General features: G+C 45.1%; 57 protein-coding genes (1 of these 57 only partly in view). 35 read left to right on the top strand and 22 right to left on the bottom strand.

Translation table 11 applies throughout. The annotated features are described in order from the left end of the window. Positions 1–243: 243 nt before the first annotated feature. The gene (locus ACP2WE_RS03580) at positions 244–945 is read right to left on the bottom strand and encodes a DUF305 domain-containing protein (protein ID WP_425214228.1); all 702 of its coding nucleotides are present in this window, start codon (positions 943–945) and stop codon (positions 244–246) included. Between the two features lie 239 nt (positions 946–1184). Between ACP2WE_RS03580 and ACP2WE_RS03585 the strand changes: the two genes are divergently transcribed. From ACP2WE_RS03585 to ACP2WE_RS03595, 3 genes are read left to right on the top strand one after another with little or no spacing between them, the layout of a single operon-like run. Continuing rightward, a complete protein-coding gene (locus ACP2WE_RS03585) occupies positions 1185–1622 on the top strand; it encodes a heavy metal-responsive transcriptional regulator (RefSeq protein ID WP_425214229.1) in 438 nt (145 codons plus the stop codon). A gap of 43 nt (positions 1623–1665) precedes the next feature. Next, complete coding sequence (locus ACP2WE_RS03590) at positions 1666–3906, top strand: heavy metal translocating P-type ATPase (RefSeq protein ID WP_425214230.1); 2241 nt, start codon at positions 1666–1668, stop codon at positions 3904–3906. Positions 3907–3941: 35 nt separating this feature from the next. Next, positions 3942–4475: a cupredoxin domain-containing protein gene (locus ACP2WE_RS03595; RefSeq protein ID WP_425214231.1), complete on the top strand. Its 534-nt coding sequence runs from the start codon at positions 3942–3944 to the stop codon at positions 4473–4475. Positions 4476–4650: 175 nt separating this feature from the next. On the opposite strand, the gene ACP2WE_RS03600 is transcribed toward ACP2WE_RS03595, so the two are convergent. The 5 genes from ACP2WE_RS03600 to ACP2WE_RS03620 form a co-directional block, all read right to left on the bottom strand. Further along, positions 4651–6090, bottom strand: coding sequence for an O-antigen ligase family protein (locus ACP2WE_RS03600; RefSeq protein ID WP_425214232.1), 1440 nt, complete (start codon positions 6088–6090; stop codon positions 4651–4653). A 9-nt stretch (positions 6091–6099) separates the two neighbouring features. Continuing rightward, complete coding sequence (locus tag ACP2WE_RS03605) at positions 6100–7077, bottom strand: glycosyltransferase family 2 protein (RefSeq protein WP_425214233.1); 978 nt, start codon at positions 7075–7077, stop codon at positions 6100–6102. A 57-nt stretch (positions 7078–7134) separates the two neighbouring features. After that, entirely contained in the window at positions 7135–8157 is a 1023-nt protein-coding gene (locus ACP2WE_RS03610) for a glycosyltransferase family 2 protein (protein WP_425214234.1), read from the bottom strand. Positions 8158–8293: 136 nt separating this feature from the next. Beyond that, positions 8294–9298 (bottom strand): phenylalanine--tRNA ligase subunit alpha, encoded by a 1005-nt coding sequence (gene pheS, locus ACP2WE_RS03615; RefSeq protein WP_425214235.1) that lies wholly within the window; start codon positions 9296–9298, stop codon positions 8294–8296. Positions 9299–9458: 160 nt separating this feature from the next. Continuing rightward, entirely contained in the window at positions 9459–10148 is a 690-nt protein-coding gene (locus tag ACP2WE_RS03620; protein ID WP_425214236.1) for a HEAT repeat domain-containing protein, read from the bottom strand. A 451-nt stretch (positions 10149–10599) separates the two neighbouring features. On the opposite strand from ACP2WE_RS03620, the gene ACP2WE_RS03625 reads away from it, so the two are divergent. Both ACP2WE_RS03625 and ACP2WE_RS03630 read left to right on the top strand, forming a co-directional pair. Continuing rightward, positions 10600–12420, top strand: coding sequence for an iron uptake porin (locus tag ACP2WE_RS03625; protein WP_425214237.1), 1821 nt, complete (start codon positions 10600–10602; stop codon positions 12418–12420). A gap of 170 nt (positions 12421–12590) precedes the next feature. Further along, entirely contained in the window at positions 12591–13193 is a 603-nt protein-coding gene (locus ACP2WE_RS03630; RefSeq protein WP_425214463.1) for a TIGR02466 family protein, read from the top strand. Positions 13194–13196: 3 nt separating this feature from the next. Here ACP2WE_RS03630 and ACP2WE_RS03635 read toward each other — a convergent pair whose 3' ends face one another. Then, positions 13197–14240, bottom strand: a complete 1044-nt coding sequence (locus ACP2WE_RS03635; protein WP_425214238.1) for a glycosyltransferase family 2 protein — start codon at positions 14238–14240, stop codon at positions 13197–13199. Between the two features lie 526 nt (positions 14241–14766). Between ACP2WE_RS03635 and clpS the strand changes: the two genes are divergently transcribed. Then, entirely contained in the window at positions 14767–15045 is a 279-nt protein-coding gene (clpS, locus tag ACP2WE_RS03640) for an ATP-dependent Clp protease adapter ClpS (RefSeq protein WP_425214239.1), read from the top strand. Further along, complete coding sequence (locus tag ACP2WE_RS03645) at positions 15042–15884, top strand: CPBP family intramembrane glutamic endopeptidase (RefSeq protein ID WP_425214240.1); 843 nt, start codon at positions 15042–15044, stop codon at positions 15882–15884. The genes clpS and ACP2WE_RS03645 overlap by 4 nt, the downstream gene beginning before the upstream one ends. A 109-nt stretch (positions 15885–15993) precedes the next feature. Here ACP2WE_RS03645 and ACP2WE_RS03650 read toward each other — a convergent pair whose 3' ends face one another. Continuing rightward, complete coding sequence (locus ACP2WE_RS03650) at positions 15994–16686, bottom strand: undecaprenyl-phosphate galactose phosphotransferase family protein (RefSeq protein WP_425214241.1); 693 nt, start codon at positions 16684–16686, stop codon at positions 15994–15996. 40 nt (positions 16687–16726) lie between these two features. On the opposite strand from ACP2WE_RS03650, the gene holA reads away from it, so the two are divergent. The 3 genes from holA (at position 16727) to infC (ending at position 19776) form a co-directional block, all read left to right on the top strand. After that, on the top strand, positions 16727–17707 hold the full coding sequence (holA, locus tag ACP2WE_RS03655; protein WP_425214242.1) for a DNA polymerase III subunit delta: 981 nt from the start codon (positions 16727–16729) through the stop codon (positions 17705–17707). Positions 17708–17840: 133 nt separating this feature from the next. Further along, positions 17841–19019, top strand: coding sequence for a 3-dehydroquinate synthase (gene aroB / locus ACP2WE_RS03660; RefSeq protein WP_425214243.1), 1179 nt, complete (start codon positions 17841–17843; stop codon positions 19017–19019). Between the two features lie 232 nt (positions 19020–19251). After that, positions 19252–19776 (top strand): translation initiation factor IF-3, encoded by a 525-nt coding sequence (gene infC / locus ACP2WE_RS03665; RefSeq protein WP_425214244.1) that lies wholly within the window; start codon positions 19252–19254, stop codon positions 19774–19776. 137 nt (positions 19777–19913) lie between these two features. Here infC and ACP2WE_RS03670 read toward each other — a convergent pair whose 3' ends face one another. Beyond that, positions 19914–20741: a hypothetical protein gene (locus ACP2WE_RS03670; protein WP_425214245.1), complete on the bottom strand. Its 828-nt coding sequence runs from the start codon at positions 20739–20741 to the stop codon at positions 19914–19916. A 349-nt stretch (positions 20742–21090) separates the two neighbouring features. Here ACP2WE_RS03670 and ACP2WE_RS03675 point away from each other — a divergent pair, with 349 nt between their 5' ends. The 8 genes from ACP2WE_RS03675 (at position 21091) to ACP2WE_RS03710 (ending at position 28759) form a co-directional block, all read left to right on the top strand. Further along, a complete protein-coding gene (locus tag ACP2WE_RS03675; RefSeq protein ID WP_425214246.1) occupies positions 21091–21768 on the top strand; it encodes a DUF2301 domain-containing membrane protein in 678 nt (225 codons plus the stop codon). Positions 21769–21794: 26 nt separating this feature from the next. Further along, positions 21795–22496 carry a class I SAM-dependent methyltransferase gene (locus tag ACP2WE_RS03680; protein ID WP_425214247.1) on the top strand — a complete coding sequence of 234 codons (702 nt, stop codon included), beginning with the start codon at positions 21795–21797 and terminating at the stop codon, positions 22494–22496. Between the two features lie 8 nt (positions 22497–22504). Then, positions 22505–22753: a hypothetical protein gene (locus ACP2WE_RS03685; RefSeq protein WP_425214248.1), complete on the top strand. Its 249-nt coding sequence runs from the start codon at positions 22505–22507 to the stop codon at positions 22751–22753. 309 nt (positions 22754–23062) lie between these two features. Beyond that, positions 23063–23494: a hypothetical protein gene (locus tag ACP2WE_RS03690; protein ID WP_425214249.1), complete on the top strand. Its 432-nt coding sequence runs from the start codon at positions 23063–23065 to the stop codon at positions 23492–23494. 365 nt (positions 23495–23859) lie between these two features. Next, a complete protein-coding gene (locus ACP2WE_RS03695; protein WP_425214250.1) occupies positions 23860–24537 on the top strand; it encodes a response regulator transcription factor in 678 nt (225 codons plus the stop codon). Positions 24538–24558: 21 nt separating this feature from the next. Next, positions 24559–25920 carry a CmpA/NrtA family ABC transporter substrate-binding protein gene (locus tag ACP2WE_RS03700; RefSeq protein ID WP_425214251.1) on the top strand — a complete coding sequence of 454 codons (1362 nt, stop codon included), beginning with the start codon at positions 24559–24561 and terminating at the stop codon, positions 25918–25920. Positions 25921–26252: 332 nt separating this feature from the next. Then, the gene (locus ACP2WE_RS03705; RefSeq protein WP_425214252.1) at positions 26253–27617 is read left to right on the top strand and encodes a serine/threonine phosphatase; all 1365 of its coding nucleotides are present in this window, start codon (positions 26253–26255) and stop codon (positions 27615–27617) included. Next, positions 27614–28759 carry a protein kinase domain-containing protein gene (locus tag ACP2WE_RS03710; RefSeq protein WP_425214253.1) on the top strand — a complete coding sequence of 382 codons (1146 nt, stop codon included), beginning with the start codon at positions 27614–27616 and terminating at the stop codon, positions 28757–28759. Before ACP2WE_RS03705 ends, ACP2WE_RS03710 begins: the two co-directional genes overlap by 4 nt. A gap of 5 nt (positions 28760–28764) precedes the next feature. Here ACP2WE_RS03710 and ACP2WE_RS03715 read toward each other — a convergent pair whose 3' ends face one another. Beyond that, on the bottom strand, positions 28765–30498 hold the full coding sequence (locus ACP2WE_RS03715) for a SagB/ThcOx family dehydrogenase (RefSeq protein ID WP_425214254.1): 1734 nt from the start codon (positions 30496–30498) through the stop codon (positions 28765–28767). Between the two features lie 123 nt (positions 30499–30621). Between ACP2WE_RS03715 and ACP2WE_RS03720 the strand changes: the two genes are divergently transcribed. Together ACP2WE_RS03720 and ACP2WE_RS03725 are read left to right on the top strand one after the other, a co-directional pair. Continuing rightward, entirely contained in the window at positions 30622–30972 is a 351-nt protein-coding gene (locus ACP2WE_RS03720) for a YkgJ family cysteine cluster protein (RefSeq protein ID WP_425214255.1), read from the top strand. Between the two features lie 129 nt (positions 30973–31101). Further along, on the top strand, positions 31102–31428 hold the full coding sequence (locus ACP2WE_RS03725; RefSeq protein ID WP_425214256.1) for a hypothetical protein: 327 nt from the start codon (positions 31102–31104) through the stop codon (positions 31426–31428). A 104-nt stretch (positions 31429–31532) separates the two neighbouring features. Here ACP2WE_RS03725 and ACP2WE_RS03730 read toward each other — a convergent pair whose 3' ends face one another. The 3 genes from ACP2WE_RS03730 to ACP2WE_RS03740 form a co-directional block, all read right to left on the bottom strand. After that, positions 31533–31814, bottom strand: coding sequence for a hypothetical protein (locus tag ACP2WE_RS03730; protein WP_425214257.1), 282 nt, complete (start codon positions 31812–31814; stop codon positions 31533–31535). Positions 31815–31968: 154 nt separating this feature from the next. Continuing rightward, entirely contained in the window at positions 31969–33216 is a 1248-nt protein-coding gene (locus tag ACP2WE_RS03735; protein ID WP_425214464.1) for a methionine gamma-lyase family protein, read from the bottom strand. 31 nt (positions 33217–33247) lie between these two features. Next, the gene (locus tag ACP2WE_RS03740) at positions 33248–33835 is read right to left on the bottom strand and encodes an MgtC/SapB family protein (RefSeq protein WP_425214258.1); all 588 of its coding nucleotides are present in this window, start codon (positions 33833–33835) and stop codon (positions 33248–33250) included. 56 nt (positions 33836–33891) lie between these two features. Here ACP2WE_RS03740 and ACP2WE_RS03745 point away from each other — a divergent pair, with 56 nt between their 5' ends. After that, on the top strand, positions 33892–34050 hold the full coding sequence (locus ACP2WE_RS03745) for a hypothetical protein (protein ID WP_425214259.1): 159 nt from the start codon (positions 33892–33894) through the stop codon (positions 34048–34050). 29 nt (positions 34051–34079) lie between these two features. Then, positions 34080–34712 (top strand): Uma2 family endonuclease, encoded by a 633-nt coding sequence (locus ACP2WE_RS03750; protein WP_425214260.1) that lies wholly within the window; start codon positions 34080–34082, stop codon positions 34710–34712. Positions 34713–34760: 48 nt separating this feature from the next. On the opposite strand, the gene ACP2WE_RS03755 is transcribed toward ACP2WE_RS03750, so the two are convergent. Continuing rightward, entirely contained in the window at positions 34761–36203 is a 1443-nt protein-coding gene (locus tag ACP2WE_RS03755; protein WP_425214261.1) for an aminotransferase class I/II-fold pyridoxal phosphate-dependent enzyme, read from the bottom strand. A gap of 31 nt (positions 36204–36234) precedes the next feature. Between ACP2WE_RS03755 and ACP2WE_RS03760 the strand changes: the two genes are divergently transcribed. From ACP2WE_RS03760 to ACP2WE_RS03785, 6 genes are all read left to right on the top strand, one after another. Continuing rightward, positions 36235–37128 carry an Rpn family recombination-promoting nuclease/putative transposase gene (locus tag ACP2WE_RS03760; protein WP_425214262.1) on the top strand — a complete coding sequence of 298 codons (894 nt, stop codon included), beginning with the start codon at positions 36235–36237 and terminating at the stop codon, positions 37126–37128. Between the two features lie 9 nt (positions 37129–37137). Further along, entirely contained in the window at positions 37138–37791 is a 654-nt protein-coding gene (gene hisH / locus ACP2WE_RS03765; RefSeq protein ID WP_425214263.1) for an imidazole glycerol phosphate synthase subunit HisH, read from the top strand. A 130-nt stretch (positions 37792–37921) separates the two neighbouring features. Next, the gene (locus tag ACP2WE_RS03770) at positions 37922–38458 is read left to right on the top strand and encodes a DUF2808 domain-containing protein (RefSeq protein ID WP_425214264.1); all 537 of its coding nucleotides are present in this window, start codon (positions 37922–37924) and stop codon (positions 38456–38458) included. Positions 38459–38471: 13 nt separating this feature from the next. Then, the gene (surE, locus tag ACP2WE_RS03775) at positions 38472–39266 is read left to right on the top strand and encodes a 5'/3'-nucleotidase SurE (RefSeq protein ID WP_425214265.1); all 795 of its coding nucleotides are present in this window, start codon (positions 38472–38474) and stop codon (positions 39264–39266) included. Further along, a complete protein-coding gene (locus tag ACP2WE_RS03780) occupies positions 39263–39997 on the top strand; it encodes a DUF748 domain-containing protein (protein WP_425214266.1) in 735 nt (244 codons plus the stop codon). The genes surE and ACP2WE_RS03780 overlap by 4 nt, the downstream gene beginning before the upstream one ends. A 34-nt stretch (positions 39998–40031) precedes the next feature. Then, the gene (locus tag ACP2WE_RS03785) at positions 40032–41093 is read left to right on the top strand and encodes an agmatine deiminase family protein (RefSeq protein WP_425214267.1); all 1062 of its coding nucleotides are present in this window, start codon (positions 40032–40034) and stop codon (positions 41091–41093) included. A 95-nt stretch (positions 41094–41188) separates the two neighbouring features. On the opposite strand, the gene ACP2WE_RS03790 is transcribed toward ACP2WE_RS03785, so the two are convergent. The 5 genes from ACP2WE_RS03790 to ACP2WE_RS03810 all read right to left on the bottom strand — a co-directional run bounded on the left by ACP2WE_RS03790 (position 41189) and on the right by ACP2WE_RS03810 (position 47541). Then, positions 41189–42166: a type III secretion system chaperone family protein gene (locus tag ACP2WE_RS03790; protein WP_425214268.1), complete on the bottom strand. Its 978-nt coding sequence runs from the start codon at positions 42164–42166 to the stop codon at positions 41189–41191. Positions 42167–42399: 233 nt separating this feature from the next. Further along, positions 42400–45042, bottom strand: coding sequence for an alanine--tRNA ligase (gene alaS, locus ACP2WE_RS03795; protein WP_425214269.1), 2643 nt, complete (start codon positions 45040–45042; stop codon positions 42400–42402). Positions 45043–45274: 232 nt separating this feature from the next. Then, on the bottom strand, positions 45275–45598 hold the full coding sequence (gene grxD / locus ACP2WE_RS03800; RefSeq protein ID WP_425214270.1) for a Grx4 family monothiol glutaredoxin: 324 nt from the start codon (positions 45596–45598) through the stop codon (positions 45275–45277). 78 nt (positions 45599–45676) lie between these two features. Next, positions 45677–46681 carry a late competence development ComFB family protein gene (locus tag ACP2WE_RS03805; protein ID WP_425214271.1) on the bottom strand — a complete coding sequence of 335 codons (1005 nt, stop codon included), beginning with the start codon at positions 46679–46681 and terminating at the stop codon, positions 45677–45679. A 161-nt stretch (positions 46682–46842) separates the two neighbouring features. Next, positions 46843–47541, bottom strand: a complete 699-nt coding sequence (locus ACP2WE_RS03810; protein WP_425214272.1) for a DUF3318 domain-containing protein — start codon at positions 47539–47541, stop codon at positions 46843–46845. Positions 47542–47733: 192 nt separating this feature from the next. Between ACP2WE_RS03810 and ACP2WE_RS03815 the strand changes: the two genes are divergently transcribed. Beyond that, entirely contained in the window at positions 47734–48351 is a 618-nt protein-coding gene (locus tag ACP2WE_RS03815; RefSeq protein WP_425214273.1) for a TetR/AcrR family transcriptional regulator, read from the top strand. A 54-nt stretch (positions 48352–48405) separates the two neighbouring features. Here ACP2WE_RS03815 and ACP2WE_RS03820 read toward each other — a convergent pair whose 3' ends face one another. The 3 genes from ACP2WE_RS03820 to ACP2WE_RS03830 form a co-directional block, all read right to left on the bottom strand. Next, complete coding sequence (locus ACP2WE_RS03820; protein ID WP_425214274.1) at positions 48406–49644, bottom strand: HhoA/HhoB/HtrA family serine endopeptidase; 1239 nt, start codon at positions 49642–49644, stop codon at positions 48406–48408. Between the two features lie 431 nt (positions 49645–50075). Next, complete coding sequence (locus tag ACP2WE_RS03825; RefSeq protein ID WP_425214275.1) at positions 50076–50561, bottom strand: anti-sigma factor family protein; 486 nt, start codon at positions 50559–50561, stop codon at positions 50076–50078. A 34-nt stretch (positions 50562–50595) separates the two neighbouring features. Next, positions 50596–51255 carry a sigma-70 family RNA polymerase sigma factor gene (locus ACP2WE_RS03830; RefSeq protein ID WP_425214276.1) on the bottom strand — a complete coding sequence of 220 codons (660 nt, stop codon included), beginning with the start codon at positions 51253–51255 and terminating at the stop codon, positions 50596–50598. Positions 51256–51405: 150 nt separating this feature from the next. Between ACP2WE_RS03830 and ACP2WE_RS03835 the strand changes: the two genes are divergently transcribed. From ACP2WE_RS03835 to ACP2WE_RS03860, 6 genes are all read left to right on the top strand, one after another. Continuing rightward, on the top strand, positions 51406–51561 hold the full coding sequence (locus ACP2WE_RS03835) for a hypothetical protein (RefSeq protein WP_425214277.1): 156 nt from the start codon (positions 51406–51408) through the stop codon (positions 51559–51561). Beyond that, a complete protein-coding gene (locus tag ACP2WE_RS03840) occupies positions 51552–53036 on the top strand; it encodes an IctB family putative bicarbonate transporter (protein ID WP_425214278.1) in 1485 nt (494 codons plus the stop codon). The genes ACP2WE_RS03835 and ACP2WE_RS03840 overlap by 10 nt, the downstream gene beginning before the upstream one ends. A gap of 10 nt (positions 53037–53046) precedes the next feature. Further along, on the top strand, positions 53047–53814 hold the full coding sequence (gene larB, locus ACP2WE_RS03845) for a nickel pincer cofactor biosynthesis protein LarB (RefSeq protein ID WP_425214279.1): 768 nt from the start codon (positions 53047–53049) through the stop codon (positions 53812–53814). Positions 53815–53904: 90 nt separating this feature from the next. Then, entirely contained in the window at positions 53905–54780 is an 876-nt protein-coding gene (gene folD / locus ACP2WE_RS03850) for a bifunctional methylenetetrahydrofolate dehydrogenase/methenyltetrahydrofolate cyclohydrolase FolD (RefSeq protein WP_425214280.1), read from the top strand. Then, positions 54761–55678 carry a geranylgeranyl diphosphate synthase CrtE gene (crtE, locus tag ACP2WE_RS03855; protein ID WP_425214281.1) on the top strand — a complete coding sequence of 306 codons (918 nt, stop codon included), beginning with the start codon at positions 54761–54763 and terminating at the stop codon, positions 55676–55678. The genes folD and crtE overlap by 20 nt, the downstream gene beginning before the upstream one ends. 33 nt (positions 55679–55711) lie before the next feature. After that, positions 55712–56157, top strand: the 5' portion of a protein-coding gene (locus tag ACP2WE_RS03860; RefSeq protein WP_425214465.1) for a divergent PAP2 family protein. Its footprint extends 1 nt past the window's final position; the window shows 446 of its 447 coding nt (coding positions 1–446); its start codon is at positions 55712–55714; only part of the stop codon is in view: it crosses the right edge, with 2 bases visible at positions 56156–56157.

Below are 56157 nucleotides of genomic sequence, written 5' to 3' on the forward strand. Positions count from 1 at the left end.
AACTTAGGGAAAAGGTAGACCAACTTCTAGCAGAATTAACTCCCCAAGTTATAGCATCGATTACTGGATATCCTTTCATTTTGGAAGCCCTATCTGTTGCCAATATAATTTAAATTGGTATCAGAAAAAACACCTTGGTGGTTAAAAGTTGCAGGTAGCTTTGAAAACGATCCCACCTTTGACGAAGCAAATCGCCTTGGTCAAGCATGGCGCAAATCTGCTGAATAGGGTGACATGAGATGTCTATTTATACCAAGTTTGGTACCACTGACGCATCTGTTCGATTTCTGCGCTCTGGGATTGCACGATCGCACGAGAGAGGTTTCTCATTTCGGCGCGATCGCTGTCAACAATCGCACTAGACATCATGAGCGCCATTTTGTGATGGGGAATCATCTCTTCGATAAAGGCTTTATCAAAATCAGGGGCAGTTTCTAGAGATTTCAGATCGGCTGCCATCATGTTTCTCATTCCCATCCTTCCCCGATGGTTCGTCGTTCCTAAAGAAGGAACCGTTGTGCTGTACCACTGTTTATACCACGAGCCCATTTGCGCGATTTCACGGGTTTGATCGCGCTTAATCGCTGCTGCTAACTGACGAATTTCAGGACGTTTAGAAAGTTTTAGCGCTAGGTCTGCCATCTGCACAGCGCCCTCATGGTGCGGAATCATCATTACGATGAAATGGCGATCGGTTGTTTCGCCTATCATCCCCATCATCATGCCTTGCCCATGCATCATCTGACTTGGCATTCTTGGACTTGGTGTTGTACATGTCTGGGAAAGCGGTTCCCGTTGTGCTGGTGCTGCCTGCACGACATTTGTAACAGCACCTACGGCTGCACTACCAACGAGAATGCCTGCCATGCCAAAGAGCCATGCTTTGCGGTTTTTAGGACTCATCTGATTCCCTCTGGCAAAGTCTTGAGAATTTTTAGAGTTCATAGATTTTTTCCCAAATGTCATACTTTCAGACTAGATCGAGAAAGTGAAACCAGGATGAAAAAGGTATTCTTGTAAGGAAACTTAATGCGATTAAAGCCCTTTCTGGAAAAGATTTCACGCTTATTTCATGCTGGTCTGAAAAATAGTTCTTGACTCTCCAGTTAGCTAGAGAGTGTATAAGTAATGTAAGTTGATTCGCAACCGAATTGCTTGAGTTTTTAGGAGGTTTAGAACTAACTATGGTGGCTGCACTATCTCAAAATCAAGTTTTACTCCAAATTGGTCAAGTCGCAGAGCAAAGCAACGTTCCAATTAAAACAATTCGCTATTACGAGGAAATTGGTTTATTAAAGTCTTCTGGACGCACTGAGGGGAGATTTCGTTTGTTTGCTCCCGATGCGATCGCCCGAGTTGCCTTTATCAAGAGATTACAGAAGTTGGGTTTGAGCTTGCAAGAAATTGCCGAGATCTTGGAAGTTTACGATCGCGGGCTAGCGCCATGTACTGAAATCAAGCAGCAATTAGAACATCAGATTCACGAAATCGATCGCCGCATTGCCGAATTGATGACGTTGCGGGGTGAGATCGATCGCTTGCTCCAAGATTGGACGCCATCCGAAAAAGCTTCTACAACAGAAATTTGTCCGATTTTAAAGAAACACGAAACGGAATTGTGAATCCTAACGCGGCATATAAACAAGTTAATGGGAAAGGAGAAAAATGGATAAGATTACCTTGAAGTTACGAGGAATGCACTGCGCCTCCTGTGCCAGTAGCATTGAATCGGTCACACGTTCCCTGCCAGGTGTTGCGAATAGCAATGTCAATTTTGCGATCGAACAGGTGACGGTAGAATATGATGCTGGAAAAACTAGCCCGAATTCGATTCAAACTGCGATCTCTACTATTGGCTTTGAAGCCATCTTACCCGATGCATCGAAAGATTCTCAAGACATAGACAAAAAACTACGATTCGCAGAATCACAGAGCTTGACTCGTAAAGTTTGGTTAGGTGGTGTCGTTGGGACAATATTAGTCATCGGTTCGCTACCCATGATGACGGGATTGAATATTGCCTTGATTCCCACTTGGGTTAGTAGCGCTTGGTTCCAGCTCTGTCTAGCGTTACCCGTACAGGTTTGGTGCGGCAGTTCCTTTTATACGGGAGCTTGGAAAGCATTCAAAAATCACACTGCCACGATGGATACCCTGATTGCACTAGGAACGCTCGCAGCTTTCTCCTATTCTCTCACTGTCACCTTAAACCCTAGCTTCTTCACTGCTCAGGGATTACAACCTGAAGTTTACTACGAGGTCTCGGTGGTGGTGATGACGCTGATTCTTTTAGGCAAACTATTTGAGAATCGGGCAAAGGGAGAAACCTCCAATGCCATTCGCAAATTAATGGGATTAAAAGCTAAGACGGCACGAGTCCTCCGAGATGGCAAAGAATTCGATCTTCCGATTGAGGATGTGCAGGTTGGTGATGTGGTACTTGTGAGACCGGGCGAGAAAATTCCTGTGGATGGCGAAGCGATCGCAGGGAATTCCACCGTAGACGAATCCATGGTTACGGGCGAAAGTATTCCGATTGAGAAGAAAATCGGCGATCGCGTCATTGGTGCGACTATGAATAAGACGGGCAGTTTACAAATAAAAGCGAGCCATGTCGGCAAAGATACGTTGCTATCGCAGATCGTCGATCTCGTGCAACAAGCGCAAGGTTCAAAAGCACCGATTCAACGACTGGCCGATCGGGTTACGGGTTGGTTTGTGCCTGTGGTGATTTCCATTGCGATCGCGACCTTTCTGATCTGGTTTAACATCATGGGCAATCTCACCCTAGCAACAATTTCTGCTGTGGGCGTGCTAATTATTGCCTGTCCTTGCGCTTTAGGTTTGGCAGCTCCGACTTCGATCATGGTGGGTACGGGCAAGGGTGCCGAGAATGGAATTCTGATCAAAGATGCGAGTAGTTTGGAACTAGCTCACAAAATCCAAACGATTGTGTTGGATAAGACGGGAACTGTTACCGAAGGTAAACCGACAGTAACTGACTTCCTTGCCCTCGATCGAGAGGATACTGAATTATTGAAACTAGTAGCAGCGATCGAGCGTAATTCCGAACATCCCCTAGCTGAGGCAGTTGTGGAATATGTGAAGCAGCAAGGGCTGGAGATTCCTGAGGTAACTGAATTCAACGCGATCGCAGGCAGTGGCGTGCAAGGGAAAGTTGGGAATGCTCTCGTGCAGGTAGGAACGCGACGTTGGATGCATGAGTTGCAAATCGACACTCATGAATTGCACCCATATCAGGATTCTTGGGAGACGGGTGGTAAAACCGTAGTATTAATTGCAGTTGACAATGTTGCAAGAGGCTTAATCGGTATTGCCGATCGCGTCAAGGTTTCATCCCCTGCTGCGGTCAGTGCATTACAGCGTATGAATATAGAAGTCGTAATGCTCACGGGTGATAATTCCCAAACGGCTGAAGCGATCGCCCGTGAAGTTGGCATCAAGCGTGTTTTTGCTGAAGTTCGACCCGACCAAAAGGTGGCAAAAATTCAAGAGTTACAAGCCGAAGGAAAAATCGTAGCGATGGTGGGTGATGGCATTAATGACGCGCCTGCTTTAGCACAGGCAAATGTCGGTTTAGCGATCGGGACAGGCACAGATATCGCGATCGCAGCCAGTGATATCACGCTCATTTCGGGCGATCTGCAAGGCATTGTCACGGCAATTCAACTCAGTCGCGCCACGATTCGCAATATCCAGCAAAATCTCTTCTTTGCCTTTATCTATAACATCGCAGGGATTCCCATTGCCGCTGGGATTCTATTCCCATTCTTTGGCTGGTTGCTCAGTCCCATTATTGCAGGTGGAGCCATGGCATTTAGTTCTGTTTCTGTTGTCACGAATGCCTTACGCCTAAGAGGTTTCCGTCCAACCCATCAGGCTTAAATAGCTTTGTAAAGGCTATGAGGAATTCATTCATTATGAACATTGGAGAACGTACAGCCATGCTGAAAATCAAACTTATCAACCTAATCGTTATCCTTCCGCTTTTGGGAACGATTGCCCCCAGCGCATCGGCGGTAGAAATGACAGAAGAACGTGCGATGCGATTGCCCCAATTTCAAAAAATCGAACAGCCCCTTGCCCTTAAAATTGGTTTATCCGCAGGTGGTCTAGCCCTGATTAGCGCCCAGTTATGGTGGTTTCTTTTCAGTAAGCCAAAATCCCAACAGGCAGAAACCAGTGATGGCATCCAAGAAGTAAGCATTACTGTAGATGGTGGTTATAGCCCTTCGTTGGTGACGGTCAAACGAGGTCAACCTGTACGATTAAAGTTCGTTCGCCGCGATCCTAGTAGCTGTCTGGATAAAGTTTTATTTCCTGACTTCCACATTGCTCAAGATCTAGCCTTGAATGCGACCACACCTGTGGAATTCACCCCTCAAACTGTGGGACATTATCAATATTCCTGTGGGATGAATATGTTTCACGGGGCGATCGATGTAAAAGAGTAGAAGGGGCGATCGTTTAGGATTCCTATCCCTAACATCGTACTTGCTCATCTAAAATTTTTTTACGATCGAAAACTCATACCATTTTCAAAAAATGATGCAACGCATCTTTTTGAAAAGACCGCGCAGAGCGCGGAACCCAAAACCCGATCTGTGGCAAATTCAAGAGAAATTGGTATCAGTTCGTTGAGATTGTAAGTAGTTTGCTTCGATCTTGAGTACTGAGTTTGTTTTGGTGTTGATGATACCGATCCGCCATGATGGCAATAGACATAAACCCCCAAAGAATCATTCCACCTAACTCGATCATTGCCGAACCAGCAGTCAAAAAGATAAAAGAACTGATGGCGATCGCACGGGAAATATTCGCAAATGAGTCCGATTGAATCACGGAAATTTTTAGAATTGAAAGGATGAGTATGACCATACCGCCAAGATAAGGAATCGTGCCAATCCAGCCTAATTGAAACAAACAGTTCAACAAAGCACTGTCATAGCCTACCCCGCCAAAACCATCCCCCAAAACACTATCAAGGGCACTGTCTATTTTCCTAGTATAGAGTCCTTGTCTGGCGATCGCACTACCATCATTTTTAATATCAGCCAGCGTACCAACGCGATCGCTAATAACTTTAGAGAAAGGTTCTATCGTCGTTAGAGGAACAACACAGATTGCCAAAACAAGAACTGTGATAATCAAACGATTTCTTAGTTTTGGCTGCATAGAAGTACTCATAGTAGCCAAAGAAATTATCCATCCGATCCAACCCGTACGAACTAAAGTAAGTAAAAAAGAAAGATAACCAAACCCAGCCGCAGGGAATCGCATAAAGCTGGTGCAACTGAACAATATCAACAGACCAGCCATCATCATGTGAGAAAAAGTTCCTGGGGAGTTCATCGTGCTCCAGACACGAATACCTAACGGTTCGGGACTTCCTGCACTGGTCATTTTCGTGCTAACTAGCCACAAGCGATCCCAATCTGGTGCTACTTGAAATTGATACACTCCATAGATGCCAGAGATTAAGACTCCCCATAAAAATGTCCGTTGGATCGTTTGACGATAGGCTGGATAGTTCCGCCAATTAATCAATAGGTAATAACCAAAAAGAACTGGAGCTACCCACTTTAAACAAATTAACGTAACTGCAATAGGTTTATCGTTAGCCAACCCAACCAAATAGCCATATAGTATGCCGCATAAAGCCAATATAAAGGGAAACGTTCCCTGTTTATGGGTTTTAGGAAGATTTTCATACAGCGTGTGTAAGCAAAATAAAACGGCTAAGTAAGGAGCTAAAAGAATCGTACTAGGATCGACAAATGCCCCCCCGCGAAAATCTGCAATTCGTCGGATCAATGGGCTTAAAAAAAATAGCCACCAAGTGAAGCTAACGTAAATAATCGGATAACGAAAGTAGAGCAGACAGCCAATAGCAGCAGCGCCTATAGGAAAGACAACGTTTAAGATCTTGCTTCCAACCCCACCCATTCCTAGGAGTGCAGCGGTAAGAAAGATGTAAGACAGCAGTGGAAACCAAGCCCCTGCTGGTTGGAAAAAATATAAAGGATTCTCACTCTTGTTTAGGGCTATAGATTTCTCAGGAGTGTTCATAAAAATTACCTAGATTGAGAGTGCTCCATCATCGTTATGCGTCAAATCGCTAGGTTGTTGCCATGTTTTCCATCCTTGCCAACGACCAAGAATAGATGCAACTAGTTTCTTGCCCGCATTTTCATCTTTGGGTAAAAAGCGTAACCACTGAAGTACACCAAAGTTGCTACGCGTTCCAATCAAAATCGCCCAAAACAAGAAAACAATTTTCTGGGGAATTGGCAAATAATTTAACAAACCTAAGGTCTCATTATGAGCCATGTTTGTATGAGTAGTTTCGTTAAAGTTACTGCGTTTATCTTCATCAAAACGTTGAGCAGGATAGTGATTGACTGAGACTGCTGGATCGTAGATCAGTTTCCAGCCTGCTTGCCTAATTGCAAGACTAAAAGCGATCTCAAAATTAACCTGCGCTCCCGTTCCACGCATGCGGCGATCGAATCTTAGGTTTGCGATCGCTTGATAACGAAAACTCATGTTTACCCCTTTAAGCACATCCACTTCACGGGGTTTTCCTATACCAATATGATGATTACCAATGACGCGACCAAACCACTGCACCTTTCCGACAATCTCACTTGCTCCTGACTCTAGATGCTCGTTAAAATAAACCCAATCTCGTCCACCCACTCCCCCAATTTGTGGATCTGATAAAAAATGTGCTTCTATCCGCTCTAGCCAATTTGAATGGGGGGCAGCATCATCATCGGTAAAAGCAACAATATCGTTATTATCAGGTGCTTGATGAGTGACTAAATCTAACCCTACATTCATTGCAGCTACGACACCCGCCACATGCACATAGCCTAAAGTCAAAGGTAAATTTCCAGTTTGAAAAGATGCTAGAAACTCCTGCGTTTCCATATCTGTATCTCGCACGATCGCAATCACTCGATCTGCCTGCCGAGTTTGCTGTGATAAAGCGCTAAGGCATCGTTCTAAATCCTTAGGGCGGCGATAGGTAGGGACAATGACAGTTATGAGCATGTGGTGTTTCTGTAAATATCAAACCATCACCATTTTTAGAAAATTATTATTTTGGAGTTACGATACTCCTTTGATTCCTTGATTGCGTAAACCGCTCAAAATAGTTTTGGCTAAATCTTTGAGGTTGCCAACAGCAGACAGTTGCCACTCAAAGAATGGAGCCAGCCCAAGAGAGAGTAGAAAAAGTCGCAACCTCAGTGCAGGAGAATCTCCTAGTCTTTTGAGTAATGCGATCAGTTCGGCTTTCTCAGTTTCATTGAATATGGGCAAAAAGCAATAGGCTGCATGGGTAAGTGCGAACTGTTGGCGTTGACGTGTAATTACCCGGGTATCCCACTTTCGTTTCGCATAAGCAGGTAAAAGACTCTCTTCAAAAATGCGGATATATCCGCTAAGTTGGAGGTTCTTCCGCTTTGAACGAACTTTACCTATATCTGACCAGACGCGATAGTAAGCAAGTACCTCATCCGAATAGACATTTCCATATCCAGCATCGGCGATTCGGATAGATAGGTCATAGTCCTCAACAAATTCAGGACGGTTCTCATAGACTTTAAGCTCTCGCAAAACCTTGCTGCGAAACATACAAATGTTTGCAGCAACTCGATACCCATAAACGGACGCCTGTAGAGCCTCTTCTGAGTTTTGAAAAGTTGCCTTCCGGGAAACGCGCTTGATGGCATGGGGTTTGCCTAGTTCATCAATAATTTGGATTGCTGTATGTGCGTAACCTGCTTCGGGGTATTTCTCAAGTAGCTGTAGCAGCTTTTCTACATAATCTGGTTTGAGGATGTCATCTGAATCTAAACGGACAATAAATTCAGTGTTTGGCTGATTTAATAACCAAGTGTTGTTGCCAGCAATTCCTAAGTTTTTCTCTTGGCGAAAATAGTTAATTTGTTGGAACTGCTCGCATAGCTTTGCCATGACACTAGGGGTCTCATCTGTACTAGCATCATCAGCAACCCATACTTCAATGTTTGAATAGGTCTGAGAGCAGGCGCTTTGCACTGAAGCCTCAAGATAGGCTGATTGATTGTAGGTTGGTATACATATGGCTACTCGAACTGCTTCTTGCATGGTGATTTACTCCCTGCCCATTCATTTTCTAATATTTTATCTGTGGACTGAATAATCGCAGCCTAGAATTTCTATCGTTACTCAATCTACTAACCACTAGTTGCAACCTGCATTTTGAAAATCCCCAACTAAATCGCTAAAATTGGCGCAAGAAACGCAGATCGCTTGCAAATAAGCGACGAATGTCATCAATCTGATGTAAAACCATCGCCACGCGATCGACACCAAAGCCCCAAGCAAAGCCCGTGACAGATTCAGGGTCGTAGCCTACAGCTTTAAATACATTGGGGTCTACCATGCCACAGCCACCTAGTTCCAACCAACGCCCATTCCATTGCACATCTACCTCAGCGGATGGCTCGGTAAATGGGAAGTAGCTCGGTCTAAACCGCACGGGACAGTCTCCCAATAATTCTTCGATAAAGGTTTTTACTGTACCTTTGAGATCGCCAAAGGTTAAGCCTTCTTCGACAGCCAATAATTCAAGTTGATGAAAAATTGGTGAGTGGGTGGCATCCACATCATCTTTACGATAGACACGTCCGGGACAAACAATGCGTAAGGGGGGGTCGTGCTCCTCCATATAGCGAATCTGGACGGTGGAAGTCTGGCTACGCAAGAGTTTGCCATCATTGAGATAAAGTGTGTCTTGCATATCTCGCGCTGGGTGATCGGCAGGTGTGTTCAGTGCCTCAAAGTTATAGTAATCCGTCTCGATTTCTGGTCCTTGCGCTACGGTAAATCCTAAGCCCACTAGGATATCGAGCATGCGATCGATCGTGCCTTGGAGTGGATGAATTCTGCCTTGAGGGGCGCGGATTACCCCCGGCATCGTAACATCAAGGGTTTCTGACTCTAATTGTGCGGCGATCGCGGCTTGTTGAAGGGCTTGCTTACGACAATCGAGTTGCTCTTGCAAAGCTTGCTTGATTTGATTGGCGATCGCGCCCACTTGAGGACGTTCTTCTACAGAAAGCTTACCCATTGCCCCAAGCATCTGAGACAAAATTCCTTTTTTGCCTAAATACTCAATCCTTACTTGTTCTAGCTGTTCGGGGGTTTGAATTTCTGCTACTGACTGAGTAGCTTTCTCAGACAAGGATTGCAGTTGTGCTTTTAAGCTGTCTAAATCAGTGGTCATCTATTTTTCGCGCAAAACCTTAAGAAATCTCGGTCACATCCACTTTACCAGACAGAACTTACACATGGAAATTTCAAGGATGCCTGCTTATTCTCTTGTCATTGCGCCCTCTGGCTTTACGAGATGTATCATTGCAGCGACGATTAAGTTATTGCCTTTGCTACACTTGCAGATCTTGTAACGGTCTTTGCTGAAGGCGATCGCGGGAATACTCAGCAGCAGCAGCCACCTGTGGATGAGAATCTTTGACCATATAATTGAGCGCCGATAGACTCTTAGCACAGGGCAAATTACCGAGAGCTTCTGCTAAACGTTGGCGGGTTAACCAATCATCAGACTGAGCAAAGTCAAGAATACGATCCACCCCACGTAGATCGCCAATTTCACCTAAAGCTGAGATCGCGGCTTGGTGCAAAACAGTTTCTGGGCTGCCTAAAGCCTGTATGAGCGCGTCGTAGGCACGCGGATCGCCAATATTACCTAGAGACACCGCTACACTAAAGCGCACTAGCCATTGCACATCTTCGTAAAAAGCCCTTAACAATGGATCGAAGGCTCTTGGATCTCGCAAATACCCCAAGGCTCCAGCTGCTGCAGCCCGAATGCCGTAGTCTGTCTCGGTCTCTAAGATTTTTACTAAGGCTGGTAGACAAGCCTCTGTTGGCTTTATGCCCAACGCAAATACTGCCATCGAACGGATTTGAAGATTGTCATCATCAATAACTTTTAGAATCAGCGGAACAGCTTGATCGGCAGGAACATCCCGTAAAGAGACTAACGCCAATAGGCGATCGCGCGAATTATTACTGTCAAGTTGCTCTTCTAGATCGCTCAGACTAGGCAAAGTCATAATTTTTTATAGATATTGAGGACTTATACAAATATTTTTGGTAGGCATTTGCGTAGATATTTCGATCTAGAGCCAAGTTATAGAATTGTAAGTCCTAGGATTGCGATCGGGCTTCTAGCTTAAGGCTGAAGCTTGTTGATTGGGATGCAGAGGGAAGCAACTTAAGTCATGAAAGTATGAAAAAATAACAATATTCAACGAATAGTAGTTGAAGTTCTATGCTTGTGGGTTAGAATAATATAGTAAGAGTGCGAAATAAATGTAGGTTGCAAGCGCTAATCACAATGCTTAATCAATCATACTCAGCTGTATTTCTCGGTAAATCTTAGAAAAGCTCTACCAATAGAGTGATTTTAACCACATTATCTTTGAATCAGGTGGTAAGAGTTATATGTTTTGTGGTATACAAGTAAACACTAAAGGAACGATTACTCTCGTGAGGAGTGGATGTATGAAAAATTCTTATTTGAACTTAGCTGGTGTTATCGGCATTATCGGTGTTACGAGCGCAGTCATCGCTAGCCCTTCACTTGCTGGTGAACTAACAACTTCCAAGGCAACCAAGTCAGAAGCCGAAAAAATTTCTGCTCCAGCTGTCAATGAAACCAAAACTAAGTCTCAACCATCTCTAAAGACTAGTCAAATTTCTAGCAATCCAGCTGTTCAGTCAGTTTCACAACCGACAGAAGTAAAAGTTAGCCAAGTCGTAAAAACTGATGATTCTTTGGCTCAAAATGTTACTTCTGTTTCTCAGCTGAGCGATGTCCGTCCTACAGACTGGGCATTTACAGCTCTCCAATCCTTAGTTGAGCGCTATGGTTGTATCGCTGGTTATCCCGATCGCACCTACCGCGGTCAACGGGCACTCAGTCGCTACGAATTTGCTGCTGGTTTGAACGCTTGCTTAGACAAAATCAACGAAATTATCTCTGCTGGCTTGGCAGATAAGGTTAGCAAAGAAGACCTTGCCGCACTACAAAAACTGCAAGAAGAGTTTGCTGCTGAACTTGCTACCCTCAGAGGTCGTGTAGATGCGCTTGAAGCCAAAACTGCAAAGTTAGAAGCTCAACAGTTCTCTACAACCACCAAACTTGAAGGTCAGGTGGTGATGGCTATCAATGGTGGTTCAGGTACAGACCCCTTGTTTAGCCCAGGGCTAAACGCCTTAAATGAATCTGTATTGGGCACAAACCCCGGTAAATCTAACGTTACCTTCTTGTCACGGGTTCGTCTCAACTTCAACACCAGCTTTAATGGTGATGACCTGTTGATCACACGCTTGCAAGCAACCACAGGACCAACCGTAAATAACTTTGGTCAGTTACTAGCTTCGGCTCCAGCTTTTGGCGCAGGAAACGTAGGTTTCACTGGCTCTGGGCTTGACTTTGGTGGTGGTTCGAGTGGTGCTTTCTCACTTAATAAGTTGACCTATGAGTTTGGTAGTCGCGATCTGAGACTAACCTTGATCGCTCAAGGTAATGCCTTTGACTACATTGATACCAACAGTTTCGCCAATAACGAAGCCGTAGACTTCAATACAAGCTTCTTTATCAACAACCCTCTCCACACCATTGTAATTGCTGGACAAGGTGCTTTCTTAAGCTGGAACCCTAACAACAGTGCATTTACTGGACGCCTTTTATACATTGCTAACGCTGGTGCTGCTGCGACTGCTGGTATTCCTGGTTCGACGGGTATCTTCTCTAATCGTGGTTTGACTGGCGATCCTTACCAAGCCACAGCTGAAGTTGAGTTTGCTCCCAGAACATCTGATGGTACAAAGGGTCCATTTGCCATTCGCTTGCAATATACCAATGCTTCTGCGGGTAATATGACCTTTAATACTGGTGGTGTGAACGTAGAGTGGGCATTTTCTAAGTATGCTGCCATCTTTGGTCGTTATGGCTTTGGTAGTATCGACGGTCGTGGTGTACTAAATACTGCTAACCCTAGTTTGGTTTCTACTTCTGGCGGTACCCTTGTTAACGCTCAGTCCCTCAACACTATCCTCAACCCTCAAACTTGGTCAGTAGGCTTCGCCTTCCCCGACCTGTTTAAGAAAGGTGCTCTAGCTGGAATTGCTGTCGGTCAACCTTTCATCGAAGGTACTGTTGGCAATGCAACCCAAACCAACTTGGAATTGTTCTACAACTTCCCAATCTCAGATCACATCAGAATCACTCCAGACGTTCAGTTTATCTTTAACCCTAATAACAATGCTTCAAACAGCACGGTTACTGTCGGTACTCTAAGAACTGTTTTCTCGTTCTAGGTTTAGTCTGATAAAGCTAGGGTAGATAGACACCTATATACTTAGCAGCTTAATAAGCCCCCTCTAAGAGGGGGCTTATTTTTTGAAATTTATCGCAAGCGATCGTGGGAATTTTTCAAATAGGTATCAGAACTGCATATAGTATGGATAGGTAAAACTATTTGGCAAGTATGGTTGGTAATCGATCGGATTGGTTTCCTACTTCAGTTTGGAATTTTGATCTAGATACGCATGAAAAGCTTAATCAAGATCTTCTCGCAGCAATATATGCCGAAAAGCAAAGAGATGCTCAAGGTGTGAGTTGGTCTAACTCACTGGGCTGGCATAGTGTTGACAATCTGCATCAAAATCTCCAATTTAAACCTTTGATGGATATTGTGCTGACGAATGCTATAGAGGTCGCCAATTGTTTAGCGTGGGATCTAAGTAAGTACGCTGTCACGGTGAATAACTGTTGGGCATTAGTAAATCGTCAGTTCTCTTCTAACTTCGTTCACAATCATCCTAACTCCCTACTAAGCGGAGCCTACTACGTTCGAGCCGCAGAAAATTGTGGTGGGTTGTTTTTTCGAGATCCCAGAGAAATTGCCCATCTGACCATGCCTCCATTAACTGAGTTGACCCCTTGGACGCTCCAAAAAGTTACTTACAAGCCGATTGCAGGGAGAATGATTATTTTTCCAAGTTGGCTCTTGCATGGTGTTGACCCTAACCTAAGCGAGGAAGATCGTGTAACTGTTAGCTTTAATCTTGGGCTCAGACCGATCGCGTAAATTTTAAAGGGCTACCCAGTCTGGCTCAATTTCCAATAAAATCTCAGCGATCGCTTGGCGCAAAGTTCCAGCAGTGGGTTTTGTAAGGACTTGCACGAACAAAGCATTGACAACTGCTGGTTCGCTACATAACTTTAATCCTTCTTGAATTTGCCCGATCGCTCCCTCTGGAATACCTTCGTTCAAGAGTTCTACAGCTCTGCCAAAAGCGATAAGCGCATAATTACGCTTGGCTTGAGCGGTGAGTTCGTCGCGTACATTCTCAGGTAGATAGGTATTTGTGATATCGATACCTATGCGTAGGTCAGAAGTGCGCTTGCCAGTTACCACTGTTTGTCTTGTAATGCTCTTGTCATGGTGACGATAGCAAGCAAGAACCTCAGTTTCATACCACCAATCATAAAAAGACGCTACCCGTTTATAGATTTCCCAATCTTCGCCATTGCCATTCATAAAACCGCAATGATAGCCGCCTAAATGTTCGTAAACGCTGCGTTTGATCGCAACAGCAGGAGGGTTCAACGGATTATTTACAGCGATAATCGAGAGCCAGTCTTGGAGAATACCAGATGTTAAACGATGCAATTCAGAAAGCCAAGTCCAATTTCGATTTGAGTCGCTAATTACATATCGGCAGCAGACAGCACCTACGGTCTCAGGCTGAGAAAGTAGCGATCGCTGAAATTTTTGATAAAAATTAGGCAGTACCCAGTCATCGTCATGTAGAACGTGAATCCAATGCCCTGTTGATTTTTGCAGCCCTGTATTGAATGTATGAGCATTTCCACGATTTTGAAAATGGCGATAATACTCTACCCTACCTTTACCCATCTCTTGTACTGTCTTTTCTAGCTCTTTGGGGCTACAGTCATCGACTACTAAAATCTGCATATCCTCAGGACTAGGTGCCTGTGCAAGTACGCTTTCCAGACATTCAGCTAGATAGTCAGGTCGATTGTAAGCAGGAATAATCACACTCCAAAAAGGGCGTTGAAGATGAGGATCGACTGGATTGATTCGCGGGAATAGACTTTCGTTAATACTCATGAAGGCAAGTGGTTTAGATTTTACGCTGAAGAAATTGTATTGTGACTTTATGAGCTAAGTTGCGACCCCAGAAATGCCGAAAGCAGATCGACATCATGAAGCGAATCCGATCGGTCTCCTAGTTTATCAACAAGCTGGATCTGAGCTTTGGTTGGGGGTTTGAAAGTGCGATCGCACTGTGAATATAGCTTTTTTTATTCGCTTTTTTGATTCAGTGAAAGCTGCTACTCGATCGTGCCCGTTGTTGCCAAATTCAGTATGCGATCGCGGCAATCTATAGAAAAGCAGAGACAGCCCTTAGAAAAATTTATATAATGGGATATGCGATATTGCGTAACTTAAAGACACCCAAAATCCTATAGGTATTTCTTTTGCAGTTAAACGCATTCAGTTTATCCGTCTGAAGTTTTAATGAATATATCCCTCGACTCAGTTGTCAGAGGGATTATTCTTGTGGTGATAATTGCAAAATGGATAATAGGACTTTATTTTGATTGTAGAAACCATGTTAATGATGGAGATTGCTATGTCTACAGAAACGATAGAACGTCGAGTGACAACCCCCAAGATAGCGCCCCGATACAGAGTTTTGTTACATAACGACGACTACAATTCAATGGAACATGTCGTACAAACTCTCGTACAGGTGGTTAATCTTTCTCAGCCCCAGGCAGTAGATATTATGATGGAAGCTCATACGAACGGCTGTGCTCTAGTGATTACTTGCGTCCAAGAGCATGCAGAGTTTTATTGTGAAGGACTCAAAAGCAAAGGCTTAATCAGTACGATTGAGCCAGAATCGTGAAGATCCCCAAAAGCATTGAAAGTGCTGCGAATAAAGTATCTACCTACGCGGCTCCAGCTAGACTCTTACTATTCCTATTACTCTTGGCAACCTTATGGCTGCCGATCGCTGCACCGATATTTTTAATTTTTGGCGATCGCAGTAGTACCTATCTAGTCGTGTTTCTGTACTGCCTATTTATCTGGTTAATTGGGGTCTGGGGGCGAAACGTTGTCAAAACAAACAAACCATATACCCACTATGGACTGGTATTTAATACCAACAGTGGTCAGTCCTGTCTGATCGGGATCGGTCTAGGGGCTGCAATCTTATTCTCGCTTATGCAAGTACAGGTGGGGTTGGGATGGCAAAACTGGCAAGTGGATGTCGATTGGCAGGGGGCAATTTTAGCAGGATTTCTAACGGGCTTAGGCGTGGGTTTTGCTGAGGAATTATTATTTCGGGGCTGGTTTCTTACCGAGCTAAATCAGGATTATGGCAAAGAGCGATCGCTCTTGATTTGCAGTATCCTCTATGCAGTTTTGCATTTTCTCAAGCCTTTAGAGTTCATTTTGGCTTCTTGGGTACAATTTCCAGGCTTGGTGTTACTCGGTATCTGTTTAGTTTTGGCAAGACGTTTGTGCAGGGGTAGCCTAGGCTTAGCGATCGGCTTACATAGCGGTTTAGTTTGGGGCTATTACATTGTCAATACAACCCATTGGCTTAAACCAACCCAAACTGTCCCAGAGTGGGTTACTGGAGTTAATGGCAATCCTTTAGCAGGGATATTGGGGTTGGTGTTTTTGACCGTCCTTGCAACGGGCTTAAAGTTTAGTAGCGTTAAATTTTCGCGATCGTAAGCATCTTTTAGAGCTAAGGAAACACAAAAAATCATGAAGGCTCCGAACTCAAACTGAGCTTAGAGCCAAAATAAACAACCCATTGAGATGATGTAGCGAGGCTTAAGAATTAATAAGCGCCATTATTCTTTGGGAACACCACAATGCCAATCGTTCTAAACATAATTCTTAGATCGAGAAAGAAATTACAACGCCGCACATAGGCGGCGTCCATTTGTACGCGCAGAGGATAGGGAATATCATTACGTCCTGATACCTGCCACATTCCTGTAATACCGGGGCGAATTGTTAAAACCTGATCGATCGCCTTACCATATTTAGATAGCTCTTCTTGAACTAATGGTCTTGGACCAACCACACTCATATCGCCCATTAGCACATTCCAAAACTGGGGAAACTCATCAAGACTAGTCATCCTCAACCATTTGCCAATGGCGGTGATTCTTGGATCGTCTTTTAACTTAAAACTCTCTTCAAACTCGGCTCTACTAATCGGACAGGAATCAAGTACATCCGTTAACATTTGATCTGCCCCCACCACCATTGTCCTAAACTTGATGCATTTGAAAGATCGACCACGAAGACCAACTCTTTGCTGTACATAGAGTACAGGGCCTGGAGAGTCAAGAAAAATGAGCGATCCAAGAATAAGGTAGACGGGAGAAAATATAATCAGAACAGAAAAGGAAAAACATACATCAAAGAGTCTTTTTCCCCACACAGAATACCAGTTCACATGTCTAGCTACAGACTGGGGTATAGTTTCCCCCCTAGAGCTACTGTATCGGCTTCTAATAATCATTGAACCTCTGTATCACACCACATATGCTACTAATCATACAATGCCTACCTATTTCTACTGGGGTGATGATGAGTACCAAATTATCCAAGCTACCCAAAAGCTACAAAATTCTTCGATCGATCTGATGTGGCGAGATTTTAACTTTGTTAAAACCACCGCAGTTAGCGATCGGCAAATCATAGAGGGTTTAAATCAAGCAGCAACCCCACCCTTTGGTATGGGAAATCGGTTAACTTGGCTAGCTGATACATCAATTACCCAGCAATGCTCAGAGATAGTTTTAGCAGAATTAGAAAGAACTTTAGCCCATTTACCATCTGAGTCTTATTTGCTGTTTACAGCACCGAACAAACCGGATGGAAGATTGAAGTCTACTAAATTATTGCAAAAATTTGCGACAATTCAGGAATTCTCATTAATTCCAGTGTGGAAGACTGAGTCGATCGCTCAGTTAGTAAAATCATTTGCTGCTGATATTGGTCTACAGCTAACATCTGACGGGATCGATCTACTTGTGGACTCGATCGGTAGTGATTCGCGCCGTCTAGTCATGGAGTTACAAAAACTGCAACTATGGCATCACGGACAAACTAAGCCCTTAGATGCTAAGGCGATAGCTGCTCTCGTGCCTAAAAATGCCCACAATAGCGTACAACTTGCTAATGCTATTCGATTGGGAAATGTCAGTATGTCTCTATCACTACTAGCTGAATTATTGCGCAATAATGAGGCTGGACTGAGGATCTGCGCCACACTCACAGGGCAATTTCGTACTTGGTTGTGGGTAAAACTCATGCAAGAGTCTGGCGAAAGGGATGACAAAGCGATCGCTGATGCTGCAGATCTAGGAAACCCCAAACGAGTCTATTTCCTAAAGCAGGAGGTACTAAGGCTAACTAGCCAAAAGCTAATGCAGGCTCTCGCCACGTTATTGCGCTTAGAATTTGGGTTAAAACGTGGAATGGATGAAATGGCTACCCTACAAACAGCGGTTATTGAGTTGTGTAGTTTTATGGTGTAGTTTAAGAGTTTTGGAAATTGACTTTCACCCTACTAAGAATTCTTTACGTCCCTAGGGTTTTATTGAAAAAACTTTAAAACAAACATTGCGATTTATATTGGGAGATTAAATGTTTGCTAAGTACAAATGATAAATGATAACTGACATAATGCCTGACCTCATGATTTCTACTTTACCTAACACCAGTGAATCTAGATCGATCGCGGTTATCTTACAAAACGATTCCACCATATCGCGCAGCTATGAAATTGCGATCGCTTCCCATAGTCTGCCGCATTTAGGTACAAAGCTCAGGGATTTAGGATTAGGCAAAAAAAGTCAAAAAGTCTTAATTGTTTCCAATCCCGTAATTTTTAAGCATTATGGGGATGCCGTCCAAACCTCTTTGCAAGATTCTGGGTTTGCGGTGGCTAAGGTGATTTTGCCTGCGGGCGAACGTTACAAAACCGCCAAGTCCTTGCAATCGATCTATGATGCGGCGCTTACCCATCGCATGGAGCGATCGTCGCTGATTGTGGCTCTGGGTGGGGGTGTAGTCGGAGATATGGCGGGTTATGCTGCTGCTACATGGTTGCGGGGGATCGAACTTGTCCAAGTACCTACAACGCTCCTAGCTATGGTTGACTCGGCGATAGGGGGGAAAACAGGGATTAACCATCCTCAAGGCAAAAATTTAATTGGGGCATTTTACCAGCCACGCCTAGTGTGGATCGATCCAACTGTACTGCGAACCTTGCCCGCCCGTGAACTGCGTGCTGCGATGGCAGAGGTGATTAAATATGGCGTGATTTGGGATCGAGACTTGTTCGCAAAGCTGCTCGCTAGCCCTCGCCTCGACCAACTGCGCTATATCAAGCCCGAGCTGTTAGATACCATTTTGTATGCCTGTGCTAAGGCAAAAGCCGAAGTTGTATCAAAAGATGAAAAAGAGGGTAATCTCAGGGCAATTTTAAACTATGGTCATACAATTGGTCATGCGGTTGAAATGGTCACAAACTATCGTACGTTTAATCATGGGGAGGCAGTGGGAATTGGCATGGTGGCGGCTGGGGCGATCGCCTTAGAACTAGGTCTTTGGACGCAAACAGAACACGAGCAACAGTTATCTTTAATTGCAAAAGCTCATTTGCCGCAATCTTTACCAACAGACATTGACCTAGAGCAAATTATCGGAGCCCTATCATTAGATAAAAAAGTGTCAGCAGGAAAGATTCAATTTATTCTTCCGACAGCGATCGGTACTGTAAAGGTGACTGACCAAGTTAGTTCAGAAGTTGTTCGCAAAGTTTTACGACAAATCTTGACACAGTAGGCTGTTCTTCGTACTATATTTAAACGCTTATGTCAAGTGTTTAATGTCTGTCTTTCATTTACCTCATAACTCTTTGAGGTTTACCAGCACTAAGTTCAACCTTAAATCCAGTAACATTAGGTTCGATAGCACCTACGTTTTATACTGGTATACCTCAATTATTGTAAATTCCTCGTAATCAAGTAAACCCTAAGTAAATATCAATCACACTGAAGTATATACTCAATTTTTCATGAATAAAAAGCCCAGCAGAGACCTTCCAACCATCAATGAACGTATTCGGTTTCCCAAAATTCGAGTGATCGATGTTGAAGGAGGTCAATTAGGCATATTGACTCCCAGAGAAGCTCTCAAACTAGCTGAAGAAAAAGAACTGGATCTTGTGCTCGTTAGTGATAAGGCAGATCCACCCGTTTGCCGAATCATGGACTATGGCAAATTTAAGTTTGAACAAGAGAAAAAAGCTAGGGAAGCTCGTAAAAAGCAACATACAGCTGATGTCAAAGAAGTGAAGATGCGGTATAAAATTGAACCCCATGATTACCAAGTACGCATCAACCACGCCGAACGATTTCTCAAGGATGGAGACAAGGTAAAGGCTACAGTCATGTTTCGGGGGCGAGAAATCCAGCACGCCGATCTGGCTGAAGATTTACTAAATCGGATGGCAGTCGATCTACAGGGTGTCGCCGAGATTCAACAGCCCCCAAAACGAGAAGGACGCAATATCACCATGCTTATGGCTCCCAAGAAATAGCGATCGCTACCTGTTGATTACTAGTTGATTTAAGACGCGATCGCAGAAAAAGGATAGCAATTCAATGAATTGCTATCCTTTCTAATTGGAACTATTTTTTAGGTTTAGCTAGACCCTTAAGAAACTTGACGAAAGACTTATCGAAGTGTAGGAGGCATAATCACCCCAGGTGAAGGAACTCCAGTATTTGCAGAGGCAGGGGTAGCAACAGGATTTGTATTAGAGTTAGAGACCACTTGCGATACTGCTCCAACAGGGCGCATCACCTCGACGCCATTTTGCTGAAGTACAACAACAGGTGTTGAATAAGATGTCTCAATACGTTTCACTAAAACGAGACCACCAGCAATTCGCTGTCCAACTCTGACATATCTAGAAGTAGGATCGCCAGGGGAAGTTAAAATTGCAAAGCGGGTTCCGCCCATCTCGATCGTACCTGATACATTCACAGCCTCTGCCTCTTCTGTGCGAGGTGGTAAAGGTCTAGGCGTAGCAACCCTGATCTGAGGGTTGATTGGAGCAACAGGTTTAGGAGCGGTTAGGACTTTAACATCTGGTAGCGGAATCAACCCAGGGATCGCTAAGAATGGATCTTGTCGTTGATTGCCCGCCTTATTCATGATTTGAGTTAACAAATCTACTCTGCTTTGCTTATCAGTAGTCGGAGTGAGTTCAGTATTCTTACCTGTCACAAAAGATGTTTGAAATACAGGTGCCTTTGTTGCTGCAGCGGTTGGCTGAACAGGGGGGGCAGTCTCGCCGATCGCGGGTGGAAGTTGCTTACCTTGGGCTAGTAGAGTTTTAAGGTTTTCGCAGTCCGTACCTGCTTTGTACTTTTTAGTAGTAGCAAGCCCCGTTTTTTTATCTAAAAAGTTACACTCTACAACATCAAGATCGCCACTAGGACAACCATGTAGTAGAGCAGAGGTAGCAATCACAATCCCAGCTAAATAAATAGTCCGCATAGAACTTCTCCTTAATTGCCGATACCGCATAGAGTATGCGATAAATAATTGTCCAATTTCGACTGCAAGATTGTAGAGCTATATTGCAAATTTAGCAATCATTAATATTATCTGTTTGATTTGGGCTGGTTTGGCAAAAAACTTAAAATATGTACTTATCATCAAGCTTTAAGGTATCTAGGATATGCTTGTATGCAAGCGCTACTTGGATTCAATATCGTCAATTCTTAATAATTCTCAAATTTTAAACACGCTACTTTCAAGAAACTTTGTCAAAAACATTTATTTAAGAACCTCACCCAAGTTTTGAAACATATAAATTTCCTATAAATCCACGAGATGTAAAAAGATGCAAACGATCGACTCAAAAGTTTATCCAGAAGTTTATCAAGGGCAGTTTGGTACATTTACAATTACTGATCGCGATCGCCAAGGGGTCATAATTTATCGCAGTGCTTTGATGGTTGCAGCAATCAGTTTTTGCATTGCTACTTTTGTGGCGTTATCCCAATTAGGCAGCGATCGAAGTTCAAATTTGAGTGCTTTAAATTTAGTGACTTGGCTGTATATCAGCTTCTCGATCGCCTTAGGTATTGCGCTTGCCACCATTCATATCTACCTTGCGATTTTGCATAGAGCTTTACAAATATTTTTAGCGATTGGAAGCGTAGCAGCGATCGCACTGGCATTCCAAAACCCCGAGCCTCTCGCTCTAGTCGTCTATCAACAACCAATTACGCTTTTAGGTATAGGCTTTACCTTTGTCGCTTTAACAGGCATCTTTTTTAAAGAAGCTTTTTGCTTTAATCGATTTGAGACAAAAATTCTAACTTTGTTAGTGCCATTGTTGCTTTTAGGTCATCTGGTCGGTGGGCTACCACAATCTGTAGAGTCGATTCTATTAGCCGCCTGGTCGGGATTATTTTTTGTCTTTGCCTTACGCAAAACGGTTCAACCCCTTCCAGATGATATTGGTGACAAATCAGTATTTGACTATCTAAAAACGCAAAATTCAACTGCCAACTAAATAAGCCAATTGCCCATCAACTGACCATGTATAGCGTTCTAACATCACAGCCCCATGATTGGACAAGCCAGATTGAAACGGTCAGACAGAGATTCGATCGCGAATTTAGGCAAGATGCTTTCGATCTCCCCCCCGAAGTCGAAGCAATGCCACTATTTCGAGAATGGATCGGTCACGCGCTTGCGGCTAAGATTACTTCTCCTTTTTGGGAATTAGCCCAGTTTAAAAAAAATCAACGATGTCTAGACATTGGCTGTGGTGTGAGCTTTTTGATCTACGGTTGGCGCGACTGGGAAACTTATTTTTATGGACAAGAAGTTAGCTTTGTAGCGCGAGATGCCCTAAATACGCGGGGATCGCAGCTAAATTCCAAGTTATTTAAAGGCGTACAAACGGGTGCAGCCCATCAGCTACAGTATGAAAATGCTACCTTCGATCGCGCGATCGCCACGGGATTTAGCTGTTACTATCCGCCCGAATATTGGAAACTGGTTTTGCGAGAGGTAAAACGCGTGCTAAAGCCAGACGGGATTTTGATATTTGACGCGATCGATCCAGACACTGAAATCGCCGAGAATTGGGCGATTTTAGAAATGTACCTCGGCGCAGAAGTATTCTTGTCCCCCTTGCAGCAATTTACAGAACTTGTCAAAGAGGTTGGAGGCAAAGTTACAGCAACAAAGACAGGCGCATTATTTCAAATGTATCAAGTCAGTTTTAATTTGTAGTCTCCTCTATGCTTTTAGCCCTAGTCGCTACATCCCTGAGTATCAGCTCAGTTGCTTTTGGAGAAAGTCAGGTTGAAAACAAGGCAGCTCAATGCAATAAGTTCACTAAAATTGCCAATAAAGGGCAGGCAATTTTGACGGGTAATAGTGCAACTAAAAGTCCCTCAGACATTAGTCGAATTGCCGATCGCTTGGAAATAAAAGATCGCGAACCATATGCAGCAAATTGGGTCCAAAAGAGAAGCGATCGATGTTGAATTTAAAAAATATCGTACTGATAGTTAGTTCCTTCAGCGCCAAAAACTGATTTGCTTCATAGAATACTTTGAGCTCCAAGAGTCTCTCTCAGAATTAAGAGCGAGGTAAGAACTTAATTAATCTTTAAAAATCGCTTTGCTTACGAACTGAAGTGACTCAATACATTGCAAATTCGGGACGATCTCAAAGTAGCGAACGATCGCCTGTTTGTACGAGCTTGATAAGTTCTATGTTCGAGGGAAGTACCTAGAGACTCTGAATTGGTTGTACTATGCTATTCTTTCATTGCCAAAGTTTGAGGTCTAACCATGCTTGCACTTAAAAAATTTGTATCTTTAGCCCTAGTCGCTACATCCCTAAGCACTCTCACCGTTGCTTGTGGCGAAAGTAAGGTCGCTCAGTGTAATAAGTTTTCGGAAATTGCCAATAAGGGACAGGCAATTTTTTCGGGTAAGAGTGCGCCTAAAAACCCCTCAGATCTTAGTCAAATTGCCGATCAGGTTGACAAGCTTAAGAGCGAGTTGGATGGAATTAAATTTGGCGATGAAAAGCTGCAATCCTTTCAAAAGCAGTATTCTGAACTGATGAGCAGTCTTGTGACGGATATGCGAGGACTCGTGAAAGCCGTAGAGTCAAAAAATGCAGCAGAACTGCAAAAGATCGCCAAAAATATGCAGGAAATCGGGCCAAAGGGCGTTGCGATTGACACTGATTTTAAAAAATATTGTACTAGCAACTAAATGTCCAAACTCCCTGAAATCATTGCTTTTGCCTATTATTTAAATACACAGTAGACAAGATGGACACCTAAAATATAAGGCGCCCGAACTACTTTCAGTTATTTATCATGGTAACTTCGTAAAGCTTAATCAGTTAGGCTATACTTTAAGTTACTATTGCTTTTACATTAATTATTTGATTGATGTAAAGAGGATGGCAGGCTTAATATCTTGCAAAAACAATCCCCAAGCAATTGTGAAGGGGGAGTATCTCTTTCTTATCCAAACAAAAATAATGCCTTTCAAAAATTCAAAGGTTTGATACTGAAGATGTCTTGAATTGGCACATTATTTTTTATTATCCAAACAACTTAACCTGCTAGATCATGAGAATTTTGCTTGTAGAAGATGATGCCATCCTTGCTGAGACATTGGCTGAGATTCTTACAGGTCATCACTGTATCGTCGATATTGCCGAAGACGGAGAAATGGGCTGGGAGAAATCTCAAAGTAACGAATACAATCTGATTTTGTTAGACGTTATGCTCCCTAAGCTCGATGGGATTGGTCTGTGTCGTCGCCTGCGATCGCACAATAATACCGTACCAATTTTATTGATTACGGCTTTAGACACCAGTTCTGATAAGGTAAAAGGTCTTGATGCGGGCGCTGATGACTATGTCGTTAAACCGATCGATCCACCAGAATTGATGGCACGTATTCGTGCTTTATCCCGTCGCGCCAGTATTGGTGAGGCGACAATTTTGCAGTGGGGTGACTTGCAAGTCGATCTTGGCGTCCATGAAGTTACCTATGAAGGGCAATCCTTACATTTAACGCCAAAAGAGTACAACATCTTAGAGTTACTGTTGCACAATGGTCGGCAAGTGGTCAGACGGATCACGATTGTCGAACATGTTTGGTCTTTGGAAGATCCACCTAGAGAAGATACGATCAATGCCACAATCAAGAGTCTGCGGAATAAACTCAAGTCTGTAGGTGCACCTCGCAATCTCATTGAAACAATTCATGGCGTGGGCTACCGACTCAAACAAGTCCCTTAAGTTTGGGCATAAATTTGAGTGGTGAAGCGACTCTCTAGGCGCAGATTTCTCTTAAGATGTGGAGCAACTGCGGCAGGAACTTGGTTTTTATCAAGCTGTACGGGCGATCTCAAATCAACCGAACAGTTTCAAAAACTAGCGGATGTCAATAGTACAGATATTCCTGAAACTAATCAAGCCAAACTTGGCTTGATTGCCTCCATAGAATCGGCTCCCTTGATTGTTGCTAAACATCGATACTTTTTCGCGAAGTATGGCATGAGTAAGGTAGACCTGCTCGACCAGTCTTCTTACAAAAGGTTGTGCGAAAACATTGAGATGGGTGGGGCGAAAGACGGCTTAGATGGGGGGCAATTTTTGAGTCCCCTACCCGAACTGTTGAATGAAGGTGCGATCGCCAAATTCAACCCTAAAACACCAATGTATGTGCTCTCGCGACTGAATGCCCAGGGCACAGGTGTTGTACTGAGTCAAAAACTTCAGAAATTTGGCATTACGGTGGATGGCTCGTTTTTACAGCCGATCCTCTATGTCACCAAAGCTTTGGGTAAATCGTTTAAATGTGCTGTTGTTTCAAGGCAAAGCAGTCACGAACTATGGCTACGCTATTGGTTAGCGGCATCAGGTATTCACCCCGATCGGCATATGGAAATGGTCGTGCTGCCACTGAGCGAAATGCGATCGCAACTCAACTCAGACAAAATCGATCTAGTTTGTATTAGCGATCCTTGGGAGACTGAAATTGTCAATAGCAAACAAGGGTTTACGGCTACTACCACAGGAGAAATTTGGGAAAATCATCCTGGGTCTGTTTTTGCCATGCGTGCCGAATGGGTCGATCGATACCCTAAAGCCACTCAAGCTTTACTCAAAGCAATCATGGAGGCGCAAATGTGGTGCGATCGACCAGAAAACTATGAGGAAATGTGCCATTTGATTGCTTCACATATTTATCCCAAGTTTAAAATCCCTCCCTTTAAAGAGATTGCTTCTAGACAGGTTAATCTCAAAAGTTTTGTAGAAAAGGTCAAAGGCAAGTTTGATTATGGAGATGGTCGTACAGGTCGCAATTCAAATTTGGCGATAAAATTTTGGTCAAATGAGGGGATTTCTGTCTCCTATCCATTTAAAAGTCACGATCTTTGGTTTCTGACTGAAAACATTCGTTGGGGAATGCTCCCACCTACGCTTGAGGTGAAGGAAATTGTGAATGCGGTTAATCGCGAAGATCTCTGGCGCGAAGCAGCAAAGTCTTTGGGTGTCCCAGACACGGTAATTCCAGCAACTACCTCACGCGGGATTGAAACTTTTTTTGATGGGGTGCAATTCGATCCAGAGCATCCTGATGATTATCTGCACAGTCTTAAGATTAAGAATGTCTAGCACTTCGGGCTGAGCGCGTACAGCGCTGTCCTAAGCTAGTCAAAGGGAGCCTGTCGAAGTACCGAAATCCAAATCTCATACCAATTTCACTTGAAATTGCGACAGATCGGGTTTTGTGTTACGCACGGAGTGCGGTCTTTTCAAAAAGATGCGTTGTCACTTTTTGAAAATGGTATCACAAGCAATTTAGGATTGCTAGCTTGAGGAAATGGCATAGGATTTGGAATATGCGCCTTGAGTTGAGTGCATCAGATTGTTAAACAAGTTGATATAGTGTAGGGACTGCATTTTTGACCGAGTCTATCCTCTCTACAAATCTATCGCTAGTCTCTATGATTACCTGTCCTAGATGTGGCTTTGAAAATCCTGCTAGTAACAAGTTTTGTCAAAACTGCGGTGTCAATCTAGCGATCGCCATCGATCCCCTGCCACCTGCAACAGAGACAGAGGCAGAGATATCCATAGCATCTGCAATCGCACCACCCCAATCCCCTAAATTTGATTTAACTGCTAATGCAACCACCTTAGATGTGGTAGATGAGCTCATTCTCGAAGCGATCGCCTTAGAGTCAGCTTCTGCAATGGATGCCGAAAAAGATTTGGCTGAGGCTGAAAATCATCAAACCGCTCGAACTGCCGAACCTCTAATAGAATTCTCACTGGAATCTACACCAAAAGCAATCGCACCAGAAGTTACTCGTGAGACACCATCCGATTTGGTGGTAGATCGGTCAAACGCTCGGGAGATCCTTCCAGCACAGGAGGAATTATCACCATCGAATAACAGTCAATCAGCAACTTTAATTACCCCACTTGGACAGCCTTCTACCCCCGCAACCATGCGTCTTAAATCGCTCAAGTACGCAGGTATGACTGATGTGGGTAAACTGAGAGATCATAATGAAGACGACTTTATGATTTGTCATCAGGTTATGACTTCAGCAGGCAAAGATCGAGAAATCAACCAAAATTGTCGATCGCTGTTTGTTCTCTGTGATGGTATGGGTGGTCATGATAGTGGAGAGGTGGCAAGTGCAATGGCGATCGCCAGTATTACCAATCAGTTTCAACCCTTTTGGTCAGATAAACTACCTGGTGAGCAAAAGTTAAGAGATATTATTCTTGTTACCAATCAAGAAATTTACGATCGCAACGAGCAAGAATTACGTAGCGAACTGGGAAGAATGGGAACAACGCTGGCAATCTTGGCACTTCATAATACAGAAGTAGCGATCGCTCATGTGGGGGACAGTCGAATTTACAAGATTACCCATAGTTTTATAGAAAAAGATGACCCGAAATCAGCATCAGAAGCAAAACTAGAACAAATCACCCGCGATCATGAAGTGGCAAATCGTTTGATCGATCAAGGGGTTGATGCTGAGGTCGCGATCGCAAGGTTTGATGCCCACCAGTTGACACAGGCAATTGGGCCCAATGCTAATCTCCACCTTAGTCCTTCGATTCAATTTTTCTCGGTTTGCGAACCAACGTTGTTTTTACTTTGTTCGGATGGGCTATGTGATAACGATGTGGTGGAGCAAAACTGGCAAACCCATTTGCTTCCCTTGCTTTCTCCCGATGCCGATCTCCAGGAAGGGGTAAAAGAATTAATTACTTTAGGTAACGACCTTAACGGTCACGATAACATCACTGCTATTCTTATTAACTGCCAGGTTGAACCCATAAGCCCATGATTTCTCTGAACCTGTGGCGATCGCAAAATCAACCCGAAATTATTCATACATGGACGTTCCATCATAATCCTGTAATCAAGATCGGTCGGGCTCTTGACAATCATGTCGTAATTTCTCATCCTGCGGTATCTCGCTATCATTTGGAACTGCGGTGCAATGCCAAGGGATGGAACCTGACCAATTTGAGTGTTAATAATACATTCATGCGAGGACAGCCCGTTCACTACATCACCCTGCCTAGCGAAGCACTGATTCAGCTATCGACGGTGGGACCAAATCTTCTGATCAAGGTGCTGCCTGACTGCACGCATATGGGAAATGTGCCTGAAAGTATGTTTTGTCGTTACTGTGGTGCTCCCTTAAAGGCAATCAAGACAATCCAAGATTACCAAGTAATTCGCATCTTGGGACAGGGTGGCATGGGAACGACCTATCAAGTTTGGCAGGGCGGTCAAGTCCAAGTGCTCAAAGAAATGAATGCAGATATGGCAGAAAACCCTAAAGCAAAGGAGTTATTTGAGCGTGAAGCCCGAGCTATCCGCCTTCTCAAACATTCTGGAATTCCTAGATTTGACAAGTACTTTGTCCACGATCGCCATCCCTATCTGGTAATGGAAATGATCTACGGACAGGACCTAGAGAAATGGGTAAGAGAGAAAGGTGTCGTTCCAATTAAGCAGGCGATCGCTTGGATGGTGCAGCTATGCGAAATTCTCAACTACCTCCATACCCAAGCTCCCCCTATAATTCATCGCGATGTTAAACCCGCAAACCTACTGATTCGGCATACAGATCGGGCGTTGATCTTGATTGACTTTGGTGCAGTCAAAGAAATAGGTACGCCGTCGAGTACGCGTATTGGTGCGCCTAGTTACTGCCCAATCGAACAGGCAAAAGGCCATGCGGTGATTCAATCCGATCTCTATGCGATCGCACCAACCTTAATCTACTTACTCACAGGTGACGATCCCGCTGCTTATTTGGAAGATCGAGGCATAGGAATGCGCTTTTATTGCGATCGCATCGCTCAAATTCCTGCTGTGCTGACAAAGATCGTTGTGAAGCTAAGTGCACCTGCACCCAGCGATCGCTACCAAACTGCGATAGAAGTTGCTGAGGCATTGCAGTCTATCCTCAATTGATCCGATTACCTCGGTCTACCCAACGTTGTGATATAGAGAACTGCCTCATCACTGGGAATACCTAATACTTCATTGACTTGATTATCGAAAAAGCCACCAATGCCACTGACGCCAAGACCGAGATGAATTGCCGCTAAGTTAAGGCGCTGCCCTAAATGGCCGGCATCCATATGTAAATAGCGATAGACGCGATCGCCATACTTCTTCACAGCTTGCTTTAAATCTGCGGTATGAAATAAAACTGCTCCAGCAGTTCGCCCTAAATCTTGCCCTAAGCAAAGATAGTGCAGTTCGCGGCGAAAATTTTTAAAGCGGATTTGACGCAATTCCTGTGAATTGGGCGCGTAATAGTAGCAACCCTCTTCTAGACCAGTCACAGAGGAAACTGCGATAAATGTCTCAATTAAGCTGAGATCGAAATAGGTAGAATTGTTTTCTAATGGATCGTACAGCCCCTGATCGGCATAGTGTTGGGGCTGATAGGTAAAATCCAAGACTGCCTTTAGCTCTGCTAGTTCTAAAGCGGTTCCACTATATTCTCTCGTCGAACGTCGCCGTAAGATCGTGCTTTCTAAATCTTCCAACTCATCCCCCCAGTGAATTGGTTCTGTCTCCATTCCTACCTTCGTACAAAAGGGGAAATTATACTTATCGGTTCTGGAACTGGCTTCAGTGACTCGGTCGTGCTTGCGATCGCTTTCTATCTGAGCATCTCGATCGCCGACTGTTAACCACTGACTTTTAACACTCGAACTTTTACCACTGGAACTTTGGCCGCCAACAATCTGTGTAGCCTGATGGAAATAGCCCAAAAGCTCACCATCGGGGATGTAAGGATAATCTGTTTTTGTGTTTGATGGGAGAGCAGTCAGAGCCGATCCAAGCAATGGAACTGTATCCTCATCATTTTGGGTCTTATCCGCAGGGGCATTCTCCTCATCCTTTTCAGGAGGGATAGACTGCCTTGGTTTTGCGCCCCTTGCTTCTTGACCTCGGGCACTTAATTCTTCATCTTGTAAATCGACTAGTGGAATCACTGCGATCGCACCTTCCTGTGTCGTGTCTAGGTATAGCAATCGGTTCAAGGCTTCATCTTCAAAGCCTCCCATAAAATAGGCGCGAAAATCGTTAAGCGCCGAAGCTAGTTTAATATTTCCAAGCAAATGCCCCGTATCTAAGAAAATACGCCGATAGGCACGATCTTGGTAGCGCCAAGCCGATCGAAAAAATACAGCGGTTGTGGCGATCGCAATACGCGTTTGTGACAAAGCTGGGTGACTAAAACAAGCCTCCTGTAATGACTGCCAAACATGGCGATCGCTCCAAAACTGAATCAAGATGTGGGTACGCGGCTGATAGTTATATAATCCCGCAGGCAGTAACGCTGTCCCCCCAGAAATAATATAGATCTCCGCTGGATATAGCCCTCCCGCCGATGGAGCCGATCTTAAATAGAGTGGATCTCCCATCATGGTTGGAACTCTTGCGGTCAAACCATAGCTACAAAGCAGTAACCGTGAGAGTCTTTGCCATCGACTGACGAGCAAACCATCCATGTCGGACTGAATGGGCTCTGTTAAAAAAACTTTGAGGTCGTAGACCGTGCCAAATTTATATTCTTTATAGGGTGAAGGCTGCGTGCTCCAATCTAAACCCTGACTTTTCGCTGAGATCGTTTCTGGATCGTATTTGGTGCGTTCGTGATAATGCTCAGCGATCGACATTGGTTGTTCTGACATGGGATTTTAGGTGCTGCAAACGCGCGAATAAAAATGCGCTAAATAATGCACAGATTGAGAATGTTAAGATTATATGCCTTGAGCGATCTGGATATCAGAAATCATTAATCTCTGTAGCAACCTATGGCAACTTGGACATGTATTCAACACTGTGGCGCTTGTTGTCATCTCGATCCGCAAGATCGCCCCGACCTAGAGGACTATCTTACCAATACCGAACTCGATCTATACCTAAGTATGGTCGGTGAAGATGGCTGGTGTATAAACTTTGACCATACCACTCGCCAATGTGAGATTTACGAAATCAGACCAAGGTTTTGCCGTGTGGAGGCTCCTATTTTTCAAGACATGTTTGGCATCGAGCCAGATGAACTCAATGATTTTGCAATTCAGTGCTGCCGCGAACAGATTGAAGCCGTACATGGCGATCGCTCGCTCGAACAAATCCGATTTGAACAGGCGATCGGTTTTTAAGACAACTAAATATTAAGAAACGTAATACATTTAAATAGATACAGCATGATATGCTAGTCAAAAATGTAGCAAAAAGTACAGAATCCTAGTATCTAAACTAGACGAAGAGACTAAAAGGGGGAAGCCAACATGGATGCCACGATTGATTTATGCCAATACACTTCTGAAATTTGTAATGCCTATCCCAGCCTTACAGAATGTCGTGTTGACCTATGGTTGGTAAATTTAGCAGGTTTGGCTTATTGCCACCAACCCGCCATTGGTTATGCCCCAACTAACCAGCCTGAAAATGAGGCTCAACTCAATACTGCGCCCATAAGCTACGCTTACCCAGCCAGATTAGCCGCGATCGCTAAAAGAGCAGAGAGACAAATGTCAAAACAAATGTCCCTCACCGAGCTAGAACCAGATCGAGAAACTGCCTGGTCTAATCGCTTTATGCCTAAAGAGTTTTGATTCGGTGATATCCTCTCACGCTGACTTTGGTATGAGTGCAGTTTAAGTTTCCTAAGAATCACTGGGATCTAAATTATTCCCACAGAGCGATCTCTCCCCTTCCTTCACTTTCGTGATCTGATACAAAGTCCATGAACTCCAAGACTTCCTAAAATAGCACTTTGGAGAGTCCAAACCCCTTCAGCAAAGAGGTTGATTCGATGAATATTCTGTTGGGTTTCAGCAATAAACAAAGTTGTCATATCAGGTGAACTTTTGGAAATCTTTGCAAATTTAATATATGCCTGTTGCAAAGCATCCCAATCAATCAGAGCGTTGTAACCAAATACAATAACTCCTATGAAACCGATAAAAGCGATTGAAGAGAGAGCTATGAGTCTCAGCATAAATTAATCTGACATCAATATGGGAATCCGCCGTAAATTGTAGTACCATTTTAAAAAAGTAATGCGATGCATTGTATTTGAAAGACCTTGCTACGCGCGGTCTTCAAACCTCGATTTGCTGCAAATTCAGGTGAAATTGGTATAAGGATTAAAATCAAAGGCTAAAATTTTCTAGGGCGATCGCAATATGCGTCCAAGTTGTACCTCCTTGCAAAAATACCGTATAGGGCGGACGTAAAGGCCCATCAGCGGATAGTTCGGAAGTACTGCCATCGACAAAAGTTCCACCTGCCATCACCAGTTCGCTAACATAGCCCGGCATATTGCCAGGTACGGGGTCTACATAGGAGTCAATCGGTGAAAAGCGTTGCACGTTGCGACAGAACTTCACTAACTTTTCGGGGTCTCCCAACTGAATGGATTGAATCACGTCGCGTCGCGGCGCAAATGGCAAAGGATTGACTGGATAGCCAAGGCGATCGAACACATAGGCAGCGAGATGATTCCCTTTCATCGCTTCTCCTACCATCTGCGGTGCGAGGAATAACCCCTGAAATAGCAGGCGATGCTGATCGAAGGTAGCGCCCCCCGAAGTTCCAATCCCCGGTGCTGTCAGGCGATTTGCCGCAGCATTGACATATTCGGCTTTCCCAGCCACGTAGCCCCCTGCCGTAACGATCGTACCACCAGGGTTTTTAATCAGAGAACCTGCGATTAAATCTGCTCCCACGGCTGTTGGTTCCAAGGTTTCCACAAACTCGCCATAGCAGTTGTCAACAAAACAGACTGTATTGGGATTTTGCTGTTTAACTATTTGAATAATCTTGGCAATATCCGCGATTGCTAAACTCTGTCGCCAGTCATAACCACAGGAACGCTGAATCAAAACCATGCGGGTTTCTGGTTTGACCGCAGTTGCCAGAGCTTCCCAATCAACTTCACCTGAGGCAGTCAGATCGACTTTACGATAGCGAACACCGAAATCCTTGAGAGAACCATTTAAGGCATTATTTGGAATATCTTCTCCATGTTTAGAATCCTCGCTTGTTTCAACACCGATCACCTCCTCTAGCGTATCGTAGGGAGCGCCCACCACGGACAATAGTTCATCCCCAGGACGTAAAATTCCAAATAAGCAGCAAGCGATCGCATGGGTTCCAGAAACGTACTGAACGCGCACAGTAGCAGCTTCTGCGCCCATGACTTGAGCGTAAACGAGATCGAGAACTTCTCTACCCATATCGTTATGTCCGTATCCTGAGACACTGGCAAAATGATGCGCTCCCACGCGATGGTTGCGAAATGCTTGCAAGACACGATCTAGGTTATGTTTTACCTGTCGGTCAATTGCGGTGAATGTTGGGGCGAGGTCGGCGATCGCCTGTTCGATTAATGCTGCCATTTTTTCATTCTTGGCGGAACCGCTGATGGCATCATTCATCTTCGTAATCATCCTCGTAATCTTCTGTATAAATATCTTGCTTTTGTCTAAGCCTGCCTGTAGATTTACTCACCTTAATCGATGGGGAGCGATCGGCAAGAGAAGGAATCCGACCTTCTAAATATTTGATCAGCTTGAGCGTAAATAAGGTAAAGACAGCGCCAATTAAACCGATCGCATACAAACCCGAACCCACTGCCACGCCCAAAGCCGCAGACACCCAAATCGCAGCGGCTGATGTTAATCCATGCACCTTTACAGTGCTGCGTTTAGTCTCGCGATTGTTCATGGATTGGTGCAAAATTTCACCCGCCCCCAAAAAACCGATACCAGCAGTGACTCCTTGAATCACTCGACTGAGCGCATCGGGATTGGGATGTCCGCCAAATCCTCCTACATGGAGTGGAACCATTACAAATAGGGTCGAACCAAAACTAACTAGCATGTGCGTGCGTAGCCCTGCTGGTTTATGGGCAAGTTGCCTTTCCCAACCAATCAGCCCCCCAACAAATAGGGACAAACTGAGTTTGCAAATTACGATCAACCAATCATCCATCAAGAATGCATAGCCCCAAGTCATCAATATTTCTAGCTTGAACAGTTTATCCTGAAAGCATTACCAATCGCTTAACAATAATGGCACAGGCAGTTCAGCTTTACATCTCCCATTTTATAATCAGTTTTTATCTGGTAATTCCAATTGGAATTGGAATTGCAACAGATGGGGATTTGAGTTCCGCGCTCCACAAGATCTTTCAACAAAGCGGCGATGCTGCTTTGTTGAAAATGGGATAAAATGCTTAAACTTACAATTTCTAACGATTATGGTTTTTGCTAACTCCATATCCCCAGAAACCATTCTCGAAAATGGTGACAAGCTCAATCGAGAGGAATTTGAGCGCCGATATGCAGCATCAAACATCAAAAAAGCAGAACTAATCGAAGGAATTGTATACGTGGCATCTCCCCTGCGCTTCATCCCTCACGGCAAACCTCACAGTAACATCGTTACTTGGCTGGGGACATACCAAGCCGCGATCGCTGGGCTAGAAGTTGGGATCGAACCGACGGTAAGGCTCGATCGCGACAACGAACCTCAACCCGATGCCGTACTATTCCGTTTAGGTGGCAATGCCCAAATCGATTCCGATGGTTACATTACTGGCGCACCAGAGCTAATTGCCGAAATTGCAGCAAGTACGGTTTCCTACGATCTCCACAGTAAAAAACGCATCTACGAACGCAATGGCGTCAAGGAATACATTGTCTGGCGCACCTTAGATCGACAAATCGATTGGTTTATTTTAGAAAACAGTACCTATAGAAACCTAGAACCCGATACAGCAGGAATTATCCGCAGTCGAGAATTTCAGGGTTTGTGGCTAAATGTCAATGCACTTCTAAACAACGATATGGCAGAAACTCTTAAAACATTACAGACTGGCATGGCAAGTTAATCAATCCCAAATGGCCTATATCAACTTGGGATATAAGCTCGCGATCGCTTAGCGCACCACTTGAATGGTCTCTAAACTAGGATCGCTACAACCATTTATGATTCCGCCTGCCTGCTTTACCCGTTGCAAATATGCCACCACATCAACAGTAATCTCTTCACCTGGACAGAGAATGGGAATTCCGGGCGGATAGGGACAGACTAGCTCCGTACTAATTCGCCCGATCGCTGCCGCAAACAACAAGCGATCGCGTTGCGCAAAAAATGCGTTCCTCGGCGTAATTCTCACAATCGGATCGAGTATCAGAGGATCTTTCAATGGAACTTTTCCCGCTGTGGAATGGTTCGCGATCGCAGAAGGAATGCTCTCGGAGATTTTTTTCAAGGCTGACATCAATCGCTCAATATCCGAGGCTCGGTTGCCTAAACTGAGAATGAATACTAGCTGTGTCAAAGTTGGCATTTCGGGCATTACCCCCAAAGATGAATGCAACATCGTATCGACATCAAAGCCCGTTAAGCCAAGGCGAGGATCGACCATCACCGTGAGGCGCGTGGGGTCTAGCGTGCGCACTTGCGACCGATCGAAGGTTGAGAATCCTTGAACTTGAGAAATTTGCGATCGCGCTTGGTTGGCTAAAGCGATCGTTCGGTCTAACAATTCACAGCCATGCAAAGCCATTTGTCGCCGCGCCACATCTAAAGAGGTGAGCAACATCAGATTCGGACTAGTAGACTGCACCAACTGCAATGCTTGACTGACGCGATCGGACGCGATCGCATTCCCCTGTAGGTGTAACATCGATGCCTGCGTCAGCCCTGAGGTGACTTTATGGGTAGACTGCACCACCAGATCGGCTCCAGCCTGCAACGCCGCGATCGGCAGATCGGGATGAAAGCTCAAATGTGCGCCGTGAGCGGCATCCACCAGCAAAGGTACGTGATGGGCATGGGCAATCGCCGCAATTTTCTCGATATCTCCACAGATACCATAGTAATTGGGACTGACAATCAGGACGGCTTTGGCATCGGCATGGGCGAGTAAGGCTTTTTGGACTGTATGCGGCGAAACCCCGCAGTCCAGATCGAATTTGGCGTTATATTCTGTTTCCAGATAAATCGGTACGGCTCCCGATAGGATGAGGGCAGCGATCGCCGCTTTATGACAGTTGCGCCCTAAGAGAATCTTGTCCCCTGGTTGGCACGCAGCTAACACCATCGACTCAATGCCACAGGTCGAGCCATTCACTAGAAACCAAGTGCGATCGGCCCCATAGGCTGCGGCAGCAAGGTCTTCGGCGGCAGCGACCGCGCGATCGAGTCCCGGTAGCTCAGGCAAATCCAAACGAAATAAATTTTCACCTAGCAAAGCCGCAAACTCAGGGTCAATCCCTTGTCCCCTCTTATGACCGGGCATGTAAAACGGCGCGTGGTCAACCTTGAGATAGGCTTTGACAGCATCAAATAGCGGTGCAGTGTCTTGATTTAGCACTAGAATCTTAAGCAGTGAAAAACATCTGGCTGTGAAAACTGATACTCTTTTTTACACATTATTTAAAGCCTATCCAGCTTTCTTTTTTGAGTTAATTGGGCAAGATCCCCAGCAATTTGAAGGATATCAGTTTCTGTCGGTCGAGCTTAAGCAAACCGCCTTTCGCATCGATGGTTTATTTTTGCCGCCAAGTAATAGGGCTCAGCAAACTGTTTACTTTCTAGAGATCCAATTTCAGCTAGATCAAGAGTTTTATGGACGCTTCTTTGCCGAAATCTTTCTCTATTTACGCCAACAACAGCCCGCACCCGCATGGCAAGCCGTCGTCATTTTTGCTAAACGTAGCCTTGCCCCCAAACAAACTGTCGCCTACGATGTCTTACTGAATAGTCCTCAAGTACATCAGATCTATCTCGATGAATTAACCCAAACATCTTTAGGTACAGGTGTAATTCAGTTAGTCGTTTTACCAGAAGCTGTCGTTGAAATGCAAGCAAAACAGCTCGTCGAGCAAGCAAGGCGAGAAATCGAAAACAGTGATAGACAGCAAGATTTGATAGAGTTGATAGAGACGATTTTAGTGTACAAATTTCCCGAAAAAAGTCGTCAGGAGATCGAAGATATGCTGGACTTACGAGAATTAAGTGAATTGAGGCAAACCAGAGTCTATCGAGAAGCTTTAGAGGAAGGAAAACTTGAAGGAAAGCTTGAAGGAAAACTTGAAGGAAAACTTGAAGGAAAACTTGAGAGCATTCCAAAATTAATTGAACTAGGGTTAAGCGTAGAGCAGATTGCAGAGGCTTTAGGACTCTCTATCGAGGTGGTACGGCTGATGGCAGAAAAGAGATCGCCTAAAAAAAGCAGCCCCAAAGCCCAAACCTCAAAATACAAATCAGTCAAAACCAAGAAGAATTCAAATAGTTAGTTTCACCCTATGACAAATATCGCTGTAATTGATTACGATATGGGCAACCTGCACTCTGCTTGCAAAGGCTTAGAGCTGGCAGGAGCCACGCCAATAATTACCAACGATCCAGAAAAACTGGCGATCGCTGATGGCATTGTTTTGCCAGGGGTAGGGGCTTTCGACCCTGCGATGGTCAAAATAAGGCATCACAATCTAGAAGCCCCGATTAAAGCCGCGATCGCATCGGGCAAGCCTTTTTTAGGCATTTGTCTGGGGATGCAAATCCTATTTGATGGTAGCGAGGAAGGCAAAGAATCAGGTCTGGGAATTCTAGCGGGGATGGTGAAGCGGTTTAGTCCAGAGCCAAATATCACAATTCCGCACATGGGCTGGAATCAGCTAGAGCTAACGCAGCCCGTTTGCCCGCTTTGGCAAGACTTGAGTGCAAACCCTTGGATGTATTTTGTACACTCTTACTATGCTGTACCAACCGATGCAGCCGCGATCGCGGCGACAACAACACACGGACACCAAGTAGCTACGGCAGCGATCGCGCAAAAAAATCTAATGGCAGTCCAATTTCACCCCGAAAAATCTTCTACGGATGGGATCAAAATTTTAAAAAATTTCGTCACCTTGGTGATGTCTAACACTGCAACCCGATCTAAGGTCACCGCCTAAAAGTCATAATGTAAATGTAGCGATCGGCGATCGGTTGTTTCAAACAGCTAATTGCCAACGGTTGATTTTAGATTGCTATAGTAGTGCTTGTTAGATAGTCATAACGTTTCTAGATAGTAGGATCAATCAAATGTTCATAAAAGTACTGCACAAATTAGCTGCTTCTAGTTGTCTAGTGGCTAGCATCAGCTTGGTCGGATCGGTACTACCCCAGACCAGCTTTGCTCAAACCAACGCAGGCTTTATTCTATGGGGTAATACCAAAGATAATGCGCTCGACTATTGCCTCGATCAAGGTAGTGCCGATCGCTACGATCGCTATTACCTAGAAGTAAAGTCACAAAAGTTTAAGGTATCTGAAGTAATCCTTACCTATCCAGAACATTACACAGGTGTATTTGACCAATCTGGCATTGAACTTCGCCTATCTAGTGATTGCCGCAGTGGTAAGAGTATTCCGTTAGAGTCGGCAACATGGGATAAAGAAAACCGCCGAATTGTTGTGGTTCCCAAAGAAGCAGTTCCTGCTAACACACCCATGCGGCTTGTACTGTCAAACGTACGAAATCCCTATTTTGGCGGTATGTTTCAATTAGATGCGCGGGTCATGAGAGCAGATGTCCCCGTTCCCGTTTATGTCGGTTCTTGGATTATCGGGATCGATTAATTTAAAGGCATCCATGAATATCCTAATCAGTAATGACGATGGCATTTATTCACCAGGCGTCAGGGCACTCGCTGATGCGCTCAGTGAAGGAGTCAATGGGGGAGAGCATACAGTTACCGTGGTCTGTCCAGATCGGGAACGCTCTGCAACAGGTCACGCGCTCACCTTGCAAGAACCGCTTAGAGTCGATGCGATCTCCAATGTTTATCATCCATCCGTAACGGCATGGGCTTGCTCTGGCACGCCCTCTGACTCCGTAAAGTTAGCACTCGATGCCATCTTACCCTCCCCCCCTGATTTAGTGCTTTCTGGGATCAATCGCGGTTCCAATTTAGGGACGGATGTGCTCTATTCAGGTACAGTCTCAGCAGCGATGGAGGGGGTATTGGAGGGGATACCAAGTATCGCTTTTAGCCTTGCCAGCTTTGCTTCCACTGACTTTAGTGCCGCTGCCAATTTTGCCAAACAAATGGTGGCAGCGATCGCAGCTCACCCCATTAAAGATCCGATTTTATTAAATGTGAATATTCCATCAATTCCTGCGGGAGATATTTGCGGTGTCGTGGTGACGAAACTTGGAATTCGGCGCTATCGCGATATCTTTGAAAAACGTATCGACCCTAGGGGCAAGATCTACTACTGGTTATCCGGAGAAGCGATCGAAGAAGAAGCCGCACCCAATAGCGATATTCAAGCCATTCGCAACAACTACATCACGATTACACCACTCCAATACGATCTGACAGGTTATAGCAGTTTAGAACTGCTCGATGGCTGGGTAAAAAATGCTTTGGGTAACCTGTCGTGAAAGTACGGAAGATCGTTGTTTCGATTTTCATTGTTTTTGTTGTCGCGATCGCAATTGTGTTCTTTAACCTCAGTGCGATCGTAAAAAACAATCTCGAGCAAAACGTGAGTCAAGCGCTAGGAGTTAGCGCCCATATTGAGAATTTAAACCTGCAGTTATTCAGCGGTCATGTTGATATCAAGGGTTTAGATGTTTCCAATCCCTTGGGTTTTTCAACCCCACATTTTTTCAAGATCGGTCAATTTGAATTTCAAGTCAAGCCAAATACCATCCTAAATGAAACCGTTGAGGTCGAGACATTTAAACTTAAGGAAGTCAATGTCAATATTGAGCAGCAAGTCAATAAAAATAACATTCTTGAAGTTTTAGACCATATCGAAAAGCAGAAAGGGAAGGAAGACAAAAACCAGAAAAAGCTGAGATTAAAACTAGCTTCCGTGGATAATATCGCTTTGAAATTAACCCTCTCTCAATTTGGTGTAGTCCTCAGCACGTTAAATCTAAGCGTGCCGAATATAGAATTAAAAAATATTGGTACGGATGATGTCCAAGGAGTTCTGTTGAGCGAACTTACAAGGCAATTGGTATCAGCAATTGTCAAGGAAGTTTCGATCCAAAACAAGCAAAATATTCCTGATAGCATCTTGCAAATGTTTAAAAGCAAAAAGATGGGTTCAACAACCCTCTCTCCTACCCCTCACTTTGCTCCCATAATAGCTCCCCAAATATAGGATAATTTTTACTCATTCGATTGGATAGATGGAAATGTCAGAAGATCTAAACACAGATAGCGATCGCTCCGCACCACAGGCCCTAGGCTTTTGTCAACCCGCCGAGTGGGAACTTCATGCCGCCTGTTGGTTGGCATTTCCTAGCGATCGCGCCCTGTGGCTAGAAGATCTAGAGGCAGCCCAAACCGAGTTTATTGCCCTTGCCCGTGCGATCGCCCAATCAGAGCCGATAGAGGTTCTCGTTCCTAACTTGGAAATTGAAACGATCGCCAAAGCCGCGCTGAAAGATATCCCCGTGCAATTTCATCTCATTCCCTTTGGCGATATTTGGATGCGCGACATCTCTCCTATCTTTACAACCAAGCACCAAGAAGATCGCCAAGAGAATATCACTGCCGCACTCACCTTTCAGTGGAATGGTTGGGGACATAAGTATATGTTGGAAGGGGACGATCTAGTAGCAGAGCGCATTGCTAAGTCTTTGCAAATTCCAACCTTCAAATTCCCTTGGGTGCTCGAAGGCGGCGCGGTAGAAGTAGACGGACAAGGAACCTGTCTGACCACCAAGCAATGTCTGCTCAACCCTAATCGCAACCCTGAAATGAGCCAAGCTGAGATTGAGTCAGGGCTAAAACAAGCCCTCGGTGTCAGTAAAATTCTGTGGATAGAATCTGGTTTGCTGAACGATCACACGGACGGACATATCGACACGATCGCGCGGTTCATTGCTCCCAGTGTGGTCATGTGTATGCAGGCAGCATCCACAGAAGATCCCAATTATCAAGTACTAGAGGATATTGCCGAACAACTATCTAGTTTTACCGACGCTCGCGATCGCCCGTTAACCGTAGTCCGCATTCCTTCTCCCGGCTTGGTGCTCGATCCAGAGGGTGCGATTATGCCTGCCAGCTATTTAAATTTCTACATTGCCAATGGGGGAGTCATCGTACCAACCTATGATTCACCCACCGATCGCCAAGCTATCGAAGCGATCGCGGCTCACTTTCCCAATCGAACTACTGTAGGGCTGAGTGCTAAAACCATTCTCTTAGGCGGTGGTGCTTTTCACTGCATTACCTGCCATCAACCCGCATAGTCCATTCAGGCATTCCCAAAAAGACCTTGCTTCGGCAAGGTCTTTTTAAAGAATGACTAGTATTATTTTCCGAATTAGGAATATTCAGGAATATTCTAATTGGTTTCAAAATTTAAATTTTGAGCCAGTGCGATCGCCTGCATTACTGAAACCTCGCCACTTGCTACCAACTTGATAATTGGGAAAAAACGATCTGCAATTGCCAGATTGCGCTCGACATTGCAGCCGAGCAGTTCTTCTGGAATTACCGTGTTGCCTAATTCGACACTGATCTTAAATCGAACCTCACCCGAATCTAAGTCCATTTCAAAGTTACCTACAGGCATTCCATAGTTCGCTCTGGTCAAGAATTCTGATACTGGCAATCGAGCCCCTTCAGGGATATTTTCTTGATAAATTGAATAAAAGCCAATTTCAGTTTCAAGGTCGTTGCCTAGGGCAAAGCAGTCCCACTCACCGCTTAAGCCCTTGTACGAAAGCTTGATAATCCCATATTCTTCTAGCAATCCATAATCCCAATCTTCCGACTCAAAAAAATCTATGAGTTGAGTAAAAAGTTCGTTGGTCTCAAGTTCAATATCTTCGGACTCATCCTGCTCGGATGCCCAATGAGTGCGATAGACAATTTCAAAGTTTGAGTCCTCTTCTTCAAGCTCAGATGGAAGTGGAACAGATTGCTTGGCATAAAGCAAATACCAATTTTCTGTTTCTAATAATGGAGATGCAGATACATCTAGTTCTAGTAAATATTTTGCAGCCTCTTCAACTGTATTTGCATGCGCCAACAATTCATCGAGACATTCATCATCCAAGATGACCTCTAATTCTACTGAGCGATCGCGATGAAATTCTTCACCAAAATCAGCCGCTCTTAGCTCAGACTCATGGTTAAACATTTCACTTAGACTTCCCTGTTGATAGGTTTCAAAGTCTACCTCAAAAGTCATTTGACAACTCATCACATCTCCATCTTCTTCGTCCCAAGACAAATCGACGTTGTGCAGTTCCAAAGAATTTCCATCGCGATCGCGCAACAAAAAAGGCTGGGAGATTGCAGAATGATTAGTTTTCATGTTTATCGATGAATTGACAACTTAATGAATTTACATTAATGAGAAGAGAATAATTCTAGAGGTTTGCTTCCAATGATGGGCTGCTAATCCATGCAGATTGAAGCTCAGTGGATGCTTTCACCACTCACTATATGGCTAGTCATTGAATACTAACAAGAATAGTCCGTGATGGCGGCATCCTAGAACACATCGATTCCATCGCCACAAAGTATCTCAAAACATGGATTGATTACCTAACTAGGCGTAAGTCCAGCCTTTAATTGATTTTTCGCCTCATTGAGAGCCTGAGGTAGTTTATCTGGATCTTTGCCACCCGCTTGGGCGAGGTTGGGACGACCACCTCCACCACCACCGCAGATTTGTGCGATCGCGCCGATAAATTTCCCTGCCTGCAATCCTTTAGCATTCACGGCTTTACTAAAAGCTGCCACCAGACTGACTTTACCTGCCTCTGGAACCGAGCCAAGCACGACTGCCCCATTGCCTAGCTTGGATAGCAAGCGATCGGCAGCGGTTTTGAGCGACTCGCCATCCACACCATCTAGTTGCGCCACAATTAGTTTAAATTCGCCAATGGATTCCGCTTCAGCCAATAAACTCTCAGCTTTGGTGAGCGCGAGTTGCTGTTGCAAGGCTTCTATTTGCTTTTGGGCGGTTTTTAGCTCATTTTGCAAACTAGTAATCCGATCGGGAATCTCTTCAGGCTTAATTTTAAAGCGATCGCTTAAATCCTTCGTCACAGCATCTCGCACGGCGAGGTAGTCACCCACAGCTTGACCTGCCACCGCCTCAATCCGACGAATTCCAGAAGCGACACCAGACTCGGACATGATTTTGAACAGACCAATTTCGCTGGTGTTCTTCACATGGGTACCACCGCATAATTCCATCGACACATTGGGAATGTCAAGTACTCGTACTTCCGCGCCGTACTTTTCGCCAAACATGGCGATCGCGCCTTTAGCTTTCGCCTCAGCGATCGGTAACACTTCCGTAACCGAATCATGGGCTTCGGCAATCCACCGGTTAATCTGAGCCTCGACTTGGGCGAGTTCTTCTGAGGTAACGGAACGGGAGAGATTGAAGTCAAACCGCAAGCGATCTGCAGCAACCAGCGAACCTGCTTGGGAAACATTCGGATCGACGATCTGTTTCAACGCTGACTGTAAGAGGTGTGTAGCCGTATGGTGAGCTTGAATGCGACGGCGTTCGGAAACAGTGACTTGGGCTTTCACCTCATCCCCTACATTAACTTCGCCTACTTCAATCTTACCTATGTGAATGAATAGATTCGATTCCTTTTGAGCATCGTCAATTCTCACAATCGATTCAATACTGGTCAGGAACCCACTATCGCCCACTTGTCCGCCAGACTCGGCATAAAATGGCGTGCGATCGAGTAGGATTTGTACCTTGTCGCCCGTTTTGGCAGATTTTACGCTGACCCCATTCACCAAGATCGCCTTGACGGTAGCTTTACTCTCAAGCTGTGTATAACCGAGAAACTCCGTCTTGCCAACTTCCGTTGCCAGTTCTGACCAGTTGACTTTTGTCAATAGATCGATCTCTTCGTGAGCTTCTTTAGAACGTTCTTGTTGTTCCAGCATGGCAGCATTAAAGCCATCGACATCAACGGTCAAGCCTTGCTCTTCGGCAATTTCTTGGGTGAGTTCCAAAGGAAACCCATAGGTGTCATAGAGCGTGAAAGCGTCGCTGCCTTTGATGCGCTTACTCGCCTGATTTTCAGGGTTCGCTAGGATTTCATCGAGCAAACGCTCGCCCCTTTCCAAGGTTTGTAAGAAGCGATTTTCTTCTTTCTGAAGTTCTGCTTTAATGATTTTCTCTCGCTCTCTCACATTAGGATAAGCAATTTCTGACAGTGCGATCGCGGTTTCAGCAACATCAGAGGTAAATTCCCCCACAATACCAATCAAGCGACCGTGACGCACGACTCGGCGTAACAGGCGACGCAAGATATAGCCGCGACCTACATTGGAAGCATTAATGCCATCGGCAATCATATGCACCACAGAGCGAACGTGATCGCCAATCACCTTGAGCGAAGTTTTGGTTTTCTCATCGCTTTGATGATAGTCAATCCCAGCCAGATCTGCGGCTTTTTTGACGATCGGAAAGATTAAATCGGTCTCGTAGTTATTGGGAACGCCCTGCAATACCTGCGCCATGCGTTCCAATCCCAGACCCGTATCGATGTTTTGCTTCTTAAGTGGTGTGAGATCTCCATTAGCATCGCGATTCAATTCCATGAACACGAGATTGTAAATCTCTAGGAAGCGCGAATCATCCTCCAGATCGATTTTTTCGTCACCTCGTTCGGGATGGAAATCATAGTAGATTTCCGAGCAAGGTCCACAGGGTCCCGTTGCGCCAGATGCCCAAAAGTTGTCATCCCCCATGCGTTGTATGCGATGGGCGGGAATGCCAATCCGATCTCGCCAGATCGCAAAGGCATCTTCGTCGCTGTGATAAACGCTGACCACCAATCGCTCTGGCGGCAACTTAAATTCTTTAGTAACGAGTTCCCAACCCCAAGCGATCGCTTCTTTTTTAAAATAATCACCAAAGCTAAAATTACCGAGCATCTCAAAGAAAGTGTGATGTCTCGCCGTACGCCCGACATTCTCAATGTCATTGGTGCGAATACATTTCTGCGAAGTTGTCGCTCTTAGCACTTCTGGCTCTTGCTGACCGAGGAAGATTGGTTTAAACGGCAGCATTCCCGCGATCGTTAGCAGTACGGTGGGATCTTCAGGTACTAACGAGGCGCTAGGCAAAACTTTATGCGATCGCTCCTCAAAAAACTTCAAGAAACGCGATCGGATTTCAGCACCAGTAAGAGCAGGAAAGCTAGACATGATTAAATTTAGAAAGCAACGTGGGGTTACGGTTGTAAAAGTTACAAATTTCTTAATTATGCAACTGTTTACAAAACTATTGACAAAAAATACTTAGCGTCAGCTTTAGAGCAGCTCACGCAGACAAAAACACCATTATCGTCAGGGATAGGGGCGAAGCATTTACATCAAAGACTTGCCAGCACAGCAAAACATTTCTTTGCGAATGCTTCGCGCCCTGACAGGAGGTTTACTAGCTCGCCATGGCTTCTCTAAGCAATGGCTCCAATTCACCCTGCTTGTGCATTTCCATCACAATGTCGCAGCCCCCAACAAATTCACCATTGACATATACCTGAGGAATCGTTGGCCAATTAGAAAACTCTTTGATGCCTTGACGAATTTCAGGATCTTGCAAAATGTCATAGGTCTCAAACGGATAGCCCAGCGCCGAAAAAACCTGGATCGTAGCTGCCGAAAATCCACATTGAGGCATGGAGGGCGTACCCTTCATGTAGATCATGATTTTGTTATTGTTAATCTGACCTTCAATTTTGGTTTGAATGATTGGATTCATAGTTTAAAGTGCGATCGCTTACAAATTGTTACTAATAGCTATCTTACTTAACTTTTTGCTTCACGATTTTGTATTTCTTTAGGGGATGTGGTCACCTGTCCATATATTGGTAGGTGTAGTTGCCTTTTGAAGAATAGCCTCTTCGATCAGTTCTACAACATTGCGCCATGTCACATCATCCCGTTTTAAGATCAGCTTGAGCTTTTCTAGGGATTCGTCCTGCTCTAAATTAAACTTTTCAAAGGGCAAGGGAGACAAAACCCGCGCGGGTGCCTGTGCTATCTTGACAAAAGCTTGCTTGACAATACTCATCACTTCGTTGGTCATTTCAGTTTTAACTTGCTGGCGCAACTGCTTTAGTCCTCGACTGCTAGTGGCATACATGGGCGGCAGTCGATTGAGCGCATAGGCGAGTACCTCATCTAAGTTGATTTGAGCCTGCAACTCAGGGGAAAGTCTCTCCATCCGCCGTTCGGCGATCGCTGTCACTAAATTTTCAAGAATATTGCTATAACGATAGGCTGTGCCGCTCATATAAGACTCAAAATCTTGATCTTCACTGGTTGCCATGGGAGTCCGAACAAAGGCGGTCTCACGAGTTGTCTTACGTTTGAGGTATGACTTAGCACTTACAGCATTCCTGCGATCTAGACTGAGATAGCTACTCCCAAGCGATCCTTGGTAACGCACATCCATCAGGGCTTCATTCACAGCACCTGGTACGTCTTTCCACTTGAGATCGGTTCTTTTGAGCAGTTGCTGTAACCGTACAAGGGTACGCGTTTGGCTAGTAAGTTCGTGATTGGGTAAAGGATCTAGCTGGCGTAATGTATCTCGCTGCACCCCCAACAGACCGTTCCGTACAACTGCACTGATTTGATTGGCAAGTTCGCTACTAGCCCTTTGACGTTGTTGCGTCCACCCTCTCTGGGTTGTGGCATACATGGGGGGTAAACGATTTAGTGCATAGGCAATTACTTCACTTAGGTCAACTCGTTCCCTAGCTTGAGCACCTAAACGTTGTACTTGTGTTTCTGCTTCGGCTATGACTAGCTCTTCGATCGCATTTCTACAATTTCCCATTTCAATTTTCCACTTTTATAATCTCTCCACGCAGGGAGACTCTTTTTATGATTTATTAACCTTTAGATTGAATTTATTAAAGCCAGACTTCATTATCGCCTAAACCTACTTAATCATCGCTTAGTCAATTCTTAATTCTGTGTAACGGTATACAGCGCTACTTATTCAGAATTTGACGGTACGGTCACGCTAGACAAGCCAGCGATCGCACGTAGGTTTTGACAACGCAGCAACTCTGTAAATTCAGGGATATAACGGCCTTCTAGCTTAGCAGCAGCAGGGATCGCTTCTAGCAAAGCTCTAGCAGCCAACTCTTCGGTATAGCCTCGTCGCTGAGCTGCTCGAATTGCTTCAAGGTCAGCATCGATTTGAATTTGCGATCCTTGATTTTTTCGCCAGACCTGATTGACTGCCACAGTCCCTAATAACAAAGCGATCGCGATACCAGTAACATCTCCTTGTACGAGTTCTACAACGCCTCCTCCCACAGACAATAATGCTAATGATTGATAGACGCCCGTTTTGAGCCATTTACTCTCTTGTCGCCATCCCACCTCGCGCAGCAATAGTAAATCTCGATTTGCTTCACTTAATTGCGACCATAGCCGAAAATTAATGCTGACTTGCACCACGCTTGCCCAAGGCAAGATGGGGTTGCTAACCATTACAGGCTGTTGATCGGATTTAGATTTGATCGTCGTCTTCATGCGCCATGATGCTGGCAGTAAGTCCTGTAATCGCAAGATTTCTTGAGAAGAATTCATCGGTGGCTCTAATTTTGCGGTTAGTTTTATATTTGAATTATCCGATCGCTTGGGTGACTCTATAACCGACTTTAGATTGAGTGAAGTATATTTCAAGATTTTTAAGGTTTGAGGATAAGAGATTTTCTGAAAAGCCGATCGCTAATTGTGACGAATTAACAAAAAATAACAAAAATATCCAAGATCACCCCTCTAAAGATTGCTTTTTCTAAAGAAATTATTCAATATTTAAAGATTCACGATCGAATAAGTCAGAATTCTGTATATGATTCCCATCACCTTGACTCTATGAAATTTTTCAATCCCCAGCCCCAAGTTGAACTAGATACCCGCAGTAAGATTTTACTGTCAGCCCAAAGGCTGTTTGCTCGGCAGGGTTATGATGGGACGACCACAAAAGAATTAGCCATAGATGCTGGAATCGCTGAAGGTACATTATTCCGCTATTTTGCCAATAAGAAAGCAATCCTGATTGAAGTGGCTACTCAAGGATGGGTACAAATCCTCACAGATTTACTCACCGAGTTAAGCGAGATGGGCAGCTATAAGGCGATCGCGCAGATGATGCGTCGTCGCATGGGTAATATGCAAGAAAATCTCGACATGATGAAAGTGTGCTTTATGGAAGCGCAGTTTCACCCAGAATTGCGCGATCAGATCCAGTCAGAGGTAATTGGTAAGATGACGGATATTGCAGAAGTGTACTTTGAGGAAGCGATCGGCAAGGGGATTTATCGATCGAGCCTCAATCCGAAGGTCATTGCCAGAGTATTTGTGGGAATGTTTGCTGTGGCTGGGTTTAGTAATGAAACCATGACAACAGGTGGTTCGCCTTTTGAGTTACAGCAAATGGCAGAGGGCGTTGCCGATATTTTCCTGAATGGCGTGTTAGTGAATAAAAGCTAATCATCAGATCGTAGGGGCAATTCATGAATTGCCCCTACGATCTGGTTAATTCCTCTAGCCCGGAGACTGTTTGGGAAATTCGCCAGCTTCGACTGCAATGGTGATCGTCTGGTTGGTACGTTTGACCTCAACTTGAATGCGATCGCCTACTGCCTTACCTTCTACGATCTGCTGTACCTTATCAGCTGAAAGTACTTCTTCGCCGTTGACTTTGGTAATCACATCTCCAGTTTTCAAACCTGCCCTAGCCGCAGGGGAGTCAGGTACAACCTTGGCAATTAATACGCCCTTTTCTTCCGTAACCTTAAAAGGCGTATTCTCGCTTTCATTGATTTGTTTTTTAGTGCTGGAATCGAGGGTCACCATCTGAATGCCAAGGTAAGCGCGCGTGACTTTACCATTGTCAATCAGTTGCTTAGAAATACGTTGGGCAGTTTCAATCGGGATGGCAAAACCCAGTCCCTGCGCCCCTTGAATGATTGCCGTATTTACACCGATGACTTCGCCCTGTTGATTGAGTAGAGGCCCACCTGAGTTACCAGGATTAATGGCAGCATCGGTTTGAATAAAGTTAACGCGCTTGTCAACGCCAATTTGACCACTACTACGCCCCAAGGCGCTAATGATGCCAGCGGTGACGGTGTTATCAAGTCCCAGAGGGTTGCCGATCGCGATCGCCCATTCACCGGGCTGAAGGTTTTGCGAACTACCCAAGCTGACAACGGGCAAATTATCGGCACTTACCTTAACGACAGCTACATCCGTAAGCGGGTCGGCACCTAAAACTTTGCCTTCTAGCTGTCTACCATCTTTGAGAATTACGGTTACCTTGTCTGCACCATCCACAACGTGAGCATTGGTAATGATGTCGCCATTTTTATTGATAATAAATCCTGAGCCAGTGCCGCGTTCTATCCGTTCTTTAGGGGCGCGTCTGATCTCATCGCCAAAGAACTGACGAAAAAACGGATCGTTCAGCATATCTGGCAAAGGCTCAGAGGCAACCGTGCGGGAGGCATTGATCCTAACGACCGCAGGTCCCGTACGATTGACGGCTTGAGCAATAAAGTTGTAGTTGACATCTGGCAAGGGAATCGCTACAACCTTTGTAGTACTGCTATCTGTTGCCATTGCAGGTGAGATCGATGCGATTTGAGGCAGCGTTGAGACGCTAGCACTGGGTAGGTTGGTCTTTGCAACAACTGCCAATGCACCTAGTACAGCGCCAATAACCAGGAGCGCAAGGTAAAGAAGTGGCTGTTTATAGCGCGATTTTTTGTTCGAGTCTCTCATAGCCATTACTCATCTCGATAGTAATCTTCATTCTACAGAAAAAATTTGGTGGAAACGTCTATAGAAGGAATTACGGAAAACCATAATTCATACCATTGTTAAAAAACGTTCTTTGAAAGCCCGCACGGAGCGTGGATCTCAAATTCTAAATCGTGCAGATGCCTTTGAATTCGGCATCAAAATCTAGAAATAACATCTATTCGGGTTAAGGATTTCGGAACAAAGCAAGCCGACTGGCTGGAACCAAGAGGTTTGATCCCCTACCCTATCGGGCATCCCCCTTGAAAAAGGGGACAAGTAAATTCTCCCCCCTTTTTCAAGGGGGGCTGGGGGGGGATCCTTGGGATGTATAGCGTTTCAGGTTTTCTTATCCCGAACTGACATTATCTACCTTTGCCTTTGCAGTGAAAATATTACCCTGCGAGCCGAAATTATTTATCAGGCTGCTTGTCCATCATGGACTTGGGAATTGGCACAATTGGCTTTTCCATTGCTAAGATTAAGGGTTCCTCTTGCGAGGGTTTAACTTGGCTGCTCACAGGAACAAACTGCGGCGGTGAGTTGAGAGTAAATACAGAGCCCACAACGCCAATCACTGCTGCCGCTGCAAGACCGATACCGCCCCAAGCCCATTTGCTGCGCTGCGATCGCTGTTCGATCTTTGCCATGACCCGATCGATCGTTAGCTCCGTATTGGCTTTTGCGGCACTAGGCGAAACGTTGCGATCGAATGTAGGAAGGGGCAAATCGATCAACATCTGGCGCAGGCGCAGTTGTTGTTGGTGCAAGCGACGGAAATTGGCATCTGTCGCTAACCACTCTTCGACCAAAAGCTTTTCTTCTCGGCTAACTTCGTTATCCAGATAGGCGCTTAGAAGCTCAAACCGTTCTTGAGGGGTGGGTACTCGACTTGTCATGTTTAGATTAGAACTCATTTCAAAAACACCTTCCTTACAAACTAGATAGATAGGGTTGCAGTTGTGATTGCAGCCTCGATCTTGCTCTAGCAATTCGCGACTTTACTGTACCTAGAGAGACACCTGTAATTTCTGCGATTTCCTCGTAAGAAAGTCCTTCAATTTCTCTTAGCACAATTGTTTCTCGAAATCCACTAGGCAAATCTTTAATTGCGGTGCGGAGATGCTCGTAAAACTCTTGGGTTGACAAATTCTCAACTGGACCTGGGTCATTACTGGGCAGATCCCAATCCATTTCGCCGCCATCTCCCGTCATACGGGGCGCATCGAGAGAAATCATTCCCCCACCACGTTTGCGCTTGCGCAGTTCGTCATAAAACAGGTTTGTGGTAATGCGGCTCAACCAACCTCGAAACTTTTCGGGCTCTTGCAATCGTTTAATATTGCGGTAGACCCTGATCCAAACCTCTTGTGCTAAGTCAGCCCGATCTTGCCAGTCTGGGGCTAATTTATATAAAACTTGATCGACATGAGATTGATGACGTCGCATCAACTCAGCAAATGCCGATTTACTTGGCTGCGCACCTTGCGTACAGAGGCATACCAAATCTAAGTTAGAGAGCTTATCATCTGACACAGGGATAGAGGGAGATTGAACCTCAATTGCAGTTGACCAAGATAGGCTATAGCTCATCGACTGGCTCCAAAGTTGACATGTGATTTAAACGGCTGGGAAACTTGTGGTTTCCGCTTAGGTTTAAATTACTAGACCCAACATCGAATGAGCTTGTTCCCGACTAAGAGCGATAATAGCAGTTAGTGTTGCTTATTTTGTTTATTACCTATGCAGCGATCGCAGTGGATAGCTATCTTGACAGGAGTCGTGGCGGTTGGGTTGGGTGTGGGTTACCTTGTTTTGGTACAGTTACTAGACTGGCGGGGCGAAATGCTCCCTGCCCCAGTTGATTTGTCGGCGATCAGCAAATATCTATGGATTTAATCTCAAAGGCGAAAGCAATTCCGCAGCAGGCTCTGCAATCGCTGCAATTTGCCCAAGAATGGCAGCAGGGCAGCAAACTGATTGGGATAAAGTCCCTCGGTGCGCTTTTACTATTGCTCGTGGTGACGCTGCCCTATTTAGAAAATTATCTGACTGGGCTGATTGCTGTCCTGTGTGGTGTGTTTTGGCTGACGATCTGGATTGGAGATCGCCACGACGGTCAAGATCCGCAGGTTCCGCCTTGGACGGCAATTCATTCACCGTTAATTGTGTATTGGGTTATTGCCGCGATCGCGACGGCGATCTCACCGGTGCGCGTTGCTGCCCTGGATGGATTGATCAAGCTCACTACCTATTTCTTGATCTTTGTTTCGTTCAGTCGCTTGATGCGTCTTAGCCCTACTTCAGAAACCAGTGTCGATAACGAGAATTCTGGAGAGGATTTAGCCCCTTTACCGACAAATAAAACAACAAATAATCAGATGGGTTGGCGATCGATGTTTGTTGCAGCCTATTTAGCCACAACCTTAGTAGTCTGCGCCTATGGCATTCAACAGTGGTATTTAGGTGCAGAGGAACTAGCCACTTGGACTGACCCCACGTCAGAATTAGCGGGAACTACTAGAATTTATAGTTTTATCGGCAATCCCAACTTACTAGCTGGCTACCTAATGCCGTCCTTACCCTTGGGTGTGGTGGCAGCATTGCACTGGCGCAGTTGGGCAACCAAAATTTTTGCGGCATTAGTCGCGATCGCTGGCGTATTCTGCATCGTCCAAACCCAGAGCCGTGGGGCATTGGTCGGTATTGCAGTAGAAAGTCTCGTGCTCGTTCTACTTCTCGTCTATTGGTGGGGTCGAAGACTTCCGATTTGGGCGTTGCCCAGCTTTTTTGGGGGAACTATCGGCATCATGGTGCTAAGCGTACTTTTATTTCCGAAATTGCGATCGCGGGTTGAAAGTATCTTCTCTGGTGGTGGAGACAGCAGTAACAGTTTTCGGCTCAATGTTTGGCCAGCCGTATTTAAGATGATCAAGGCACGTCCAATTTTCGGCATTGGGCCTGGGAACAAAGCCTTTAACCAAGTCTATCCTGTCTATCAAAGTTCTGGTTTCAGTGCCCTTGGTACCTACTCCGTTCCCTTAGAAATTACCGTAGAAACTGGTTTCGTTGGGGCAGCTTGCTATCTTTGGCTTGTTGCCATGGTAATTCGGGTCGGTTGGCAAAATCTGAACCGCGTGCGATCGCTGCGAGTCTCCGAAGGCCTTTGGATCGTCGCGGCACTGAGCATAATTGCGGGCATGATCGTCCATGGTCTCGTCGATACGGTTTGGTATCGCCCTCAAGTGCAAATTTTGTGGTGGTTGGAGATCGCACTGATTGCCAGTTTCTGCCTCAATCCCATTTCCAATTCTGAAGTTAATGCTTCGGTGAATTTAGAATCCAGTTCCGAATTACCAGAAACGCAAACATAACCAAAATACAATGCAGGATAAGCTGCTTAAGCTTCTAGAGGATGTGGCGCAGGGAAATTTGGAACCACAAAAAGCCCTAGAAAATTTAAAATATTTAGACTTTGAACCCGTCGGAGACTTTGCCAAAATCGATCGTCACCGCACCCTGCGGACGGGCTTTCCTGAAGTTATTTTTGGCATTGGCAAGACACCCGAACAAATTCTCCAAATCATGCAGGTTATGAGCCAGCATGGTTCTATCGTAATGGCGACCAAAATCGAAGCTTCGGTATTTTCCCAATTGCAACCAACTTTGCGGCAGTTGCGATATTTCCCAGAGGCAAAAATCTGTTGTTTGGGCGATTCGATGCCAATGCGATCGGGCACAATTACGATCCTCACCGCAGGTACTGCCGACTTGCCGATCGCCGAAGAAGCTGCTATTACTGCGGAGCTTTGCGGATTTACAGTCAAACGCCTTTGGGATGTGGGGGTAGCGGGAATTCATCGATTGCTCAGTCATCGAGAACTGCTGACCCAAGCCGAGGTTCTAATCGTTGTTGCTGGGATGGAAGGTGCGATCGCTTCGGTAGTAGCAGGTTTAGTCAGTTGTCCTGTAATTGCCGTACCGACGAGCATTGGCTATGGCGCAAGTTTTAATGGGTTAGCTCCGCTCTTAACCATGCTAAATTCCTGTGCCATAGGCATCGGTGTGATGAATATCGACAATGGTTTTGGGGCAGCGATGCTGGCAGGGAAAATCCTCAACCTTGCCTATGGGGACAAGAATCTGGCTTAGGCTCTGCTCCAGTCCCCGTTAAAAATCTCCTAGATCGATCGAAATCTGAATGTTAATCTTGAAAGAAGCGAAGAAGTTATAAAGAAGGCAATGGCTGAAATTATTGATGGTAAGGCACTTGCCAAAAAAATGCAGGCGGCAATGGCAGAGCAGATTGTCGAGTTGCAAGTTAAATTTGGACGATCGCCGGGGTTAGCCGTGTTGATGGTGGGAGACAACCCCGCCAGTGCTGCCTATGTGCGCGGTAAAGAAACTGCCTGTAAAAGAGTGGGCATTACTTCCTTTGGCAAACATTTTCCTGCCGATGCCAGTCAAGCTGAGCTAGAGAGTGCGATCGACGAACTCAACCAAGACGATCGCGTTGATGGAATTTTGGTACAACTGCCTCTGCCCGAGCATCTCGATGCGATCGCCTTAATTAATCGCATTCACCCCGACAAAGATGCCGATGGTTTGCATCCCTATAATATGGGTCGGTTAATGCGGGGCGAAGAGGGTTTACAAAGCTGCACGCCCGCAGGCGTAATGAAATTATTAGAAGCTGCAAATGTGGCGATCGCGGGTAAAACCGCTGTGGTGATCGGACGCAGCATTCTTGTAGGCAAACCCGTAGCGATCATGCTGTTGCAGGCAAATGCCACCGTGATTATGGCGCATTCTCGCACGGACGATCTCGCCGCCATTACGCAAAAAGCAGATATTTTGGTAGCTGCCGTAGGCAAACCCGAATTTATTTCAGCAAATATGGTGAAATCTGGCGCAGTGGTAATTGATGTTGGGATCAACCGCATTACTGACTATGAGGGCAATTCTCGCCTTGTGGGGGATGTAGATTTTGAGGGCGTGCAGGCGATCGCCTCGCAAATTACACCCGTACCTGGGGGCGTCGGTCCGATGACTGTGACCATGTTGTTGCATAATACGATCTGGAGTTACTGCCGCAAATATGGCATCACATACAGCTAGTTTAGACACGCAAACGTTTAATTTAGAGACGTACCTACGCGATCGCAAACGCGAAGTAGAAGCAGCCCTTGACGCTTCGATCGCCGTGACATACCCTGAAAAAATTTATGAGGCAATGCGTTATTCCCTGATGGCAGGGGGTAAGCGGCTACGTCCAATTTTATGCTTGGCAGCCTGCGAACTCTTGGGTGGCGATCCCAGTACGGCAATGCCTACAGCCTGTGCGATGGAAATGGTGCACACCATGTCTCTGATCCATGACGATCTACCTGCCATGGACAACGATGATTATCGTCGCGGCAAGCTGACCAATCACAAGGTTTATGGCGAAGATATTGCGATTTTGGCAGGGGATGCCCTCTTAGCTTACGCCTTTGAGTTTATTGCCGAACAAACGACAAACGTACCTGCTAACCGTGTTTTAAAAGTAGTGAGCCATCTCGGTCATGCCGTGGCAGCAACGGGTCTGGTGGGTGGACAGGTTGTAGATCTAGAGTGCGAAGGCAAACCCGATGTTACCGAGACAACCTTAACCTACATTCACCTGCACAAAACCGCCGCTTTACTAGAATCCTGCGTTGCCTGCGGGGCGATTTTGGCGGGGGCATCAGAACAAGATTTGGCGCATTTGTCTACATACGCCCAAAATATTGGCTTGGCATTTCAAATCATTGATGACATCCTAGATATTACCTCTACGCCCGAATTGCTCGGTAAAACCGTAGGGAAGGATGTGGCTGCTCAAAAGGTAACCTACCCCAGTCTGTGGGGGATTTCAACGTCTCAACTCAAAGCGCAACAATTGGTAGATCTAGCTAAGTCTCAGCTCAGTGGCTATGGCAAAGCGGCTTTACCTTTGATCGCGATCGCTGACTATATTACTGCTCGTAATCACTAAGTCCTAGTTACTCTATCTAGTTAATGAATTATGCTGCATCCCGTTGGCGAGATCCTCGATAACAATGTCCTGCTGATTGCCCTCAGTGCCAGCATTTCCGCGCAACTCCTTAAACTGCTGATCGATCTGTTTCATTCCAAGCAGCTTAGGGTGCATTTGCTGTTTGAGACGGGTGGTATGCCTAGCTCTCACTCTGCCCTTGTCTCTGCCCTAGCTACTGGAATTGGTCGAACCCAAGGTTGGGATACGCCGCAGTTTGCGATCGCCACGGTATTTGCCTTTATTGTCATGTATGACGCCGCAGGCATTCGGTTGGCAGCAGGCAAACAAGCCAAAGTTCTCAATCAAATTATTGTGGAAGTATTTGAAGAAGAACGTGCGACAGAATTTGACCCCCTGAAAGAATTGCTCGGACATACGCCAATGCAAGTGCTCATGGGGGCAATTTTAGGGGTTCTATTGATGTGGTGTTTGCTTTA

Source organism: Tumidithrix helvetica PCC 7403 (assembly GCF_965232925.1).
GTDB classification, from domain to species: Bacteria; Cyanobacteriota; Cyanobacteriia; order Pseudanabaenales; family Pseudanabaenaceae; genus Tumidithrix; species Tumidithrix helvetica.

Excerpts from the sequence above, each read along its gene's own strand:
- ACP2WE_RS03580 (WP_425214228.1), bottom strand. The coding sequence starts at position 945 with ATGAACTCTAAAAATTCTCAAGACTTTGCCAGAGGGAATCAGATGAGT.
- ACP2WE_RS03585 (WP_425214229.1), top strand. The coding sequence starts at position 1,185 with ATGGTGGCTGCACTATCTCAAAATCAAGTTTTACTCCAAATTGGTCAA.
- ACP2WE_RS03590 (WP_425214230.1), top strand. The coding sequence starts at position 1,666 with ATGGATAAGATTACCTTGAAGTTACGAGGAATGCACTGCGCCTCCTGT.
- ACP2WE_RS03595 (WP_425214231.1), top strand. The coding sequence starts at position 3,942 with ATGAACATTGGAGAACGTACAGCCATGCTGAAAATCAAACTTATCAAC.
- ACP2WE_RS03600 (WP_425214232.1), bottom strand. The coding sequence starts at position 6,090 with ATGAACACTCCTGAGAAATCTATAGCCCTAAACAAGAGTGAGAATCCT.
- ACP2WE_RS03605 (WP_425214233.1), bottom strand. The coding sequence starts at position 7,077 with ATGCTCATAACTGTCATTGTCCCTACCTATCGCCGCCCTAAGGATTTA.
- ACP2WE_RS03610 (WP_425214234.1), bottom strand. The coding sequence starts at position 8,157 with ATGCAAGAAGCAGTTCGAGTAGCCATATGTATACCAACCTACAATCAA.
- pheS (WP_425214235.1), bottom strand. The coding sequence starts at position 9,298 with ATGACCACTGATTTAGACAGCTTAAAAGCACAACTGCAATCCTTGTCT.
- ACP2WE_RS03620 (WP_425214236.1), bottom strand. The coding sequence starts at position 10,148 with ATGACTTTGCCTAGTCTGAGCGATCTAGAAGAGCAACTTGACAGTAAT.
- ACP2WE_RS03625 (WP_425214237.1), top strand. The coding sequence starts at position 10,600 with ATGAAAAATTCTTATTTGAACTTAGCTGGTGTTATCGGCATTATCGGT.
- ACP2WE_RS03630 (WP_425214463.1), top strand. The coding sequence starts at position 12,591 with ATGGTTGGTAATCGATCGGATTGGTTTCCTACTTCAGTTTGGAATTTT.
- ACP2WE_RS03635 (WP_425214238.1), bottom strand. The coding sequence starts at position 14,240 with ATGAGTATTAACGAAAGTCTATTCCCGCGAATCAATCCAGTCGATCCT.
- clpS (WP_425214239.1), top strand. The coding sequence starts at position 14,767 with ATGTCTACAGAAACGATAGAACGTCGAGTGACAACCCCCAAGATAGCG.
- ACP2WE_RS03650 (WP_425214241.1), bottom strand. The coding sequence starts at position 16,686 with ATGATTATTAGAAGCCGATACAGTAGCTCTAGGGGGGAAACTATACCC.
- holA (WP_425214242.1), top strand. The coding sequence starts at position 16,727 with ATGCCTACCTATTTCTACTGGGGTGATGATGAGTACCAAATTATCCAA.
- aroB (WP_425214243.1), top strand. The coding sequence starts at position 17,841 with ATGATAACTGACATAATGCCTGACCTCATGATTTCTACTTTACCTAAC.
- infC (WP_425214244.1), top strand. The coding sequence starts at position 19,252 with ATGAATAAAAAGCCCAGCAGAGACCTTCCAACCATCAATGAACGTATT.
- ACP2WE_RS03670 (WP_425214245.1), bottom strand. The coding sequence starts at position 20,741 with ATGCGGACTATTTATTTAGCTGGGATTGTGATTGCTACCTCTGCTCTA.
- ACP2WE_RS03675 (WP_425214246.1), top strand. The coding sequence starts at position 21,091 with ATGCAAACGATCGACTCAAAAGTTTATCCAGAAGTTTATCAAGGGCAG.
- ACP2WE_RS03680 (WP_425214247.1), top strand. The coding sequence starts at position 21,795 with ATGTATAGCGTTCTAACATCACAGCCCCATGATTGGACAAGCCAGATT.
- ACP2WE_RS03685 (WP_425214248.1), top strand. The coding sequence starts at position 22,505 with ATGCTTTTAGCCCTAGTCGCTACATCCCTGAGTATCAGCTCAGTTGCT.
- ACP2WE_RS03690 (WP_425214249.1), top strand. The coding sequence starts at position 23,063 with ATGCTTGCACTTAAAAAATTTGTATCTTTAGCCCTAGTCGCTACATCC.
- ACP2WE_RS03695 (WP_425214250.1), top strand. The coding sequence starts at position 23,860 with ATGAGAATTTTGCTTGTAGAAGATGATGCCATCCTTGCTGAGACATTG.
- ACP2WE_RS03705 (WP_425214252.1), top strand. The coding sequence starts at position 26,253 with ATGATTACCTGTCCTAGATGTGGCTTTGAAAATCCTGCTAGTAACAAG.
- ACP2WE_RS03710 (WP_425214253.1), top strand. The coding sequence starts at position 27,614 with ATGATTTCTCTGAACCTGTGGCGATCGCAAAATCAACCCGAAATTATT.
- ACP2WE_RS03715 (WP_425214254.1), bottom strand. The coding sequence starts at position 30,498 with ATGTCAGAACAACCAATGTCGATCGCTGAGCATTATCACGAACGCACC.
- ACP2WE_RS03720 (WP_425214255.1), top strand. The coding sequence starts at position 30,622 with ATGGCAACTTGGACATGTATTCAACACTGTGGCGCTTGTTGTCATCTC.
- ACP2WE_RS03725 (WP_425214256.1), top strand. The coding sequence starts at position 31,102 with ATGGATGCCACGATTGATTTATGCCAATACACTTCTGAAATTTGTAAT.
- ACP2WE_RS03730 (WP_425214257.1), bottom strand. The coding sequence starts at position 31,814 with ATGCTGAGACTCATAGCTCTCTCTTCAATCGCTTTTATCGGTTTCATA.
- ACP2WE_RS03735 (WP_425214464.1), bottom strand. The coding sequence starts at position 33,216 with ATGGCAGCATTAATCGAACAGGCGATCGCCGACCTCGCCCCAACATTC.
- ACP2WE_RS03740 (WP_425214258.1), bottom strand. The coding sequence starts at position 33,835 with ATGACTTGGGGCTATGCATTCTTGATGGATGATTGGTTGATCGTAATT.
- ACP2WE_RS03745 (WP_425214259.1), top strand. The coding sequence starts at position 33,892 with ATGGCACAGGCAGTTCAGCTTTACATCTCCCATTTTATAATCAGTTTT.
- ACP2WE_RS03750 (WP_425214260.1), top strand. The coding sequence starts at position 34,080 with ATGGTTTTTGCTAACTCCATATCCCCAGAAACCATTCTCGAAAATGGT.
- hisH (WP_425214263.1), top strand. The coding sequence starts at position 37,138 with ATGACAAATATCGCTGTAATTGATTACGATATGGGCAACCTGCACTCT.
- ACP2WE_RS03770 (WP_425214264.1), top strand. The coding sequence starts at position 37,922 with ATGTTCATAAAAGTACTGCACAAATTAGCTGCTTCTAGTTGTCTAGTG.
- surE (WP_425214265.1), top strand. The coding sequence starts at position 38,472 with ATGAATATCCTAATCAGTAATGACGATGGCATTTATTCACCAGGCGTC.
- ACP2WE_RS03785 (WP_425214267.1), top strand. The coding sequence starts at position 40,032 with ATGTCAGAAGATCTAAACACAGATAGCGATCGCTCCGCACCACAGGCC.
- ACP2WE_RS03790 (WP_425214268.1), bottom strand. The coding sequence starts at position 42,166 with ATGAAAACTAATCATTCTGCAATCTCCCAGCCTTTTTTGTTGCGCGAT.
- alaS (WP_425214269.1), bottom strand. The coding sequence starts at position 45,042 with ATGTCTAGCTTTCCTGCTCTTACTGGTGCTGAAATCCGATCGCGTTTC.
- grxD (WP_425214270.1), bottom strand. The coding sequence starts at position 45,598 with ATGAATCCAATCATTCAAACCAAAATTGAAGGTCAGATTAACAATAAC.
- ACP2WE_RS03805 (WP_425214271.1), bottom strand. The coding sequence starts at position 46,681 with ATGGGAAATTGTAGAAATGCGATCGAAGAGCTAGTCATAGCCGAAGCA.
- ACP2WE_RS03815 (WP_425214273.1), top strand. The coding sequence starts at position 47,734 with ATGAAATTTTTCAATCCCCAGCCCCAAGTTGAACTAGATACCCGCAGT.
- ACP2WE_RS03820 (WP_425214274.1), bottom strand. The coding sequence starts at position 49,644 with ATGAGAGACTCGAACAAAAAATCGCGCTATAAACAGCCACTTCTTTAC.
- ACP2WE_RS03825 (WP_425214275.1), bottom strand. The coding sequence starts at position 50,561 with ATGACAAGTCGAGTACCCACCCCTCAAGAACGGTTTGAGCTTCTAAGC.
- ACP2WE_RS03830 (WP_425214276.1), bottom strand. The coding sequence starts at position 51,255 with ATGAGCTATAGCCTATCTTGGTCAACTGCAATTGAGGTTCAATCTCCC.
- ACP2WE_RS03835 (WP_425214277.1), top strand. The coding sequence starts at position 51,406 with ATGCAGCGATCGCAGTGGATAGCTATCTTGACAGGAGTCGTGGCGGTT.
- ACP2WE_RS03840 (WP_425214278.1), top strand. The coding sequence starts at position 51,552 with ATGGATTTAATCTCAAAGGCGAAAGCAATTCCGCAGCAGGCTCTGCAA.
- larB (WP_425214279.1), top strand. The coding sequence starts at position 53,047 with ATGCAGGATAAGCTGCTTAAGCTTCTAGAGGATGTGGCGCAGGGAAAT.
- folD (WP_425214280.1), top strand. The coding sequence starts at position 53,905 with ATGGCTGAAATTATTGATGGTAAGGCACTTGCCAAAAAAATGCAGGCG.
- crtE (WP_425214281.1), top strand. The coding sequence starts at position 54,761 with ATGGCATCACATACAGCTAGTTTAGACACGCAAACGTTTAATTTAGAG.